This window comes from Phenylobacterium sp. (genome assembly GCF_965229015.1).
Taxonomy (GTDB): domain Bacteria; phylum Pseudomonadota; class Alphaproteobacteria; order Caulobacterales; family Caulobacteraceae; genus Phenylobacterium.
This window is the reverse complement of the sequence record NZ_CBDDIM010000001.1, coordinates 1,902,241-1,955,717: the sequence shown is the minus strand read 5'-3', so window position 1 is coordinate 1,955,717 and position 53,477 is coordinate 1,902,241. Positions and strand designations below refer to the sequence as shown.

Here is a 53,477-nt window from a genome sequence, read left to right as displayed (position 1 = left end):
TGCGCCATTCCAGTAGGCGCGCGTAGCTGGGTGCAAGGCGCTCAGCCACAAGCGGGTCAAGGTGCGGCGGGGCTCTCTGATTCCAATAGGGCGAGGTGATAGCGGATGAGGGCGTCGGCCAGGGCCGGTAGTTTCCCGAGTTCAGCGCCTTTGTCCTGATCGAACGACTGCGACAACCGAAGTCGGAGCCGTTCGGCACGATCTCGTTCAAGCGGCGGCAAGAGGGCGAGCATTTCCCGGACCATCTCGAACTCTAGGTCGGCGAAGCGTGGGTCGGCCTTTTGGTCGAGTAGTCCTGCACTTGCGCACAGCCCGCCCAGAATGGCCTCCAGCCGAATTGTTGCGATGCCGAACATCGCCAACTTGAGGCTTCCGTCCTGGCGCTGCAATTCGGCGAGGCTTGGAAGCCCCTCGAAGGGCGGCTCGTCCGGTGGACAATCGGGGAACAGCGCAGACAAGCTTTCGGCAATGTCACCATTGATAGAGCCGGGCAACATGTCGATGGTGTCGTAGTACTCCGGCAGTTGGCTAAGGTATGCTGAAATCAGCTCCGGCCTCCGCTCGAGCAAGACTCGCGGGTTCTTCGCCTGAGATAGAGCTTCCTGCAGGTCTAACTGGGTCGCTTTTAGGAGGGTTGAGAGCCCCTGGGCGATCACCTCAATCGCACCAAACTTAGCATTCGAGCCCATCGCGAGAATTGCATGGGCGTCGCTGAAGTCGATCTCCAAGCTCCGCACAAAGCTCGCTACCTCGTCCGCGCGCGAAAGGCCGGAGCGCTCGACAAGCGCGAGGATGTCGGTCGCTGTGTCGTGATGGTATAGCGACGTCACGTCGGACCAGCCCGGACCACGGCAGACGCGGTCGAGGTCTGCAGGGTACGCCCGATCGGGGCTTAGGCCGAAACGGACGCCGGCTGCGCGGTATGCGTACGTGATTAGCTCCGAGCAGAAGGGTCTCGTCTGCCGGCCGAGACCCTGCGAAACGAGGCGGATTGCCCGGCCCAGCCAGCTAGAATAGCGCCCGGGTACGAAGCTATACGGCTGGCCAAGGTAGCGTTCCGCCTCCAGCCGCATTGCGCTCTTTTGAGAGGCGGACAACGGCGGCTCCGTGCGTCGCGCGACGCGGAAGTTGGCGCCGGGTTCGCCGGCGCCAACGGCCTTTTCGAGTGCTTCGAAGCAGATCGATTTCCCGTCCGCGTGCAAAACGAGGCCGGGCGATATTCCCATCGCAACATGCGCGTAGTGGAATCGGACCGGGCGCTCGTGGCGACCGAGGACCAGGAACCACTGACCCATCCGGCTGAGCCAGGAGCCCTTTGACTTGCGGCTCACAAAGATGACGTCGCCCAACTCGATGGCATCGGCGTGGAGAGTCGCGGCTGAGGCGACTGAACCCGCAGGCATGGTCGTCTCCTGAGGCATCGACATTTGCTTCACTAGGGCGGGGCCAACTGCAGCCCCATCGCTAATTGCGGCCGGCTCCCGCGATCGCCGATAGACCAATTTCGCTCATCGTGCCTCTCAGAACTTCGGCTGCGTGGGCGCGGCCGGCGCGAGCGTGCAGGCGCCGCTGAGCGCGACGTCCCCGCCGCTCTTGACCTGGATGTCACCGGTCATGCGGTTGATCTCCATCCGCCAGGTGATGAACCCAAGGCGCTTGTAGGAGCCGGTGATGCGCGCGTCGTCGCCAACGACGTCCTTCATCGTGCGGACCCGCCCATCGGGATAGATGATCTGCGCATTCGGCGCATGCACGCTTACCTTCGCGACTCCCGGCTTCATGACCGACCTGTTGAGAGTAACGGTGCCGCCGGTCCAGTTGCCCTGGGAGTCGTAGGTGTTGGCCTGTCCTCTCGACGTCTCGATGTCCTGATACTCGCCGTTGCAGACGAGCTCGAGATCGAGCGCCGCCGCCATGGGGGCGGCTGCGGCCAAGATTGCGAAGATCATGTGCGCCAGTCCCCCCAAATCCCCAGCTGCGCCGGCTCGCTCACATCTGCACGTCCATCACGACTTCGGTGGCAAGTCGCTCGCTTCCGTCCCTGTAGGAAACCTCGAAGCGATTGATGCCGCGAACGAAGTGCTTTGCGAGCACCTTGGCGCTGACCTCCGCAACGCCGGTTGCTTCGCCGTCCTTGGAGGTCACGTCCTTCACCGCCAGCGAAATCAGCTCGATCGGCTTGCCGTTCACGTTGTCGATGACCAGCGGCGCGGGGAGTTGGCCGTCCTTGGACACCTTGATGCGGAAGGTGTCGTGCTTGGGCTGCTGAATGAAGTCGTCCATCATGAACTCGGCCGAGAGGCCGTTCGCCATCCCTCGAAGGTCCACCTTCATCGGCGCTGACACGTTGGAGGCGCCCGCGAGCCTGAGGTCGTTCACAGTGGAGACGTCGAATACCGTCCCAGGCGGGAGCTCGGCGTTGCCGCCTGGAACAAAGAGCGCAGGCCAGAAGAGGAGCAGACCGACAGTCCAGACCACGGCCTTGCGGCCGGAGCCTTCCTTATTGTAGCCGCCCGACAGCATTAGCGATTGGCCGTCGACCGACCGGGTTTCGACGCCTCCGACCGACACCTTTCCTTCGGTGCCGCCCATGTTTCGGCGCGAGACCTTGTCGATGCGGCATGTGGCGGGCGTCCCGCCCTTCACAAACACCACACCGCCACTCTCGACGTCCCGCCACACCCGACAACGAACGATCGAGCCGACGTCGCTGCCGCCGCGCGCGCTGGACACGTTCTCGTCGAGCGCCAGGTACATCCGAGTGCCGGCTTCCAACGTTGGCGCCTCGGCGGCCGCTGCTGGAAGGCCAAGTTGAACCGCGAACAGCAGCGAAAGTGCCGTCGAACCGAAACGCTTCATGACTCCCCCCGGCGACGCCGAATCCACGTTTCAGGACCTGAGATGGTGGCGTCCAATGTGGGAAAAGTGCGCTGACGCTGGCGGCGAGTCCAGCCGGATTGAGCCCTAGGATTGCATCTGTCCTGCGGTCGAGCGCTCTGATTGTGGATCTTCGACCTGCCGCAAGACCGCCAAGTCATCCAGACCGATCCACGGTTGGGCTCGACCTCGAACCACGCCTCCTCACCCTCGAACTCGGGCGCATGGTCGGGGTCGAAGACCTGGGTCGGGTTCCGCTTACTGCCGTTGACGGTCATGAAACAGAGCGTCGGCCCGCCTTCATGGACGTGGGTTCTGACCCGGCGGATCTTCCGGATCACCGTCCGGCCGGCGGGGGACGGAGACCTCGCTCTGGAGGCTCAAGCCCGTCAGCGGTTCCTGCAGTGGCCAGCGCGGGTCCAAGGCGATTCTATTCCAGGGGTGCTGGCCGGCGCTTCTTGCCCTCCGAACCAGGCGGATTGTCCGGCCCGATCGAAAGATCGCCGCGCCCGAAGGCGATAAAGCTGGTCGTTTCCTGCCAGCGGCGACAACATCGGGCGTCGATCTGGACCGTTCGGGAATGGGGACGACGTCTAGCGGATCCTAGGGGGCTGCGCGGTTGAGCGCACGGGCGACGGTTCGGGTCCTGGCCGGCATCTGCGTGGCCCTGGCCTTGATGTGTCTGGGGCTGGCGGCGGCTTATGTCCGTAAGGCCGAGCAGCTGCGGTGCTATGCCGATGCGGTCGAACTCGGTCTCAGCCCGCCACGAAATTGCGAGCCTGCTCACTAGACGGCGTTTGGCGGCGCCGGGAGCGATCTGCGAGGTCTGGCCTGCTCGGTTTTCCCACCGCTGGAGGCGCTGATGGACGTGCTCAAAATCTCCGATCTGGGGGCGAACCTAGAGGCGGTGATGGATCGCGTGGTCGCCGACCACACGGCGGTCCTCATCACGCGTGGGCAGGGCGAGGCCGTCGTGATGCTGTCGCTCGCCGACTGGAACGCCCTCGAGTCGACCCGTCACCTCTTGGCGCACCCGACAAACGCGCGACGTCTCGCCGAAGCCCTCCGGCAGCTGGGGAAGGCGCGCGCGCCGTGAGATCCCGTGCAGGCTGACACCCTAGCGCCCGGTGATCAACGCCATGACCGCCGCGCCGATGAGCAGCAGAACGAGCACGATCGGAATGGAGATAACGCCTCGGCCCGTCGCGTGGGCCTCGAGCCAGCCGCCAACCTTCAGGGACACGGAGTCGGGCGCCGTCGGGCGCGGAAGCTGAGATTTGGACATAGCTCATCCTACCAGCAGGTCCGCAAATGCGCATTCAAAACTGTATATTTCATACAGGCCATGCGACCGCGTTTGACGTCGCCATTCGACCGGTCTCACTACCTGGATTTTCTAGGTAGGTTTGCGTGTCGCATCGGCTGGCCATAGGGGCTCAACTGGCCTTGAAGCCTTGATGCGCAATGTCTCATGCAAGCTCCTGCAGGTCGCAAATTTCGAGCTGCCGGCCCCTGGCTTGGCCGCGCGACTCCAGAACCCGTCTCGGCCCCCGGTGCGCTCGGCCTGCTGTCCCATGAGCGGGAGGGCTTGCTGTGAGCCGGCCTGGGTCGCAGGTCGGCGAGGGGCCTCGACGCTCCCCCAGCGCCCAACGCGGTCAGGCCTGGCCCGTGCGCGTCTCGGTGCAGATCGGCGATGAGCTTGCCCCGGCCCTTGAGGCCGAAGCCAAGGCGATGGACATGAAGCCCTCAAGATGGATCGAGGCGCTGCTTCGCCGCCGCGTGCTTGGCCGTCCAGTCCTGCGGCGGCAGGACGAACTGGCCTTTATCGAAGTCCAGGTCGAGCTGCGCGCGATCGGCGTGAGGGTCAGCCAGGTGTTGTGGGATCTTGAGCGGACGCCAGGGCCATCGGCGGAGCGACAGCTGGAGCAGCTCAGCGAGCTGCGCGCGGAGATCCGTCGTCACCTGGCAAGGTTGCGCGCGGCCTTCGAGGGCGACCTGGCCTATTGGGAAACCTAGTTCGTGAGCTCGTTCCAATCCCCATCGGGGTTCGAAGACCTCTGGCGGCCTCTCGACAAGCCCAACCGCAGAACCCCTGAGCCGATATTGTCGGGACCCGGCGGCGCAAACCTGTCGATGGCGCGATTGGCCCGCCTGGCCGCAGGCGCGCGGGAGGTGGTGGCGAGCATCACCGGGGCCGCCCACAACCGCCGCGCCCTGAAGGGTCAGCTGGACTACATAAGCCGCAGGGGCGAGTTGGCCATGGAAGACCAGGATGGCGCTCACCTGCGCGGGCGTGCGGCGATCAGCGACCTGCTCGACGACTGGTTGGCCATGGCGCGGGCTGACAGTCATCAGGCGGCGAATGCACCGCTCAGCCGAGCCCTTGTCTTCTCGATGCCGCCTGGCTCCGATCCGCAAGCCGTGGCCGCAGCCAGTCGAGACGCGGCGTACGAACGATTTGGCGGCCGGTTCGATTTCGTCTGGGTTCGGCACGACGACACCGCCCATCCGCACGTGCACATGATCGTGCGCGCCCAGGGGCGCCATTGCGTCAGATTCACACCCGACCGCACCGATCTGCGTGATCTGCGCGAAGCCTTCGCGGCGGCCCTGCGAGCGCGCGGAGTGCTCGCCGAGGCGACGCCCCGCTGGCTGCGCGGCGTCACCCGCAAGGCCGAAAGGCCGGCCCTACGGAAGATGCGCGAACAGTTCGAGCGCGGCGAGGGATCGGCGCCCCGAACCTTGCAGGCGGCCTATCTGGAGGCGGCCGAGGCGGCCTTCGGGGCGGGCGGGCCTCTGCGGCCTTGGGAGGTGCGGATCGCAGAGCGGCAAGGTCAGGTGCGCGCGTTCTATCGCCAGCAGGCCCAGTTGCTTGAGCGCGCAGCTGACCCGCAGGCGCGCCACCTTGCGGCGAGCCTGAAGGCCTTTATCCACGCCATGCCTGAGCCCGACACCCGCAGGCTGGCCCTGGCGCGCCACCAGCGCGGGCTGAATGAGGCGCTGCTCGACCGCGATGGGCCCGCGCGCGAGCGCAGCCGCTAGGTCTTGGACGAAGGTCCCCGATCAGCCTGATCTCGTTCGCTGCGCCCCTGGCGCATCACCGCCTCGGTCCATCGCCGCAGCGCCTCGGCGGTGACCTCGCCGGGGCGCAAGGGCTGAAGGTCGGTGTGCGCCAGGGGCGTGAGCCGAAGATCAGCATAGCGGTCAGGGGCGGACGGACCCGGCGGTGGCGCCGGTGGTGGGCCTGCGCCGCGGTTTGCGACGCCGGGGTGGATGGGCGGAACGGGCGCAGGCGTGATGCGCCGGCGGAACACCGGCTCGCGCCAATAGGTGATCTTGGTCCCACGCACGGGTGGCATGTTGGCCCGCAGGACGAGCAGCTGGTGCGGCGGCAACTGCATGAGTTCCTGCGGGAGCATCAGGGCGCGGCGCTGGTCGGATTCGGTCATGCTGCGATGTCCGCGCGCCAGGCCCGCGGGTCGGCTGCGAGAGCGGCCGGCATAGGTGTAGAAGCCCAGGCGCTCGGAGAGGTCCTGGGCGACGCGAAGCTCCTTGAACCCGAAGGCGATCTCCACGCCGCAGTTGCTGGTGATGTCCTGGGCCAGGTCTGGCCCATATTCTGCGCGAAGTTGGGCGGGGCTTTGCAGGACCGGCAGCAGCCGCAGGCCATAGCCCGCGACATAGGAAAACCCCCTGGCGATGACCTCGGCGTGACCGAGGCGGGCAAATTCGTCGAGCACCACCAAAACCTTGATCCTGTGGCGTTCCCCGCTGGGACGTTCGCGCGTGCTCAGGTCGATGAGCTGGTGGATGAAGGAGCCGATATTGCCGCCGACCGAGGAGGTCTGGGCGAGGGCCGGGCTTGCGAGGCCGGCGAGGCCCAGCCCCAGGATCAGCAAGGCCGCAGGCCGCGGTCGGGCGAAGCGTGATGTCATCGGGAGTCTCCCGCAGATTTGGAGCCAGGCCCGGCCAGGCGGATGAGCAAGCCGCCGGAAGCCGGCGCGCGGGCGAACACATCCCAGGCCGGGGCGGGGGCCTCAGGTTCAGGCGCGGACGCCAAGGTTTGAGGTGGCGTCAGAGGGGCGGGCGCCAGGGCCGGGACGGCGGCGGCGACCTTGGCGACATAGCCATTGCTAAGGCCCCGGGTGGGATGGCCGGTGTTGTACCGCGACAGGGCCGCGCGCAGAGCGGCCTGGCCGGCGGGTTGTTCGGCGAGCGCGGCGGCATAGTTGGCCTGGAGCAACCGGGCGGCGGCGGCCAGGTTGCGGCAGGGATCGAAGGCCTGATCGATGGTGACGCCGAGGGCGGCCAGGTTGCGGCTGTTAAGTTGGGCCAGACCCAGATCGATGCTACGCCCGACGCCGATCAGGGCGCGCGCCGTGGCGGCGGCTTCACCGGCCGTGCGTGGGCGAGGCGTGAGGTTGGGCGCGCCATTGACGCCGATGGCCAGCGGATCGAACCCGCTTTCCACCTGGACGATGGCCAGCAGGGTCTGGGGCGCCACCTGGGGCGCGCAGGCCGTGGCCAGGGCCAGGGAGATGGGCAGCGACAGGAGCATTTGGGCGACCCTCGCAGGCGCAGCCAAACGCTGCGCTGTCACGAGGGGCATGCTGCGCCCGCGGCCTGGGCCGCGACATACGCAAGCCTACGTGGTTCTGCCGCGTAAGCTTACGCGGTCCTGATGGTCGCGGCCTGAAGGCGGCGATGGTCCGCTGAATCAGAGCTTGGGCGCCCACTTGGCGATTTCGGCCAGGATGTCGTCGAAGGCGGGCTGACCGCGGAAATAGAGCGCGCTCGAGGCGGCATAGGCCTTCAGCAGCGAGGCCCGGGTCGCGGGGTCGCTGAGCACGAAGGCCTCGTTCTCGGCGATGACCGCATTGTCGGCTTTCGGAAACCGCTTGGCCTTGTGGTCGAGGTAACCCTTCGTGCCGACAAACGCCTGGACGGTCGGATCCTGAAGCAGGGAATAGACATCGTCGTAGTGGCGCATGAAGTTGGGCGGGAAGGCGCCGGTCTCCTGCTGCTGGCGGAACTTGGTGGAGATCGCCTGCAGCTTTTCGACCAGCGTATGGCCTGGGTGGTAGCAGGCGACGCCCAGGGCGCGGTTGTCGATGACCTCGAGCCGGCTGGCGGCGAAGTCATAGGCCCACGAGCCGATATCGCGGGCTTCGTTCGGCGCGACATCGTCGAAGCCGACTTCAAGCAGCACGCCGTCCTTCAGGCCTTCGACCGATCCATTGATGCTGGCGTAGGTCAGGCGGATGCCGGCGCTGCGATATTGGCGAGGGTCGTCGAAGGCCGTGTCGCGCTCGACTGAGGTGATGCCGTCGATGACGAGGGTCTGCGCCAGTCGATCGTAGAAATCCTTGCGGCCTTGGACGTGGGCCGGCTTGTCATGGTTGCGGCCGGTCATCACCGGCGGATCGGCCGGCGGCTCGATGCGGATGTCGATGTCTTCCGAGAATCGGCTGATCAGTCCGTAGCCCTTGGACAGAGATGTGCCACCCTTCAGCTCGAAGGTCAGGCCTAGGCGCTGCAGGCCGTAAAGGCTCTGCATGATCCAGTAGTCCTTCTCGACCAGGGCCGGCGTGACGCCCTGCTCCTCGGCGACGATCCGGATCAGATCGGCGAACTGACGATGGTTGTGGAGGAAGTCACGCGGCATCCTGGGTTCCGACCTCCGCCAGAGCGCGGGCGAAGAACTTCTTGGCCCGCTCGGAGCCGTAGGACAGCGCGGCCTTTTTCACGCGCGCCCGGTCACTGGCGGCCAGGCGCACCTTGACGCGCTCGAGCACGTCTTCGGCGCTCTCGCCCAGCTGATCGAGGTTGTTGACCAGGTCGACCATCAGAAACTCAGCCGTGAGCTTCTTCGGGAAGGCGGGCTTCATCCGAAAATCGTACGTGCGGCCGCCGAACGCGAATTTGCCGTGACGCTTGTGGTTATAGACCACGGTCTTGTTGTGCAGCTGGGTCGTGCCGACCCCAAGCGCATTGTAGGCGTTGGGCGAGGCCAGCAGGAACGGACCGCCGTTAAGGAAGGTCGACACCAGGATGTCGTCCTCTGGCGGCGCCTTCCCAAACACCGTCTGTTTGGGCGCGTAGTAGAGGCCGCCGGCCAGCTTGGTCAGCACGCCGGCCTGCACCGCCTCCTTGAGGTGACGATCGACGGCCGTCGACCATTGGGCCAGCTCCGCCCGGCGATAGGTCTGCCCGGGTCGAAGCTTGGCCTTGAATTGGTCGAACTTGCTCATGGCTCCAATCTAGGTCTCCGCAGTCGTTTTGCAAGGAATGTCATTAAAAATCCATGCAAATCTGGAAAGGTTTATGCGTCTAGGTGTTGGCGCTCGTTGTTGGAAAGGGAGGCGCCTGCGCCTGCAGCGCTAGCGTTGTGGCGCCAACAGGCCCAACTCCCGCGCGCGCAGGACAGCTTGGAAGCGGGTGCGGACGCCCAGGTGGAGGCAGGCCTGGCGCAGGTGGCCCTCGACAGTGCGGCCCGAGATTCCCAGGATCACCCCGATGTCGTTGGCGCTCTTGCCCTCCTGGACCCAGTAAAGGCAGAGAAGCTGGCGGCGGCTGACCCGTGGCCAGGTCTGCGGCGCAAAGCCCAGATATTCGGCGTGTTGGCTCATGGACGCCTCTCGTCGTCAGGCGGGGTTTGGTCGGGTGGGTGGGACGTCGGGCTCCGCCGACTCCTGGCGGAAAGTCTCGGCGGCGGCGCGGCGATTGCGGGCGGCGGCCGCCAAGCTCTCCATCGCCGCATCGAAGGCCCGGAAGCAGTCGCGCGCGGTGAGCAGCGCCAAGTCTTCGCCCAGCTCGGCGTTGAGTTTCACCAACGCGCTCTTGAACACATAGAACAGCTTGGAATCGGCGCACCGCACGGCGATTTCATCGGCGCTTGTGATCACCGAGGTGAGGATCGCCAGCGCGTCGCTGTCCGTCGCGTCAGCGAAGGCCAGGATGCGATCGAGCCGGATGCGGCCGGTTCCGGCGTCCAGGTACTCATAGGTGCGCTTGCACACGCCCATGCGCTTGGCGATCTCTGTGGGGGACAGGCCGCGCAATCCTCGAACGCCACGCAGCGCCCGTGACAGAACCGCCCCTGGTGAGCTGTCGATGTCAGGAGACTTCATACTTGAACTGAAACCCTTCGCTCAATCCTGAGATGTTTGGTCTTCAGGATATTACGTCAGGGTTGTTCAACTGTGCGTTGCCGCCACCGTTCCACCAATTTCAGTCGCAAGGTCGGGTGCTCCGCAAGTTCTTTGCGGAAGCGGTCGCACAGCCGTCGCGAAGACCTCGTGGGGGTGACGTTCTTCCCGCTCGGTAAGATTGGCTTGAAAGCGACGGGGGGATTCGTCCTTTCTTACCGCTCGGGAAGATTTCAGATGATCAGCACCTCTCAGGAATTCGGACTTCGCCTGACCCGTGCGCGTAGGGCGCTCGGGATCACGCAACGCGATCTTGCTCTGGCGATCGGCGTCGGCGAGCGGTTCATTGTCGATCTTGAGCGCGGCAAGCCGACGGCCCAGCTCGACAAGGCGCTCGCCGCGGCGAAGGCGGCGGGGATGCGTCTGGTGGATGCCGCAGATAGCGAAACCAACGGGCCGGCGTCGTGAGCCTGCCAGTCGTCCACGACGAGACCTTGGTCGCCACCATTGAGGCCGACAACGGCGCGCTCAGGCTCCGCTATGAGGAGGTTTGGCGGGCGGATCTTCAATGTGGCGGTCGGCGACGTTGATAGTCATGCCAAGAACTATTCCATCCTGCTGAGCCCTGGCCGGGCGGAGTTGGCCCTGCTCTACGATCTGATGTCCGGCCTCGATTGGCCCAACATCACGCCCAACCACGCCCAGGACATCGGCGGCCAGCAGCGGGGCAGCCATATCTATGGCCGCCACTGGCGTCGCATGGCCCAGGAGGCCGGCCTGGCTGGCCCGGCCACGGCGCGCCGCGTCGTCCGTGGGGCCGAGCGCGTGCTGACCGAGCTGCCTGGTGCGGTGGAGGAGGTGGCCGCCATGCCGGCGGGCGGAGCAGGTCTGGCTCGGTTCGCAGCCGCCATCGCCGAGCGCGCGGCCCTTGTCCGCGATCACGCCGCGATCGGCGGCCCGCCAGAGCCCGACGCCGAGCCGGTGGCCGTCTTCGCCGCCCATTACGACGGCGAGTAAGGGGGGGAGCCACAGCGCCGCTCACCGGAAGCCTGCGGTCCCCAGGCCAGAGCGCTGCGCCGCCATGACCCGTGGCGGCTTCGCCGCAGTAAGAATCCGCATCCCGGGCGAGCGGCGCCGGGACACCTAAGCGCAAACCCCAGCCAAGTGGGGCGCAGCCCAAACGCCTGCCGAGGGATCTGGGCGGCGCCTCGCCGTTCGCAACTCTCTTGCGGCTCAGGGTGCTATTTCCGAGATATATCCTGAACCGTCGATGCCGAACGGTTGGCGCCCGTCAGCGCTCCGACTAGTTCGGCCACGTCGCTATCTGTGTCCGCGGCGTGACAAACGGTTCGACCTTGAGTTTAAAGCCCGACCCCATTGGCCTGGCGCTTCGTCATCTTCGTGAGGGCCTGATCCAGGGCGCCTATGCGCCCGGCCAGGCCCTGCCGATTGGCGCCGTGGCCCAAGCTCTGGGGCTGAGCCCGACCCCGGTGCGCGAAGCCTTGGCGCGGCTGGCTGGCGAAGGGTTGGTCGCGCCGCGAGACGGCGGCGGTTATCGCGTCTGGCCACCCGATGCGGTGGAGCTGGCCGACCTCTATGAGGCTCACCTCAGCGCCATTCTCGCCAGCCTGCGGATCCAGTTAAAGGCCCCTGGTCGGGTCAGGGCTTGGCGCGGCGGCGAGGGGAGCCTCCCGCTTGGCGACGGTGTCGCCGATCAGGTTGAGGCGGTCTTCCGGCGGATGGTCGCCGCCTGTGGCAACCGACATATCGTGGCCTGGCAGCAGAACCTGGCCGACCGCCTGGCGCCGGCTCGCCGCGTGGAGCCGATGGTGTTTCCCGACGTCGATGATGAAGCGTCCCTTCTGCTCGAAGGCCTCCTCCACGCCCCAAGCCTCATGGTTTGCGGAGAGCTTGTCTCCGCCTTCCATGGTCGCCGGCGGGCCGCGGCCGAGGCCCTTGCGCGCGCCCAACGCGACCAGCATTCACTCGCAATATAGGTGCGATATAGATTGTGCACGGCCAGCGCGAGTTCTCAGATCGCCGTGTCGCCACTTGCGGCGACAGATGAGGAGCATCCCATGTCCATCTTCAAGCTCATCACCCTGGGCCGCGCCAAGGCGCTCACCCAAGGCGAGATCGAAGGCAACAAGGTCGAAGACGACGCCCTGCGTTACTTCGGCTGAACGCCCTGGCGCCGGCGAAAGCCGGCGCCAGCTTCGCCCTGTGTGGCTCCTGGAGACTTCCAATGATGACGCCGCTCGCGCCTTCGGCGCATGGCGCCGCCGTCGGCGCAGACCTGGTGTTCCTGGACGTCGCGCGCGACACCTATGCCTGCTTGGCCGGCGCGGCGGCTGCGGGCCGATTGAGTGAAGATCGGTCGCAGATCGATTTGACCGATCCTGGCCTGGCCCTGGTGCTGCAGGAGGCGGGTTTGACAGGCCAGGCGCCTGTCGCCCGCACCCTGTCGCCCCGGGCCACGCGGGCTTTGGGTCGCGCGGCAGGACCTGTCGCGGTCCTGGACATTCTGGGCGGCTTGACGCTCACCTGGGCTCGGGCCTCGTCGCGCCGCTATCGGCGGCCGTTCGCCGAACTCATCGGCTGGGCCCAGGCGCGTCCGGCCCCGCTTGATCCCGCCGCCGAGCCCAGCGAGACGGCGCTCGCCGTCATCGCGCGTTTTCAACGGCGCTGGCCCTGGGCGGTCGGGCGCGGGCAGTGTCTGCATCGCGCCTTCCTGCTCCTGACCCTGCTGCGCGCGGCCGGTTGTGATGCGGCCTGGGTGTTTGGTGTCCGCACCTATCCGTTCGAGGCTCATTGTTGGCTGCAGATCGGGGCGACGGTGCTCGACGACCCCCTAGCGCGACTGGCGGCCTACGAGCCGCTGATGACGGCGTGATCGTCCATGTCCGACTATCTGGTCATCTGGGGGGATCTGGGTCAGGCGCCGGCTCAAGCTGTGCTGGATCGTCTGGAGGCCGAGGTCGTGGGTCACGGGGGTTGGCGGTGGGCGATGCGCGCCCCCGATTTCGCCCTGCTGACGCCGATCGCGCGGCCACCAAGGCTACATCACCTGGCCGACAGTCGTGGCCTGATCATCGGTGACCTGTGGGCCACCGGCCGAGATGAGGCCCCCGACCTTGATGGTCTGCTGAGCCGGTCGGCCGGCGCTTCGACGGCCGCACGCGCGCTCTGCGCCGGCGCCTGGGGTCGATATGTCGCCATCCTCACCGACACCGAAGCCCCAGCGATCTTTCGCGATTCCTCGGGCGGCCTTGAAGCCCTGACCTGGCGCTGTGGCGCCCTGACGATGATCGCCTCCCGACTGACCCCAGAGATCCTCGATGCCGTGGGGCCACCCCTTGCGCTCGATTGGGGCAGGATCGCCGGGTATCTGGCCTCGCCGTCCAGCGTCAGCGGACCCTTGGCCTTGCGGGGCGTGAACGCCATCGAACCTGGGGAGCTTGTCGCTCTGGGCGGCCAGACGCGTACGCCGATCTGGGCCCCGGCCATGTTCGTCGGCGCTCCTGTGGAACCCGCGACCCTCGCCCAGAGTCGATTGGTTCGCCATGTCGACCGAGCGCTGAGGTGCATGACCCGGGACCGCGGCCCGGTCCTGGCCGAGGTGTCCGGGGGCCTGGACTCCGCCATCGTCGCCTCAGCCCTGGCCCGACTGGAAGAGGTCGAGGTCGTGCAGTGGCTGAACTACTACGGGGCTGGCGCCGAGAGTGACGAGCGCGTCTTCGCAAAGTCCATCGGTGATCTCTATGGCCTGGAGATCACCTGTGTCGCCAAACCCAGCCGGCCGATCGACCTCGAGGGACTGGCCGCCAACGCCGGTGGCGTGCGGCCCTCGTTGATGGGCCTGGACTATCTGCGCGACCAGGATGTGGCGCAGCGCTGCGTTCAGCTGGGCGCCAAGGCCATCGTCACCGGTCAGGGCGGCGATGCGGTCTTCCTGCAGCGGCTGACGCCGCTCGCCCTGGCCGACCAGATGCGACGCGAAGGTCGCCTTGCTCTGCGGGCAGGCGCGGTGAGAGCCTTGGCCGACTGGACGGGGAGCTCAGCCTGGTCGGTCCTGCGTCAGGCTCTTGGCGGAACCGCCAAGGCCCGCCCCGCGCGGGCGCCCTCCGGGCCCGCTTTCCTGACCCGGGAGGCTCGCGCGGTGGAGGTTCCGCCCCATCCGTGGCTGTGTGACCTGGACGGGGTGGCGCCCGGCAAACGCCAGCAGATCGAGCGGCTGGTTCAGTCGCAACTGGTGACCGGCGATTGTCAGCGGGCGCGCGACGCCGACCTGTTGCATCCTCTGCTCGCCCAGCCCCTGGTCGAGTATAGTCTGGGTCTTCCGACCGATGTCCTGACCCAGCTGCAACGCGATCGCGCCCTGGCGCGACAGGCCTTTTCCAGGCGCCTGCCAGACGCCGTGGTTCAGCGTCGTTCCAAGGGTGACATGACTGGCCACTATGGGCGCTGGGTCGCCGCCAGCCTTCCCTTCCTGCGGTCATTTCTGCTGGAGGGCCGGCTGGCGGCGCAGGGGATCATCGACCGAGAGAGGCTCGAGGCCTTGCTGACCGCTGAGCAGCTGGCCTGGGGCGCGGACTATGTCTCAATCCTGTTTGCCGCAGTGCTCGAGGCGTGGGCTCAGAGGTGGGAGGCGAGGATCCGGAGCCAAGTCGCGCCGCGCTAAGCTTGATTGTTCATGCAACGCCAATTGCGCCCAGCCGATGCTGCGGACCATCCGAAGGAATTTCGATCCATGCTCCGCGCACTCGCACTCGCCGTCATCATGTTCACACCGGCTGTTGCGCAGGCTGATCCCTGCCGCGCCCCGCTCCCCTCGCCAGGCGCGAACTTCTTCGGGCCGGTGCGATACGTCGGAGATGGAGACAGCCTCTGTCTCGGGCCGTCGGCCAATCCGGCGAGCTGGATCGAGGTGCGACTGGAGGACTTCTACGCGCCTGAGCTTCATGCGAACGGCGGCGCTGAGGCCAAGGCGACCCTGGAAAAGCTGACCCGGGGCCGCAGCCTGGCCTGCCGGGCGGGGCGGCGGTCCTACGACCGGGTGGTCGCTCGCTGCACCTTGGACGGGATTCCAGTCGGCGATCTCATGCGACGCCGGGGCGTCGCCGAGGGTGGCCGCGGTCGCTGAAGGTGTCGACGAAAGCCGGCGTTCGATTGGGTTTGCGGTCCGAGCGCTGGGCGTCGTTCAGCAGAGTGGCGAGCGCCGGGACGACTTGAGCCAGGACAGATGGCTTGGTGCGCTCGTCGGCACGTCCTTCGACGGCCACGGGTCAGCGCTGTCACCGCTTAGAGGTCGCCAACATCGCCGAGGTGGCAGCTCATCATGAGGCCCGCGGACGGGCTCCAGACCTGGCGAGCGGGCGGGTGGAAAAGGCATCAGCCCGCAGGGCCTGGCGGGGGCGGCGCTGAAGCGCGCAGAGCCCTGTCGCCGCACCGAGGCGCGCGGGGCGTGCACCCGCCCCCGAGCCACTGCTCAAACCAGTCCAGGCTGGCCTCCATCGCCGCCAATATGGTCCGCGGCCTATGCAGGATGTGGGTCTCGCCGGGATAGACAATGAGCTTGGTCGGAATCTTGGCCTCCCTCAGGGCCTGGTCAAGTTCGAGGGCCGTGGCCGCCGTGCGGCCGGTGAACATCTGCAGCAGGGGGCCGGAGAACTGGTCGGCGCGGGCCGAAGGGGAGAAGGCGCGATAGGCCGGGGCATATTTCGCATCGAACGGGGAGCCTCCGAACAGGCCCCGATAAAGTTCGCGCACCATGCCGCCGCGGAAGAAGCCGCCAGCACTGAAGAAGGCGGTGTCGGCATTGATGCCGGCGGCGAAGACCTTTGACTGGCTGAGCGCCAAAGTGGTGACAATGCCGCCGCGGCTGTAGCCGGCGATGCCCACGCGGGCGGGGTCCGCCAGACCGCGCGCCACCACGTCGGCGACGGCCGCCTCCAGGGTGGCCACGGCGTCCAGGCCCATGCCCGCTTGCATCCGGGCGGGATCGACATCGCTGCTGGCCGCGCCATAGGCGTCGGAGACGGTCAGGTCCTTGGTGGACTCATTGACCGACAGCACGACGTAGCCGCGTTCAGCCAGCACCTGCAGTGGAAAGGCCCACTGGAAGGTCTCGGCGGCGAACAGGTTCTTGGCGTCGCTGGCGTGGGTGATGACGACCGCGGGATAACGCCGGCCGGGTTGATAGTCGCGCGGATAGGTGACGTAGCCGGAATTGGTGGAGCCGAAACGATTGGTCCAGGTCGCCGGCTCGCTGCGCAAGGGCTTGATGGCGTCATAGCGAGCATTGGGGCGGACAAGGACGCTCACCGCGCCGGTGGTGGGCGAAACGCTCACCAACTCTGGCGCCTGGGTCAGGCTTTCACGGCTGCAGACCCCGATCCGCAGGTCGGCATCAAAGGCGCAGGGGTGAAGACTGTCAGGGATCGCTTGGAGGGGGGTGGGCGCCGGGTAGGACGCCAGGCCAAACCGATCGGGCAGGCGGATCCCGTAGAGGGTCTGGTTGGCCGTGCGCCAGGCCCCCAGAGCTCCACCCAGCGCGCTATAGGCCACGGGGCCGAGGTTGGATCTGCGGCCGGGTGTCACCTCCATGAGGTCGTGCCCGTCGCCGTCCGTTCGCGCCAGGCGCAGTTCGCCCTGCGCGGTGGGCGCGCTCGCCAGGGCGCCGATGGCGGCCTGGACGGGCAGGGCGTGGGCGCTGCGGCTTGCGGTGTCGTAGCGCCAGAGACCTTGGGTGGGCTTGCCCGACGGCGACAGCCCATCCAGGCGGTAGATCAGGTTGGCTCCGCGCCAGGAGACCTTTCCCCCCTGGAAGGCCGTCGAGGCGCTTGTGCGGTCGCCGAGGGCCTCGGCCACCAGGACGTCCTCGCGCGCCCCGACATTCCGGATCCTCAGCTCGACGGCTTCGGCGGGCGGTTCGGCATAGAAGTCGGTGGGGGTGGTCTGGCTGTCGACATAGGTCAGGCCCTGGCTGCGCCAGGCCTGCTGCGCCGCCGGTGAGCGCGGCCGCAAGCTGGCGTACCAGAGGGCGTCGCCTGTCTGGTTCCACCCGTAGGCCAGGACGCCGGTCAGCCGGGCCGGCTCGCTGGCGCTGGGCGCCAGGCTGTCGGCGCCGCCGGCGCGTAGCGGCCGGTGAATCACCCGCGCTCTGCGTCGGCCATGGTCATCGACGTCGTAGACCTGCACGCCTTGGCCAAAGTCGCCGCGGAGGCTCCAGACGGGGCGCCCCGGCCTGGCCTGCAGATCCGCCAGGAAGGCGCTCTCGGTCACTTTCCGCGCGCCGCCGGCGAAGCGTCCGACATAGAGACCGTAGCGGCTCGCGTCGGCGGCGACGGACGGTTGTTTCAGGATGAAGGCGTAGCGAGCGCCATCGGCGCTGATGGCGACGCTGGTGATGCGCGTCACCTCGATGATGTCGGCCATCGTCCAGGCGCGCTCGGCGGGTGGGCCCACCTGCGGCGCGCCGAGCTTGGCCGACAAGGCAGGCGCCGCGACTGCCCACGACGCCTTCAGCGTCAACAGGGCGCCAAGCCAGGCGGCCCCAATCCTAGACCTGCGATGGTGAGATGCCGACTGCACGTGAAGGTCCCCCGCCGTCAAGGGAGAAGCCCCTTGGCCTCGTCATGACGGCCGGAGGTAGAGACGTTTCAGGTCGCAGTTGACCCTGGCGGCGGGCTCTCGATGTCGCGGTGGAGCCGGGGGGGCGCCGAGGCGGTCCCACCAGTTCAAACCCACCCCCGGGGCGAACAACCTGACGGGGCTGCCCCCCCGAGCCTGATCGAGCGGGTGATGGGGACGTGGCGCCGCGTCTGATGTCAACTATCTAAGACATTTCGGGATGTATACGATCGTTGACATCGCGATTTGTCTACGATAGTAGACATCTTATCATGTAAACGATCGCGGACAATTGGCGATGCTGATCACCACACATCGTGACATCGGCGCGGCGATCCGAGAACGCCGCAAGCTGCTGGGTCTCGATCAAGCCGAACTCGCCAGCCGGGTTGGCGTCAGTCGTCAATGGTTGATCCAGGTTGAGAACGGAAAGGCCGGGGCGGGTATCGGTCTGCTGCTGCGGCTGCTGAACGCTCTTGATCTGAAATTCACCCTCGACACCGGCAAAGCCACGACCAGCGAGACTACGCTCAGTCAGCATGACCCGAGCGCGGTCCTGGATCGCGTGCGTAAGGGCGGCAAGCCGTCATGAGCCGCCTCGCTGTGCTGATGAACGGCGTGGAAGCTGGAAGGCTTGACCACGAGCGTGGACGGCTGACCCTGACCTATGCCGATGCGTGGCGAAGCCGGGACGACGCCGTGCCCGTGTCCCTGTCGATGCCGCTGGCGGCGGCGACCCATTCAGGCGCCGCCGTTGGCGCCTTCCTATGGGGTCTGTTGCCCGACAGCGAGCAGATCATCCAAGACTGGTCGAAGCGGTTTCAGGTCAGTGCGCGTCATCCCTTTGGCCTGATCGGCGCCGTTGGCGAGGACTGTGCCGGCGCGGTTCAGTTTGTCTTGCCAGACCGGTTGGACGCGGTAACGGGCGGCGAGCGGGACGGGGTGATATGGCTTAGCGATGCGGAGGTCGCCGAGCGGCTGGCTGGCCTGCGCACCAACAAGGGCGCGTGGCGCCGCCTCGGAGATCAAGGCCAGTTCAGCCTTGCAGGCGCCCAACCCAAGATCGCCCTTATCCGCCAAGATGGCCGTTGGGGCATTCCGTCCGGCCGCATCCCGACCACCCACATCTTGAAGCCGCCCTCGGCCGACGTCGAAGCGCAGGCCGAGAACGAGCACTTCTGCCTTTCGGTCCTGCGCCAGTTCGACCTTCCGGTCGCCGCATCGCGGGTTCAGGTGTTTGGGGACGAGGTGGCGATCGTCGTCGAACGCTACGACCGGTTCGAGGGGCCAACCGGCATTGGCCGTATCCACCAAGAGGACTTCTGTCAGGCCCTCGGGGTCATGCCAGACAACAAATATCAGAACCAAGGCGGGCCAAGTCTGAAGGATTTGATTGGCCTTGTTCGGGAGGTGTCCGTCAGCCCCCGAGAGGACATCAACACCCTCGTCGACGCCTCGATCTTCAACTGGATCATTGGCGGGTCGGACGCGCACGCCAAGAACTTTTCGCTGCTGCTGGGCGCCGCGGGCCGTCACCGTCTGGCGCCGATCTATGACGTGGCCAGCGTCTTGCCCTACGGTCCACAGATTCAGTTTGAGGACATCAAGCTGGCGATGAAGATCGGCGGCGAATATCGGCTGCGTGACATCGGCCTCAAACACTGGCGCCGCTTCGCCGCGGAAAGCCGCCTCGATTTTGAACCCGTAAGAAGCCGGATCAGCATGATGACCGCCATGCTGCCGGATCTGGCTGCGACCGTTCGCGATCAAATCGCCGGTGAGGGTGGCGCCCATCCGCTCAATGAAAAGCTGGCCAGCGTCTTCGCCGACCGGGCCAGATGGGTCGAAGGTGAACTCGACCGGGCGGAGGCATGATCGTCTGTTAGCTGTCTGCTGACCGACAATTCCGCCCTCCCGAACCGGAGCCGAGGTGGGGACCCAACCCTGGCTCGGGAGGCGCGGACGCCTACCAGCGCTTGGTAAGCTGCAGGGAGACGACCCGACCCATGGCGTCGGCGTTGGCCGCGTCATAGCCGATGCCCTGGGGAGCGTCGTAGAAAGGCGGGTCGGCGTCGAAGATGTTCTGGACGCTGGCGCTCAACATCAGACCCGCCAACGGCCCGCTGGGGGTCTGCGGGCTCCAGCGCAGCTGCAGATCGGCCGTCGTCCAGCTGTCGACGCCCACGCCATTGGGGGCCTCTTCATTGCTGAGGTAGTTCACCGCCAGGGTCGCGCCGAAGGCGCCGTGGCGCCAGCCGCCGCTGGCGCGGGCGCGCAGGCGGGCCGGATTGCCGGCGACGCCCTGCAGGTCCCGCGCCTGCGAGGTGGGCGTGATCTGGCGCGAATACGCGAAGAGGTAGGAGGCGTTGGCGGCCAGATCGAAGTGGTCGTCGTCGCGCTCGAAGGTCAGGCCGCCATTGAGGTCGAGGCCCCGCACGCGGACCTGGGCGGTGTTGACGAAGCGGGCGTCGAGCACCGCGCCAAAGGCTGAGGGCGGGAAGGAGCCGCCAGCCGTATAGCTGGGATCGCTGATCAGGGCGTTGATGCGGGCGAGATCTTCGGGCCGGCTGGGATCAAGCCGGGTGACGAAGGCGCTCAAGGTGGGATCGTTGAGCGCACCGGCCAGGTTTGCGAGCACGGGCTGGCCGATCCGGCCCTCGAACCGGGTTTCAAACAGCGTCGCCCCAAGGGTCAAGCCGGGGATCGAGGCTGGCGCGTAGTCGGCGCCGGCCGTCCAGGAGGTCGCCGTCTCGGGCTTGAGGTCCCTGTTGCCGCCCGTCTGTATCAGGGTGAGGATCCGGGCGGCGCCCTGGTTGAGGAAGGTCGGTCCCACCCCATAGGCCTCGTTGACCTCGGTGAGGGAGGGGGCGCGGAACGAGGTTCCGTAGGTGGCGCGTAGACGCAGGTCTGGGATTGGCCGCCAGATGACGCCCAGCTTGGGATTGGTGGTGTCGCCCACATCGTCATAGCGCTCGAGGCGGGCAGCCAGCGAAAGCTCCAGGCGCGGCGACCCGTCGGCCTCGGCCGGACCGATCAGCGGCGCGCGAAGCTCGGCGAACAGAGCGCTGACCGTGCGCTTGGCGTCCGGCGTCACCAGGGTGAGCGGCGTGGCGGTGGAGCGGAAGGTGACGATGTGCTGCTCGAAGCTCTCGCGCCGCGCATTTGCGCCCACGGCCAGCTTCACCTGACCGCCGGGCAGCGAGAAGAGATCGCCATCAGCCTGGGCGCTGAGCGTGGTCACGCGGTTGCGGAATTCCGGGGCGGTGAAGCCCGACCCCACGAAGTCCAGCAGGGCGCGGGAATTGGCGCCGCCGGCCCCGAAGGGGTTGAAGTAGCCGTCCTTGGCGGTCGAGAAGGCGGTGGCGGGATTGTCGGCGACGGCGCCGACCGCCTCGCGCAGCAGCAGGCTGTTGATCACATTGCGGGTGCGGGTCTGGCTGTGCTCCTGGGCCAGCGCCCCATAGACATCCGCCTGCCAGGAGCCAGCCAGGCCGATGTCCGCGCCGGCCGAGGCGCCGAAGCTCTCAGCCTTGCCGCCGCCGACGCTCGGGCCAAGCTCGTCGAAGAAGGAATAGCCGATGATGGTGCTCGCCGCGCCGGTCGGCGAGACGAAGTAGGGATTGGCGGGCGTGACGGTGATGTTGCTGGTGGACGGGGCGCCGTGGAACGAGAACTCACGGCGGCTGAAGCGGGCGTCGAAGGCGAGTTCGACCCGCTCCCCCAGGCTCTGGCTGAGGCTGGCGTAGAGGCCTTGGCGGGTCTGCTCAGGGGCCAGGTCCATGCCGGCGTTGGGGTTGGCCAGGTTGACCTGGCCGGCCAGGAAGCTGGAGGGCGTCAGGCCCACGCCGTTCTGGCCCGGCGGAATCGCAAAGCGAGGCTGGAAGGCGCCGTTGGTGAGCACCAGGACATTGCCCGGATGGGCCAGGAAGTTGCGGTGGTCGGTCCCCCCGAACCCGCGCAGATCGGCGGTGGCGGTATAGGGTCGCGCCGAATAGGGTAGGGCCTCGCGGTGCTCGTATTCGTAGGAGAGCAGGGCGCTGCCGCTGGACCAGACGGTCCCGAAGGTCTGGCCGAACTGGAACGCGCCCGCGCCGCCGTCGGCGCCGCCCACCCGAAGCCTGCTCTCGGCGCCGTCGAAGTCGCGCCGCAGGATGATGTTGACCACCCCGCCGACGGCGTCGGAGCCATAGAGGGCCGAGGCGCCGTCGAGCAGCACATCGACGCGGGCGATGGCGGCGGTTGGTACAGCCGAGACATCGGAGAAGTCGCCCCGCGAGCCGGTGCCGGCCATGCGGCGGCCATTGATCAGCACCAGGGTGGCGTCGCTGCCGAGGCCTCGCAAATTGACCCCCGTGGAGAGCGCGCCGTTGGTGCCCAGGCTGTCGGTGGCGGTGATGGTGCTGGTGGGGGTGCTGACCCCGCCAAAGGCCTGGGGCAGGGCGCCCAGGGCCTCGGCCACGGTGGCGTAGCCTGAGCGGTCGATCGCTTCGCGGCTGAGCTCCACGATCGGCGAGGCGCCCTGTCCAGTCCCGCGGATATGGCTGCCGGTGACCACCACCTCGTCGAGCAGGGCCGGCGCGGCCGGCGTCTCGACCGCGATCTGTGGGGCGGGCTCCAGGCTCGCAACCTGGCGGGGTCCGGCCCCCTCCGCCCGAGTGGTGGCGGCGCGTTCGGTGAGGACAAAGACGTTGGGGCGGCTGCGGCGAACGACGATGTCGCTGCCGGCGAGCAGGCGGGCGAGCGCCGCCTCGGCGGTGAAGGTCCCCTGTAGCGACGGCGCGGTGCGGCCGCGCACGAGCTTAGAGTCATAGAGCAGCTGCAGCCGCGACTGGGCGCCGAAGGCGATCAGGGCCTGGTCGAGGCCGCCGCCTGGAATGTCGAAGGCGATCTGGGGCGCCTGAGCCAGGGCGGCAACCGGGGTGGCGGTGAGCGCCAGCAGCAGGCTGGAGGTGACAAAGGACGGGCGACGACGACGCATGGACGACACGATGGGTTCCCCTCTAGTCCGCCGCTGTCGCCTTGCGTGGCGACTGTTCGGTCGGATCAGGGGAAAAGACGCGCCAGGCGCGAAACCTCCCTGGCGCGGATTGCAGAATTCTCTCCTAGCCTGGCTTGGGGCTCTGCAGGCGCAAGGTTCCGTTCCACTGACGTTGCGGTGTCAGGCCATGCAGGTCCTTCACCGCGGCGAGGAAGGCATCTGTATCGCCGGCGTCGAAGACGCCGCTGACCTGCGCGGCCGCGATCGGCCCGGGCTCGAGTTCCAGCTTGCGGTCGCTATAACGATTGATCTCGGCGACGGCCTGGCTCAGCGGCACGCTCCGGAACACGATACGTCCTTGGGTCCAGCTGGTGGCGGCCTCGACATCTGCTGAGCGCTTGACTGGGCCTTTGGACCCTGAGGTCAGCTCTTCACCGGCCTGCAAACGCACGGGCGACGCTGGCGACACGCCCTCCTTGCGCACCTCCACCACGCCTTGCACGAGGACCACCCGCACCTGATCGCGATCGCGGCGCACATCGAAGCGGGTGCCGATGGCGCGCACCTCCGTGTCGCCGGCCTCCACCAGGAAGGGGCGGGTGGTGTCATGGGCGACGCTGAAGAAGGCCTGGCCGCGTTCGAGCTCAATGCGCCGCGCCTGGCCGCTGAACCGGACCCGGAGCTGCGTCTGGGTGTCGAGCCGCACCTGGCTTCCGTCCGCCAGCTGCACGACACGCTGTTCGCCAGTGCCGGTCGCGTAGGCCGGGCCCCGCCAGAGCGGCTGGCTGCCCAGAGCCACGGCGATAAGCGCAAGGCCGCCAAGTCCCGTCCAGATGACCCGCGCCGGCGGCAGGCGCAGGGCCGAGACGGGTTTGGCAGGCGGAGGCTCGCGGCGTTGGCTCGCGGCCTCGGCCGCGGCCTCGATCTCCGGATCCCCGCCTAGGCGTTCGGCCGTGTGCCAGACCTTCTCCACCTTGTCGTAGGCGGCGCGGTTGATCGGATCCTGTCGCCAGGCGTCGAAATCTGTGAGGTCTCGGTTGGTGACCGATTGCGCGCCAAGGCGCGCAAACCAGTCAGCCGCTTGGCTCGCCGCGCGGGCGTGGTCGTCGGTCGTTGACTCGTCCATGGCGTGTACTTTCGCCTTAGTCGGAGTCCCGCAACAGCTTGGCGCAATGGGCCAGCGCCCGGGACATCCGCCACTCTACGGTTTTGATAGACAATCCAGAGTGGAGCGAAATCTCGTCGTAAGTCAAACCTCGGAAGCGGCTGAGGATGAAGATTTCCCGATCGGCGGCGGGCAGGGAGAGCACGATCTGCTTCAACAGCAGAGCCTCGGCTTGGTCGGCGGGAGACAGGTGCAGGTAGGCTGCGCGGGAGGCCTGGGAGGCGTGGCGATCTCGCACGATGGTCCGCCGAAGCTGGTCGCGGGCAATGTTTATAGCGACCCGCAGCAGCAGAGCCCGTGGGCTGCGGACCTCGGTTTGGCCTGCGACCCGCAGGTAGGTCTCCTGCACGATGTCCTCGGCGCCCTGCATCTTGAAGCGGTCGCGCAGGGTCCGCGAAAGCCACTCGGCCTCCCGCAAGAAACTTGCGGTGAAGGGGGCTTCGCCACCCGCTGGGACGGATGGGTTGGTCGTTGAAATCGATCGAGCTGAAGGTTTCATGGCGTGTTTCGCCTCTCGCACTCTGAAAAGCGCCGACGTCGAACCCACATCGAGGCGCCAACTTTACTCATAGTCTATTCCGTGGCCAAGTCGTCATCGCCGAAGTCGCAGGATGGATCTGCGGGCGGTGGTCGGCCGAAATGTGAAGCGCCTGCGTGAAGCGCAGGGCTTGCCGCAGGACGAGCTCGCTCATCGCGCCGGGATCCACGTGACCTACCTGTCCGGCGTAGAGAACGGTCATCGCAACATCACCCTTAATGTCCTGGAGCGGATTGCTGGCGCGCTGGGGGTGACCGAGGCGGAGCTCGTTCGGCGCTGATCGCGTGCTGCTGGCGTCTAATTCTCATTCTCGCACACATTGGGATCCTTCAGACGCATCGGCTTGATCGACCAACCGACCGAAAACCCAATATGGGATATCCGAATTCGGGTTTTAAGGGAAGAGCCGAAACGCAGTTTTCCGGCTTGCCAATGTCTCGATCGGTCTTCACCGACGCCTACGCAGTGCTTACCGACGCTCTAGTAGAGGCGCGCGGCACAGCGGGACTGACGCAATTGGAGCTTGCAGGAAAGATCGGCAGACCTCAGTCGTTCGTCTCGAAGTTCGAACGAGGAGAACGTCGTATAGATCTGATTGAATTCTGCGCTATTGCGCGGGCATTGTCTCAAGATCCCGTAGCGTTATTCAGCCGCATAGTTAGAAAAATTCCCGATATCCGCGAGGTATGACCGCAGTACTTGGGCGGGATTTGGGTAGCACTTAGTCCGAGCTGCCTACGCCAGCGGCAAGGCGGCTCTATACCTCCCATCGCGGGTAAGAGAGGCGGGAACCACTTCTTGTGCTGGGTGTTCCCGCCATGGCGAGTGCGCCATGGAGCTCGAAATGATCAAGTTCGTTCTGACTGCCGCAGCCGCAGCCCTTATCGCGATGCCTGCCTCTGCGCAGATCACGGTGTCGCCGGGAACCGGCGCTGCTTCCACCACCGGGGCAGGATCATCGCCAGGCGGCGTCGCCGCGCCCTCGGCGCCAGTAAGCTCGTCCGTGTCGGGCGTTGGGGCGACCAGCCCGCTCACCGAAATGTCGGCGTCGGGAACACAGGCGGCCGGCGACAATGCGGCGGTCGTGCGAATCCCCGTGTTGAAGGTCGGACAGGTCGTGAATGATCGCGACGGCGTTTCGCTTGGTACGATCGAGCGAATCTATACGGTCCGGGGCAAGAAGCGACTCGCCCTGCGCTCCGAAAATCGCACCGCGTGGATTCTCGGTTCGACGGTGTTGTCCACATCGACCGCCGGACTCGTCACCACCAAGAGCCGAGCTGAAGTTTACGGTCGCGGTCACTGATCCGAGCGGAGCTGGGGCTTGCCGCGCCCCGGCGCGGCGCCCGCCCTGTTAGTTGCCTCAGCTTCTACAGGTCCGGTGTCGGCTTCAGTGACGGCGCCGGTCAGGCGGGTCAGCGCGGACTGGGGCCGTGGTTCAGGTGAGGCGCAGCCTCGGGCCTCGCATAACCGATATCTTAGCCTATCGCGGCGTCATAGGCGGACGTCCTCAGCGGGTCGTGTTACATCCCGCGGGCATTGATCGAGCAATCAAGTTGCTAGGCATCGCCTGAAGTCGCGTCGGGGTTCCATCCCGGTTCCCCTACCACGCCTGAGGAGGCCTGCCAGACGCCCGCGACATGCGCGTTGGCAACCGTTGTTACTCATGTTGTGGAGTCGGGGTGGCGCAACTCCTTAAGCCATGATTAAAGAAGTGATCGTCCGCGGCCTGAGGCTTGCAGACGGAATGGCTTGGGGGAGCTGTTCGTTTCGTGATGAGACCACTTTTCTATCAGAATCCGGTCGCGCTTCACCCGGCCGCGCATGGCGCGGCGGGGCTGGTCGATGCGTTGGACTATGGCTTCGCCCGCAAGACCAACGCCATTCCCATCAGCCTGTCGGAGATCCCGCTGGCGGCTCTGTCCTATCCCATCGCCTTCACCACCGAGGGCGGGGCGCGGCCGGTGGCGGTGGTGGGGCTGCGTGACGACGAGAACCTGTTCGTCGGCGCCGACGGGGCCTGGCTGTCCGGCGCCTATGTGCCGGCCTATGTGCGGCGCTACCCCTTCATCCTGGCCGAGTACGGGGAGGGGGATGAGCTGGGGGTCCAGCTCTGCATCGAGAACGACCCGGAGATCCTGGTGCCGGGTGGCGGCCAGCCGCTGTTCGCCGACGGCGAGCCCTCGCGGCTGGTGAAATCGGCCTTCGACTTCTGCAAGTCCGTCCGCGCCGCAGACCTGGCCACCGCACCGTTCGTCGAGGCCCTGGTGGCCTGCGGCGTCTTGGAGTGTCGGGCGGCGACGATCCAGCTGCCCACCGGCGGCGACCTCAAGATGGCCGGCTTCGCCACCATCGACGAGGCCCGCCTGCGCGGCCTGCCCGACGAAGCCTTCCTGCTCCTGCGCCGCCAGGGGTGGATGAACGCCATCTACGCCCAGATGCACTCCACGCTAAACTGGGCCAAGCTTGGCGACATGCTGGTCAGCAACGACCGCTGAACTGCGCGAACGTAGTGCAGTCGATCTGCCCGGCTTGTGGAGCTCAAGCTCAGCCGGAAGGTCGCGTCCCAGAAACTCCCTAGCGTCCGGCATGAAGGGCCCCGCGACCGTTCGTCGCGTCGTCGTTCCCTAGGCGTTCTGGAATCTGCAAGCACGCCGATCGCGAAGATCGAGGCGGCGCTTGGCTTTGCGGGGTGACTCGACCGTTGCAGTGAGTGGATTCTGAAGCGTTGGCGCCCGCCTGCGCCTTACCGCTCAGTAACTACGCACAGAGAGGATTTGTTAGACTCAAAGTGGTCAAGGTTGAGTCGTTCGTGGAGAGACCCCAGCGATGGCCCGCCCCCAGAAACGCGCCGCCGAGCCCGCCCCCGAGGCGCTTGAGATTCCCGCGATCCCCGCCGAGGCCTGGGTCCTTGCCCCCTCGCCGGTGCGTCTAGCAGATGGCGCCTTCGACCCGGTCGACAGTCCGGCCCGCGCCCTGCAGGCCGATCTGGCCGCCAGCTTCGCCGAGCATCACGACGACGATCGGCGCTGGTCGGCCCGCCGCTCCCTGGCTGTCATCACCGCCGCCAGTCTTGTGGGCTGGGCGGTCCTGATCATCACCGCCCGGGCGCTGCTCTCCTAGGCGCCCGGCGCCTCAGTCGCCCTGCACCGGCGGCTTGAACAGGCCTTGAGGCGAGAGGGTGAAGACCTCGTAGCCGGTCTCGGTCACCCCCACCGAATGCTCGCACTGGGCTGACAGAGACTTGTCGCGGGTCACGGCGGTCCAGCCGTCGGCCAGGACCTTCACCGGGTGCTTGCCCAGGTTCACCATCGGCTCGATGGTGAAGAACATGCCGGGCCGCAGCAGTTCGCCCGTGCCCTTGTTTCCGAAGTGCAGGATGTTGGGGGCGTCGTGGAAGACGCGGCCCAGGCCGTGGCCGCAGAAGTCGCGCACCACCGAGCAGCGCTGGGCTTCGACGTACTGCTGGATGGCGTGGCCGATATCGCCGGTCCGGGCGCCGGGCTTCACCGCGTCCAGGCCCCGCTGCATGGCCTCATAGGTCACGTCGATCAGGCGCTTGGCGCGCGGGGCGACGGGCCCCACGCCGTACATGCGGCTGTGGTCGCCGTGCCAGCCGTCCAGGATGACGGTGACGTCGACATTGGCGATGTCGCCCTCGCGCAGGGCCCGCTCGCTGGGAATGCCGTGACAGACCACGTGATTGACCGAGATGCAGACGGTCTTGGTGTAGCCGCGATAGCCCAGGCAGGCGGGCAGGGCCCCGTGGTCCAGGATGAACTCCCGGGCCAGGCGGTCCAGTTCGTCGGTGACCACGCCGGGGACCACGTGGGGGGTCAGCATGTCCAGGCACTCGGCCGCCAGCTTGCCGGCGATCCGCATGCCCTCGAACCCTTCGGGGCCATGGACGCGGATCTCGCCGGTGCGGGTTTCGGCCTCGAGGACGTCGTTGAGGGTCATGTCAGGACTCCGCGACGAGGGCGTCGCGCCAGGGGATGCGGTGGGTGATGCGGATGGCGTCCGCACCGATATGGCAAGCATAGCACAAAACCTCAACGCCGGCCCGCGCCGCGTCAATCAGACCGGCGGCGTATTTGGGATCGAGCTCGGCGCAGGCGGCGAACTGGTCGCAGTCGGTGCGCTGGATGACGAACAGCATCACCGCCCGGTGGCCCTCCGCCACCATCGCCTTCAGCTCGGCCAGGTGCTTCAGCGAGCGGGCCGCGACACAGTCGGGGAATTCGGCGAGGGTCCCGCCGCGCTTGAGGTGGCTGTTCTTCACCTCCAGCCAGCAGGGCGGCCGCGCCGGCGCCTCCAGCAGGAAATCGATGCGGCTGGCGATCCCATAGTTCACCTCGCGGCGGATGGAGGCATAGCCCGCCAGCTCGGGAATGACGCCGGCCTCAAGCGCCTCGGCCACCAGGCGGTTGGGATGCATGGTGTTCAAGCCTACGGCGAGAAACTTTCCATCGTGGCTCGGCGCCTCCACCAACTCCCACGTGTAGGGCAGCTTGCGCTTTGGGTCAGGTGACTTGGACAACCAGCACGTCAAACCGGGCATGTTCAGCCCAATCATCGCGCCGGGATTTGGGCAGTGGGCCGTGATCTCCGTCCCGTTATCGAGCACGATGTCGGCGAGGAACCGCTTGTAGCGTTGGATGAGGCGACCGCGAACAAGTGGGGTCGGGAATTCCATTTCTGTCTTTCACTTCGCTCGTGCCTGTGAAGCTTCCTATAGCTAAGCTTTGGTTCATGCTCTCGCTGAACCCGCAGCCATGGACGATTAGACCCGCAAAGGCAGGGCAGGTCATTATGGCCTGCATCGGCACGCCGTTCATCGTGCTTAGCGTTGTCGGTGGCTGGGCACTCGCCAAAGATGGTGACATTCCCATGGCCCTCTTCGCGGGCGGCTTTCTGTTTCTCCTTGGCGGCTGGTGCGTGCTTGAGATCGCAACGGTGCGTCTGCATCTATCGGCGGATCGGCTCTGGCTAACCCGCTACTGGCACACCCGTTGGTCGATCCCTCGGGCGAGCGCGGAGCTTCAGGCCGGTGGGGTCGGCGACGTTCCCATCCTTCCCGGTATTCGCGTCTTTGACAGGAGAACGGGGAAGAAGGTGGGTGAGATAATCAGCGGTCAATTTCCCGCTGATGACTTGGCGCGCTTGCGAGCGGAACTCACCGAGCGGGCTTAGCCCGAAAGCCAGTTTCCCGCCTGCGAGTGCATCGTGTTGATCCCCACCAACCCGCCGTCCACCTCGACGATCTCCAGGGTGTGGGCGGGCTTGCGCTTGGGGTTATCGGACCGGGAGATCCACACCGGGAAGCCCGGGGTGTTCAGCCCCAGCATGGCGCCGGGATTGGGACAGTGGGTGGTGATCTCCGTCCCGTCCTCCAGCACCACATCGGCGAAGAAGCGTTTGTAGCGGCTCACCAGCCGGCCGCGCTGGAGGGGTTGGGGAAAGTCCATGGGCGGGGGGCGTCCGATCGGCTATGCGGATGCCTGATCTAGGTGAGGAGCGCAGCGATGGGTAGTCCGGCGGGCAAGGAAGGTCAGGCGGTCACCGCCGCGGTGCTGATCATCGGCGACGAGATCCTCTCGGGCCGCACCCAGGACACCAACCTGCGCGACATCGCCCTCTATCTCGGCGTCCACGGGGTGGACCTGATGGAGGCGCGCACCGTCTCCGATGTCCACGAGGACATCATCGCCGCCCTCGACGCGCTTCGCACCCGCTACGACTATGTCATCACCACCGGCGGCATCGGCCCCACCCACGACGACATCACCGCCGACGCCGTGGCCGCGGCCTTCGGGGTCGAGCTCTACGAGCACCCCGACATCATCGCCATGATGACCGCCCGCTGGGGCGCCGAGCCCAACGCCGCGCGCCGCCGCATGGCCCGGGTCCCGGTCGGCGGCGACCTGGTGAAGAACCCCGTCCAGGGCCCGCCAGGCTTCACCATCGGCAATGTCTTCGTCCTGGCCGGGGTACCGCAGATCATGCGCGGCATGCTGGAGGACGTGGGTCACCGCCTGAAGGGCGGGGCCGTCGTGCTGAGCCGCACGGTGCGGGTCGAGGGCTCCGGCGAGGGCGTGATCGCCGCCCCGCTGGAGACGGTGGCCAAGGCCCACCCGACGATGAGCCTGGGCAGCTACCCGTTCTATGGCGACGGCGGCTATGGCTCCAACCTGGTGCTGCGCGGGCGGGACGCGGCGGAGCTGGAGGCGACGGTGGCCGAGCTGATCGCGGCGCTGGAGGCGGCGGGGGTGGCAATGGTGACCGAGCTAACGGTCTGAGGTCGGAGCTTCAGCGCTATCGGACATCGGTTTCGATCGGTTTGGGTGCTGTAGGGGTCCTAATGCAAATTCTACTTCCGGGATGATGCGGGACGAGGCGGGACTTCGCGGGACCCGGTTTGGGCTCCCTGCCGGCCACCGAACCTAGGCTCCGCCTGGAAAGCAGGACTGTCACCACCTGTCTTGTCAGGCGTGGGGGCAATGTCAGTGCAATGTCAGTCTCGGGCGTGCTGGGCTCTGGGGCCGTTTTCGCCAAAACTGACCCCGCAGGCGCCGGTGATAGGTTAGATTGTGCAGGCCAATTCATGAGCGAGCCCTGAATCTGGCGCCCGGCCAGGCTCATCGTCAGGCGCTGGCCGTGGGCGCCAACGCAGTTCGCGCGGCGACGTCTCAGCCGCCTGGGTGATTAAGCGGCGGGATCTGAGCGGCTCGTCTGGCCGGCCCACCGTGCGCGCGTCACGACGTGCAAGACGCAAGCGCCCGTGTTCCAGAGCGCTACTGGCGTTGGCATTCCCGGCTGGGGCTCAGGCCGGCGGGCGTCCCTGGGGGGTGCGCAGGCGTATGCCCGGGCCGTCCTCCGGCGTGCCGACGAACTCGATGCCCGCGGCCTCAAGGGCGGCGCGGATGTCCATCAGGGTGCTGGAACGGCTGGGAGGGACGCCGTCGTGTTGCTCCAAGCGCTTGATTGTGCGGGATGCGACGCCGCACCGGGCCGACAGGTCCTCAGATGACCAGCGAAGAGCGCCTCGAGCGCTGCGAATTTGAACGCCGGTCAGCATGTATGGACTAGATCAACGTCACTATTAGTGCCAAAACGATCCCCTTAGGGGAACGCAATTGCCATTACAGTCCCATCCACTCGCGCGCATGTCGATCCTTGATTGGCAGGCCGCGATCGAGCATCTCGACGGGGCCTATTCCGAGCACACCCTGCGCAGCTACCGCTCCGACTTCACGATCTTCGAGAGGTGGTGTCTGGACAACGCCCGCGCGCCGCTGCCGGCCACCCCGCTGGTGGTCGCCGACTTCATCGCCGCCGACGCCGTCACGTCGGCGTCCTCCACCCTGAAACGCCGCCTGTCCGCCATCCGCAAGGTCCACCGCCTGCCCCGACACCCTGATCGGCCGGCGCGACCGCGCCATGATCGCTATCGGCTACGACACCCTGTGCCGCCGCTCCGAACTCGTCTGCCTGCGGCTGGAGGACCTCACCCGCCTGTCCGACGGCGGCGCCAAGATCCTGGTGCGCCGCGCCAAGAACGACCAGTTCGGCGACGGCCGCTGGGGCTACCTCTCCGCCGTCGCCCTGGCGCGCCTGGATGAATGGGTGGCGGCGGCGGCCATCCACGAGGGCCCGATCCTCCGCGCCGTCATCGGAGGCCACCTCCAGGCCAAGGGCCTGCTCTCCGTCGCCATCAGCCGCCGCCTCAAGGCCGCCGCTCAGCGCGCCGGCGTCCCCGCCCCAACCACAGCCGCCCTCTCCAGCCACTCCATGCGCGTCGGCGCCGCCCAGGACCTGATGACCGCCGGCAAGAGCCTGCTGCAGATCATGAGCGCCGGGGGCTGGACGTCTGTGAATGTGGTGGGGCGGTATGTGGGGGAGGCGGATTGGAATGTTTGGGTTTAGGAGACCGTTGAGGGTTGGATGCCGAACCCCGGAGCCTCCTATTTTGCCCAATTATTGTAATAGGAAATCCATGGATTCAGGGATCCCAAAGTGGGTGGAACTGAGTGGTGGCGCGCGGCGGAGCAAATGCGCAGTTTGCGTGAACAGAACCGGTGAAGCCTTTACGCAAGCCATGGGCGTGTTTACGGTCACTCAGCAGGGGAAAGCATGACCTATCTTCCAGAGACGCCGCGCGAGACTGTGGTTGGTGTAGCGCGTTATGTGGCTTTGCGAATGAGGAGCCCAAAGCGAATCCAATACCACGGGGTCACAATTCCAGTAGGGGCGGATGGACCGCTTCACGCCCTCCGGCGGAAGCTCTATCGGGGCCTGCACGAGCGATGCGAAATCGCCGCCGTAGAGGCGTTGCTTCGGGCAGAGGATGTGGTGCTAGAAATCGGTGCGGGCAGCGGAGTGCTCAGTACCGTAATAGCGAAACGACTAGCGCGCGCCACGTTACATACTTTTGAGGCAAATCCGTCCTTAATCCCGTCCATCCACAGGCTTCTAGCGCAGAATGGGCTCACAGCGGATGTGAGGCAAGCCGCCGTTGGGGCCGAGGACGGGACAGCAACCTTTTTCGTGCGGGAGGCTTTCGGGTCATCATCGCTGGTGGATCGTGGCGGAGCGAAAGAAATCACCGTGGAAATGGTGGCTTTTGGTCGAATTCTGGCAGATCTTCAGCCGACATTCGTAATGATGGATGTGGAAGGAGCGGAGCGGGAAATTCTTGCAAAACCGCTTCCGGCGCATGTGCGAGTACTGTGCGCTGAAATTCATCCCCACGTTATCGGTGATGAAGCCGCATCCGAGATTGTGAGATCTCTCCTTGCTCAAGGGTTCATCCTGAAGATCGACGCGTCTGGAGAGCGGGTGTTGGCCTTTGAAAGGAGCTAGCATGGTGATGAAGGTGTCCGCATCTGCTGCGGGCTTCTTCATCACCATGCTAGAATTCTCGTTGTGTCGGCATGCTAGACCGGATTCACGTCGGGGGCAGGCCACTCATAGTGCCCCCTTCCTCCGTAGCAGTTCCACGTAGAGCCGCTCCAATTCGGAGACCATATGGGCGCTGCTCCATTGGGACAGGTCAAGCTGGCCAGCCGCCCTTGCCATATCGAGCCGCAGATCGTCATCTGCCAATAGCCGCATCAGCGGTTCGGCCATCAAATCGAGGCGATCCGACGGAACAAGGTAACCTGACCTTCCGTCTCTCAGCACGGCTTCAATCCCCGGAAGATCGGTGACTACCATTGGTCTGGCGCAGAGGGCGTATTGCACGGCCGCTCGCGGAAGTCCTTCGCGTTCGGATCCGATCACGCACACCTCTGCGGTCGCAATCCACCGTTCCACGTCCTCTCTGAAGCCTAGCAGTCTCACATTATCGGTGAGTCTGAGTTCAGCGCTCCGACCCTCTATGCGTGCGCGATCGTGGCCTTCACCAAGGACAGCGAGGACAGCGGTCGGCTCTGCGCGCAACACTTCGGAGAAGACGTCAAGGTCTGTGTTTTGGTTCGTCCGCCCCTGGGTCGTGGCGGCCTTGGCCATGTTCGCCTTTTCGACCCTTGTTCCCGCGGCGCAGGCCGCCGAGCCCGCGGCGCCGGTCGTTCGCGAGGTGCCGGAATATCGGCTGGGCTCCGGCGACAAGGTGCGGGTGATCACCTTTGGTGAGGAGTCGCTGAGCGGCGAGTTCTTCGTCGGCGGCTCGGGAAAGGTCTCGATCCCGCTGGTGGGCGAATTGCCTGCGCTGGGTCTCACCGCCCGGGAATTCCAGGCCTCCGTCGAGACGGCGCTTAAGGAGGGCTATCTCAAGGAGCCCCGCGTCAGCGTGGAGATCCTCAACTACCGTCCCTTCTACATCCTGGGCGAAGTCGAGAAGCCGGGCACCTATCCCTACACGACCGGGCTGAGCGTGGTGAACGCCGTGGCGACCGCTGGCGGATACACCTACCGCGCCAACACCAAGCGCGTATTCATCAAGCGCCAGGACAGCGACAAGGAAGAAGAGTACCCGCTGGACGCCAATACGCCGGTCGCCCCCGGCGACACGATCCGGATCGCCGAGCGGTTCTTCTAGGCGGGCCCCGGGCGCGCATGCAGACAATCCTGGTCAGCGGCGGCGCCGGCTACATCGGCTCGCACACCTGCCTGCGCCTGTCCGAGGCCGGCTTCCGGCCCGTGGTGTTTGACAATCTGTCGAACGGCCACGCCGAGTTCGCCCAGTGGGGGCCGCTGGAGGTGGGGGACATCCGGGACGCCGCGCGCCTCGACGAGGTGTTCGCCGCCTACAAGCCTGCCGCGGTCATCCATTTCGCCGCCCTCATCGAGGTCGGGGAGTCGGTGCTGCATCCCGGCCGCTTCTATGAGAACAATGTCGCCGGCGCCCTGAACCTCATCGAGGCCGCCCGGCGGGCCGGCGTCGACGCCCTGGTCTTCTCGTCGACCTGCGCCACCTATGGCGACCCGCAACAGGTGCCGATGGACGAGACCCATCCCCAGGCGCCGCTCAACCCCTATGGCCATTCCAAGCTGATGGTGGAGCAGATCCTGCGCGACCTGGATCGCTATTCCGGCTTCCGCTCGGTGATCCTGCGCTACTTCAACGCGGCGGGTTGCGATCCGCAGGGCCGCATCGGCGAGCGGCACGAGCCCGAGACCCACGCCATTCCCCTCGCCATCCGCGCGGCCATGGGGTCGAACCACGGCTTCAAGATCTTCGGCGACGACTATCCCACCGCCGACGGCACCGCCGTGCGCGACTACATCCACGTGCTGGATCTGGCCGACGCCCACGTCCTGGCCCTGCGCCATCTGCTGTCGGGCGGGGCGAGCGAGGTCTTCAACCTCGGGACGGGCACAGGCACCAGTGTCCGGGAGCTGGTGGCATCCATCAAGCAGGCCTCGGGCGGCGCCTTCGACGCCCAGCCCGCCCCGCGGCGTCCCGGCGACGCTCCGGCCCTGGTAGCCGACAATCGCAAGGCCCGCGAGGTCCTGGGCTGGACCCCGCGGTACGGCCTGAGCGAGATCATTGAAACGGCCTGGCGCTGGCATCAGGCGGAAGCGGCGAGGGCGAACCCTTAGCCTCCGCCAAACGACTTCGCGCACGCGGCAATTGCGTAGCCTCACCCAATTGAGGCAGACAGTGCCGCGCCACCTCGGGTGGCGCGACGCCGCGAGATTTCGCGACGAGCCTCCATCCAAGGGACTGATGCGCTTCATGGCGCCTGCAAACGATTTCAGGTCTCTGCGCGAGGCGGCCGACTGGTACGATAACTGGTTGCGCATGCACGCTCTTCCCCTCTGGTGGAAGGTCGGGGCCGACCATGTTGGCGGCGGCTTTCTCGAGGCCCTGAGCCTGGAGGGCGAGCCGCGGCCGGCTCCGCGCCGTGCGCGGGTCCAGGGGCGTCAGATCTTCGCCTACGCGCTGGCAGGCATGATGGGCTGGGACGGGCCATGGCGGGAGGCGGCCTGGCACGGGCTCGACTACATGCTGGCGCACTTCCAACGCGAAGACGGCCTCATCCGGACCCTGGTCGGGCTTGATGGCGAGCCGATCGACGAGACCGCCATGCTCTATGATCAGGCCTTCGCCATCCTGGGCCTGGCGACCCTGCACCGGGTCGACCCCGGCCGCATCGATCTGGTCGCCGAGGGCGACAAGATCCGGCAGGGCCTGCAGTCCATGCGGCATGTTCATGGCGGCTTCCGGGAAAACATCGCCCAGCCCTTCCAGGCCAACGCCCACATGCACCTGCTCGAGGCGGCGATGGCGTGGGGGGAGGCGGGGGAGGCCTCTTGGGACGCCATGGCTGACGAGATCGTAAAGGCGGCGCTGACCACCTTCATCGATCCAGCAGGCGGCTTCTTGCGGGAATTCTTCGACGAAGAGTGGCGGCCGGCCGCGGGAGACGAGGGGCGACTGGTGGAACCGGGCCATCAGTTTGAGTGGGCCTGGCTGTTGGAGCGCTGGGGCCGCCAGCGGGGTCGCGGCGACGCGCGAGCGGTCGCCCGACGCCTTTTCGCTATCGGGCGCAAAGGCGTGGACCCGGTCCGTAGGGTCGCGGTCAACGAGCTCTGGGACGACCTCACCCTGCGCGACGGTACGGCGCGGCTATGGCCGCAAACCGAACATCTGAAGGCCGCCCTGATCCTGGACGATCTCGACGCCGCGCTCGAGGCGGCCAATGGATTGAGACGATATCTTGAGACGCCGTGCCTCGGGGTATGGCGTGACAAGATGAATGCGGATGCAAGCTTCCAGGAGGGGCTCGCGCCGGCAACGTCACTCTATCATCTGATCACAGCCTGTAAGAGCTTGGCCGATAGCCAAGCCTGACCCTCGACCGCCAGCCCCTGGAACGATCTTCTACCCCGCGCTCTGGCTGAGATGACGGTCCAAAGCCGGTCGAGGGCCCACTCTGCGAGACTTTAGCGGCGTTTCGCAGGTCGTTGGCGATGTCGGCTATCGGGTGCTGGCCGAGCGGAGTGGGGGCGTCGAGTCTTCTTCCCGGCCCAAATCCCGGCGGTTGACCACCTATCGGGTGGGCTTGTCCAAATTCCTTCCAACAACTCAGTTCGGAGCTCCCTCGATGGCCGACACTGACCCGCCAGACGCACAGGGAGATCCCAGGATTGTGCGGCCGCCGTCGAGAGAGAAGCCTCCAGCAAGGCCGCTTAACGTGCGCCGTGTCTACGACTTTGGCCTTACCCAGGAGGAGGTTTCTCTGCGCAATGCGCGCAAACCGCTTACCGAAGCTGACTTCGCAGCAATGATTGTCGATGAAGACGAGCTGCAGGCACTTGGCCGCTGGGGCGGATCAGCAGCACCGCGAAGACGGCGGCCCGGCCGCTAGGGTCTGGCGGAGCGCTAATGACCTGACGCAATCTGGGACCTTAAGCCCTAATGGCGTCGCCGATGTTCATGGGCGCAAGGACAGCAATATCTAACTCGCGGCCCAGGTCTACCTGACTGACCTGTCACACGGCTCCGAGTGTCCGATAGCCCCTGACCTTGCGGCCGGGGGGAACGTTGGCCCGACAGCCTTTCCGCGCCTCAACCCCGCGCCCGCGCCAGGCGAAGAGATACAATCCTCAGGGGTGGAAACCTCAGGCGCCCTTGGGCTTGTAGTAGTCGAGATACCAGTCGACGAACCGTCCGATGCCGGTCTCGATGGGGGTCGCAGGCGCGTAGTCGAGGGCCGCCTGGGTCTCGGCGGTGTCTGCCTCGGTGCGGCTGACGTCGCCGGGCTGCATAGGCATCAGGTTGAGCTGCGCCTTGCGGCCGAGCTTCTCCTCGAGCACCTGGATATAGCGCATCAGCTCCACCCTCTGGCTGTTGCCGAGGTTGAGGATGCGCCAGGGTGCGACGCCGCTGGCGGCGGGATTGGGCGCCTGGGGGTCCCAGGCCGCGTCGATCCCCGGCGGCCGGTCAAGGCCGGCGATCACCCCTGAGACGATGTCGTCCACATAGGTGAAGTCCCGCTGCATCTTGCCCTGGCCATAGACGTCGATGGGCTCGCCCTTGAGGATCGCGTCGGTGAACTTGAACAGCGCCATGTCCGGCCGGCCCCATGGGCCATAGACGGTGAAGAACCGGAAGCCGGTCGAAGGGATGCCGAACAGGTGGGCGTAGGAGTGGGCCATGGACTCGTTGGCGAGCTTGGTGGCCGCATAGAGGGTGATGGGGTGGTGCACGGGATCGCGCACCGAGAAGGGCAGCTTGCCGTTGGCGCCGTAGACCGAGCTGGTGGAGGCGAAGACCAAGTGCTTGGGCTGGGTGGCGCGGCAGCCCTCGAGGATGTTGAGGAAGCCCACGACGTTTGAGTCCACGTAGGCTTCTGGGTTTTCCAGGCTGTAGCGGACGCCAGCCTGGGCGGCCAGATTGATCACCCCGTCGGGCTTCACCTCTTGGAACAGCTTGGCGACGGCCTCGCGGTCGGCCAGGTCGATCTTGGCGTGGCGGTAGCCCTCGCGCGCCTCCAGACGGGCCAGGCGCGCCTGCTTCAGCGTCGGGTCATAATAGGCGTTGAGGTCGTCGAGACCGACCACCTCGTCCCCCCGGTCGAGCAAACGATGGGCCGTATGTGAGCCGATGAAGCCCGCCGATCCGGTGACAAGTACGATCGCCATTTAAATTCGTGATCCGCGTCAGTGACAGAAATTAGGAGACTTTTTTAAGTCATGGGGCGGCGGAGCCGCTCAACTGCGACCGCCTTACCAAGGCTGTCACGCTCGCCCGATGCTGGCGTACTTGAAGCCGCGCGAGCGCAGGTCCTCGGGCTTGTAGACATTGCGCAGGTCGACCATGACCGGGGCCTTCATCAGGTCCTTGATGCGGTCGAGGTCCAGCGCCCGGAACTGGTCCCATTCGGTGATCAGCACCAGGACGTCGGCGCCGGTGGCCGCGGCGTAGGCGTCGTCCTTGAAGTCGACATCCTTGAGCATGTGCTTGGCCTCCTCCCCCTCGGGGTCGTAGGCCTGGACCTTGGCGCCCAGCTTCTGCAGGGCCGGGATGATGTCGAGCGCCGGGGCGTCGCGCATGTCGTCGGTGTTGGGCTTGAAGGTCAGGCCCAGGACCCCGATGGTCTTGCCGGCCAGGTCGCCCTCCAGCGCCGCGGCCACCTTGGTGGCCATGGCCTTCTTGCGGGCGTCGTTGATCTCCACCGTGGTCTCGATCAGCCGCACCGGGCTGCCGGCGTCGGTGGCGGTGCGCACCAGGGCCAGGGTGTCCTTCGGGAAGCAGGAGCCGCCGTAGCCGGGGCCGGCGTTGAGGAACTTGCCGCCGATCCGCTTGTCCAGGCCGATGCCCTTGGCCACGTGCTGGACGTCGGCGCCCAGGGCCTCGCAGAGGTCAGCGATCTCGTTGATGTAGGTGATCTTCAGCGCCAGGAAGGCGTTGGCGGCGTACTTGATCAGCTCGCTGGTGCGGCGGCTGGTGAAGACGATGGGGGTCTCGTTCAGATAGAGCGGCCGGTAGAGCTCGGTCATCACCGGCCGGGCGCGTTCGTCCTCCAGGCCCACCACCACGCGGTCGGGGCGCTTGAAATCCTCGATGGCCGCGCCCTCGCGCAGGAAATCGGGGTTCGACACCACCGCGAACTGGGCGTCGGGGCGCTTGGCCTTGATGATCCGCTCGATCTCGTCGCCGGTGCCCACCGGCACGGTGGACTTGGTGACGATGACGGTGAAGCCATCCAAGAGGCCGGCGATCTCCTCGGCGGCGGCGTAGACATAGGAGAGGTCGGCGTGGCCGTCGCCGCGGCGCGAGGGGGTGCCCACGGCGATGAACACCGCGTCGGCCTTCTTCACCGCCGCGGCGGCCTCGGTGTCGAAGGACAGGCGACCGGCCTTGACGTTCTGGGACACCAGCACGTCCAGACCCGGCTCGAAGATCGGAATCCCGCCGGCCCGCAGGCGCTCGATCTTGCCCGCGTCCTTGTCGATGCAGATCACGTCATGGCCGAAATCGGCGAAGCAGGCCCCGCTCACCAGGCCCACATAGCCGGTGCCGATCATCGTGACGTGCATCTTCTATCCCCAAGCTCAGGCTGGCCCTGCGTCAGGCCGGTACATGTTTTCGCGGCGCAGCAAAAGTGGCGCCGGGCGGATCGGTCCGCCAAACATGGGTAGGGACAGGACCCTGACGGAAATTGCGTGAAGCGACGGCGATCAGTCGGACTATTGCCTCCGCCATGCCGCACTAAAAGTGGATGAAACGGCATCCGAGCTCGATGGATTACTTGCCTTATCCCACACATAGCTCGTCAACTAATGCATCCGGATTGCATGGACGATCCCACATCATCTGCGCCATCGCTGAGCTGGGCCGGTTCCAGGCGGAGCGTCGCTGAGCTGGGTCGATGAGTTGGCCGAATGCGTCAGCCCATCTACCGTCTACTGGCGAAACCCCTGGGCGTCGCAGGTCGACGCTAGCTCTGGCCTTCGCGCGCCCCTCCAGCGAACCAGTCGAAGGGGCGCCCAGGAACTGATTGGCGCAGACCCGGCTCGGTGCAATCGCGGCAAAGCGCTCGGTATCCTTCGGAATGCGGCAAGCTTGGCGAGCATGCTGGCTTCCACCTCGTCGCGCGCCACCGTGGCGCAGTGTTCAACCTGCCCGAACGTTCGACTGCCAGCCGGCTGGGCCCGGCCGCGCTTCTTTAAACAACCAGATTGGGAGTCTCCTCAATGACTGACAGTGATCCCCCAGGGGCACAGGCCGGATCAATCGTCAGCATCGTCGGTTTGCAGGCAGGAGAGACCTCTCGACCTGAGACGCCGCGTTTGCGGCGAGTCTAAGATTTGGGCTGTCGGGCGAGGAGCTTGCCCTGCGCAAGGCGCGCAAGCCGCTGACCGGAGCAGAGATCGCAGCCATGATCGTGGACGAAAGCGAGCTGAAGACACTTGGTCGTTGGGCTGGATAAGCAGCTCGAAGGTCAGTCCAATAGGAAGCCGAGGATGGTTGACCCAGGCCCGTACATGGGAGAAGCAGCGGGCTGGCCCCGACTCAGGGCGAGGTAAGAGAGGCCTCGTTGTCGACGTCGAATGGTTTGATGCTGCCCGTTATCGGACAGGCGCGTCAGCTTCCGGGGGCCAGCTGGTCTCGGTAAAGCAGGCCTTCCGCAGTCGGCTCAACACCGGGTGTCAGGACGGCCGGCTTTACGTCGTGCAGACCCAGGATGTGAAAAACCGCCTTGCCGTCCTTGAGCAGGTAGTCGGCGATGATCCGACGGTGGCATCGCCACCAGAGAACCTCCGCGCACATGATCGCACAGGTGCGCTCGCGGCCCGTGGCGGTGAGTTCGGCGAGCCCCTCTCTGAACTGCGGCGTCAGCGCATAGTCGGCATAGTTCCGGAAGCTCTTATTCCGCCAGAGCGTATTGGGCGAAGTCCCAAGCCGGGGCGCTCGCCCGCGTAATCCACCCAAGGACGCAATGTGGCGATAGCCGATCTGCCGCTCGGCGAGTGCGGCAGGAAGGGCGTCGCTGTTGAATTGAGGATTGGCGCGAGACCGCGGCATCTTGCGGACATCGATGATTGTCTCGGCTCCGGCCACCCGAAGGAGGTCAACCATCTCTTCGACGGACCGGGTCGAATGGCCAATTGTGAAGAACGGCCGCCCAATATCAGGAATCGCGCCCATCTTTATGGGTCTCCCTGGTATCTTCTCGGTCATCGTTCAGGGCTCGACAATGGCGGGGTTGGTCGCGCGTAGGACGCGCGACGGCGCGCAACCCCCTGATGGGCAAGCCTAGGTTCTTGCTCGGCATGATTCAGGCTGACGCGATTGCCGGTGACGCAGGGTAGAGCGCATCATCCCCTCCAACGTCTACCGACGAAATCCCTGCCCGTCGCAGGCCCGCGCAGACTTGAGACCGGGGGTCTTCAGCCACGCAATCGCGGCCAGCAGGTAGCTCCGATCCCGGCCGAGCGGGGAGACGTGGGTGGCGCCATCGGCGTCGAGGACCCAGCCCTGACACGCCCGCCGGGCCGGCGCCGCCTGGGCCTGCCGCCATGCCCTGTCGGTTGGGTCGGTTGGCGCGAGACTGGCCACGATCACCGCCGTGGGTGTTGTCGGGCCGACCCCGCCGATTTCTCTTACCCGTCGTAGGCCAGGCAGGACTTGCAGGACCTCATCGCGGGCATTCTGCAGATGCCGGGGGGAGGTGAGGGCGGCCCACTTGTGATGCGCCGCCGAATCTTGGAGCCCGATGGCGTCGATCGTCGGTTGGACCACCAGCGGCGCCAGGCCCATGCGCCCGCCGATCGCCGCCAGGCGGGCTAGGGTTTCCTCATCCTGCAGGTCCGACATCACCAGGGGTTCGTCGAGGTCGTCGCTGCCGACGCCATCGACATAGAGCACGCCCGCCACGCGCGCGGGAAACAGGGTGGCGAAGGTTTCGACATATAAGGCGCCGTTGGAGTGGCCCACGAGGATGACGGGCTGGGTCTCCCCCAGGTTATCGAGGGCGCTGCTAAGGTCGCGCGCGATGTTTTCCGGAGTCGGCGCCGTGATCCGGTCCGGCGACCGGCCGAGGCCCAGGCGGTCGTAGGCGCAGACGCGCCCCGTCTTGACGAGATCCCGCATCGCGAGACCCCAGTCGGCGGAGGTGCCGAAGGCGCCGGCTTCAAGGACGACCGTCGGCGCCGCGGTGGTTGGGCCACGACATTCGAAGAACGGCTCGCCGCTTCCCAAACGCGGAGGGCCGCCAACCGGCCCGTTCGCTGTCGCGCATCCGCCCAGTCCAAGGCCGATCCAGGCCAGGACCATGCCCAGCGCAAGTCCCAGCCGGGCGCGATCGCCGACCCAGAGCGAGGCGGGATCTTTCGCGGGCGAGCGGGCGAATATCATGTCGCGATATTGGGGGACGGGCGGCGCGATACCAAGCACCGGCGAGCCGAAGATGTTCCCAACCCTTGGTGGCCAGCCCCGCCACGTCGCCACCGATGTCCGAAGACGCCTGAAGTGGTTGTGGATCGTGCCGTGGCCAACGGCTCCTAGCTTGAGGAAAAGCCCTGGCGCACTCCAAGGCGGTGTATGCCGTATGCGATCTCGCCATCCTGGTTAGGTTCAAGGTCGAATCCGGGCTAGACGAACTCGTTAGCCTCGTGAGTGACGACCCAAGATCGCGCATCGTTCAAACCCAGATGATGCTCCGCCCTAAGCGGAATATCTAAGGCCTGTTCGTCGGCGGTTGGTGCGGAGTGAGTGATCGGCGAGACCATGACAATCGTCAGCCGGACGCCAGCGCGCCGACGCGACAGGATAATCGCGCAGGGGCGCGGGTAGAGGGCGTTGTCACGGCCCTGGTCGTGTTCACGTCGCGAGAGATAGTTGAAACCGATGATGAGGCCGACTTCCGGCTTCGGAAGGGTCACTGGGCCTATTCGTCCAGCAGAGCGTCAAGGTGGTCATGCGCGGGATCGACGGACGCTTCTGCGAGCGCCGCCAGGGACTCCGCCGATAGCTCATGGGCCCATTGCGCGCGGGTGGCCAGGCTCTTCAGCCGCAGGAATTCGTCATAGTCATGCTTCGATATCAAGACCTCGGTGACGCGGTTATGGTGTGTCACCGCAACGGGCTCCCGTTGGGCCGCTTGGCGGTATCGTGAAAAGCGTTTGGCAATTTCTGTTGCTCTGACTTGGAGCATGGGGATCTCCGCGACCCGTGAGATTCGGACTTTCCGCGCTGGCGTCAAGGCGTCGATGTGAGAGCGCGATGGAAGTCGTTTCCTTGGTCTAACCAAGCAGATCATGGGCATTGCGACCGGAAAGGTCATGTTGATCTGGCGTCAGCGGGATGCAACAAACTCTGCTGTGCTCGTACGCCTCGAGGGAGCTTCGTGATGCGTTCGCTTTGTCTTGGGGCCGCGCTGGCCTGTTCGCTTGCCCTGCCTGCCGCGGCGCAACGGGACGGTCTCGCCCCGGTCGGCGGAGGGGTCGCGACCTCAAAAGACCCTGACCTGGTGATCACCAGCACCTGGCTCGCCACCGCGGCCAACACCAACCCGATGGGATCGGTGCTGACCAACCAGCCGTTCCAGGCCTGTTTCACGGTCAAGAACCAGACGGGCGGAGCGAGCCCAGGTTTCCGGGTGGCCGCCACACCTGCGGTGGCGGGTGCGACCTCGTTTCGCGACCTCGGGCCCCTGGCGGCCGGCACCTCGAAGACGGGCTGCCTGGGCTACGCCACCAGTGGGACCAATGCGGTGCTGCTGAAGCTGACCGCCGACAGCCTCGGCCAGGTGCCCGAGCAGAACGAGACCAACAACACCAAGTTCCTGACGCTTGGCCTGTCGACGCCGCCGGACCTGATCATCACCTCGGCCTGGTTCCAATCGATGCAAAGCTCGGCGCACATCAGCGTGGTGGCGCCCGGCCAGGCCTTCACTTTCTGCTTCCAGGTCAAGAACATGGGGCAGGTTGGGGTAGGCGGCTTCCAGGTGCAGGGCACGGCCTTGGCCGGAGCAGCGGCACCGACCACCACCATCACCACCCTCGCAGGCGGGGCGTTGAAGGTTGGCTGCCTCTACTACGGGGCCGGGGCAGGGCCGGTTGGGACGCGCAGCCTGAGCATCAGCGTGGATAGCGCTCAGGCGGTGGCCGAGGCCGACGAGGTCAACAACACCCTGTCAGGCTTCACCCTGACGGTTCAAAACTAGAGCGCAGAGGGCAGTGCTACGCCCGGGTTGCGCCGGGTCATTGTCTGTCGCCGAGCTAACTACCACCCAGAATCGGCAATGCGGCCGCTGCTAGTGAGCGCCGGTTAGGGCCCTGTGAGGTTTGGGCTGACGAGAGGCCCCGCAGCCCCTGACTAGGGGCCGCGGACGGCCTTACACCTCAGGTCGTTGATCACCATCAGCGCGCCTCCGCCGCGTAAGCGGGTTCCGTTCGGATAGGTGGTGATCCAGTCGCAGCCGACCGGCGCGCGCGACGGAAGCTCGGCGATCTCGCACTGGCTATCGGCGGGCACGGGGAGGAACCGTTGGGGATCGCCCGGCGGGCTAAGCGTGATGGTCGTGTGCGGCCCAATCGGGGCGCAATCGACCCGCACTTGGAAGTCGAGGCCCGTGAGCGGCGCGCCACTGGCGTTGATCACGCGTTTCATGATCCTCAATAGGTCCGGCTCGCCGCGGTCCAGTCCGCCGTCGCACTTCAACTCGTTGACCACCGTCAGCGCCCCTCCGGGACGGCTGTGGCGGCCGAGCGGATAGGTGACTAGCCAAGCGCACGGCGGCCGGGGCACCGGCGGGGTGAGCTCGGTAAGCGAGCAGGCGCTGCCAAACGGCACGGGGATGACCTTCTGCAGATGGCTTGGCGCCGATAGCTGGACATTGGTCCTCACGCCTGAAGGGCTGCATACCACCATGACATCGAAGGTCACCGCCGGCGTCGGGAAGGTGGTGTTGTTGACGATCCGGTTGATCACGGTGATCTGGTCGGGCCGGGGTCCGGGATCGCAGGTCAGGCGGAAGGGGACGCTCTCGCCCTGATCGAGCCAGGAGATTGGGGTCCCTGTCGTCGCCCGCCGCACCACCCGGAGCCGGTAGCTATGAGCCGGGTCGCAGCTCGCATCCTCAGGAAAGCGCACCACGGCCTGGCCAGTGTTGGGAATACCCATCGCCAGGTCGGCGAAGGTGTAGCCGGTCGGCGTCAGCCGGATAAGGCGGATGTCGATGACGCCTGGGCCTGGCGAGCTCCACTGGACTGTAAGCGGATTGGCCTTGGGCAGGGTCGCTGACCTAGGGGCGGTCACGCTCAGGGCGAACGCAGGCCCGGCCAGCAGCGCCAGGACGAGCGCCACGGCGATCGTCAATGCAGGGGCGAGGCGCGCGCGCGGCATGGGTCTCTCCAGCATCCGTACCGTAAGGTCGTGGGGGCTCGCCGCCAGGTTCAACTTTGGCGCGGATTTCACCCTGGGTCAGCGCGGCAGGCGGAACAGCCCCGCGCCGAAGACATCATCCCGCCCGGGCGCGCCAAGGTCCCCCGCCGCGGCGGCCACCGCGGCCTCAAGGGCGACAGGATTTCGCGAGCGACCACAGGCCGTGGTGCGCAGGATTGCGCCCGAGACCGTGGCCGCGGCGAAAGACGAGCCGCTCATCCGCCGGTAGCCGCCCGGCGCGGCAGCGGTCAGGTCGACGCCGATGGCCGCGACATCGACCTGGGGCCCCGGCGTGGCGTGGCTGTAGACCCTCATCCGCTCGTCGACCGCCGTGACGCCCAGGACCGCCGGATGCGTCGCCGGGAACGGCGGTCGGCCGGACTTCCCACCATTTCCGGCCGCGGCCACCATGCAGACGCCCTTGGCGGCGATGGCGTCGACCATAGCTTCCAGCAGCCGGTCGCCAGGCCCACCAAACGATAGGTTGAGGACGTTGGGCCTGAGCCGCGCGGCCCCGTCCAGCGCCTTGGCTATGTACCGGGTCTGGGAAAGCGCCGGTGCGTCCGGACCTGACTGCTGGAAGGCCGCCAAGCTTACCAACCGCGCGCCCTGTCCGGACCCCGGGATCTGCCCGCGCCCGACGATCAGGTCGGCCACCGCCGTGCCATGGACGCCAGGCGTCATGGGGGCCGCGAACAATCGCTCTTGGATCGCGGCGCCCGCCAGGGCTTCGTGGCCGAGGTCCACGGCGGTGTCGATCATGGCGATGATGCCCGTCGCCGGAGTGGCCATCACCTCGGCGGTCAGCCCCTGCAGCTCATAGCCCTTCGGCAGGGATTGGGCGCGGCCCAGCCCCTGATAGACGTGGTTGGCCTGGGCCCAGGCGACGCCGGGCAGCGCGCTCGATCGCGCGATGACCGCAGCGACGGTATCGCCCGGTCCAAGCTTGCCGACCACCATGGTCAATCCGACGCTTTCCAGCGGGACGGCCTCCAACAGGACCACGCCCGCCCGTCCAGCCAGCACCTTTGGGTCGTCAGACCCGGCTCGCAGCAGGAGGATCGCGGTATCGGGCGTCTGGTCCTCTCGGGGGCTCTCCCATGCCTCGGCGGGCTTCGGCTTCTCCTTCGGGGGCTTGATGGTGAAGCTCAGCGAAATACTGGGGATGAAAGGGGTCGAGCCGCCCGAGGGTCGTCCGGGTCCTGGCGGCGTGTCCGGCGAGGGCGGGCGATAAGGCCCCTGGCCATGCGCGGCGCTCGCCACCAGCGGCAGGAGCACTGCCAAGGCCATGGTCAAGACCCGCGACCGGGGGCGCCGGCTCAAGACTGCGGTCCGACGAACTCAACCAGCGGCGACGCCCGTAGCCTGCGCACCTCGTCCTCCGGCTTGACGCCGTCGCCCACCGCCAAGTCGATCACGTCGCCCCGCGGCCCGCCGACGATGGTCAAGTCCTCGCTCGCCAGCAGCGCCTTGATTTCCGCCCACCGGGCGCCAGGGGTAAGCCGCACGAGCAGCCGCTGCGGCTCAGCAGGCGCCACCGTCTCAGGCCCCGACAGCACACCGTAGTCCGTCTCCGGACGGGTGAGGGTGGCTAGGAGGCCCGCCTGGACAACCACCAGTACGGCGGCGGCCGCGAAGGCCGGCTTCCAAGCCGCCTGGGACGGGCGCGGCAGGAGACGGCCGAGCCCGGACCGGCGCGTCAGCGGCGCTCGTAGCCCGACCTGGGCGTCGGAGGCGCGCGGGACCTGTTCGCCCAGCCGCTCCGTCAAAGCCTCCAGGCGTTCCGGCGCCGCGCCCGCCTGTAGTGTGAGTTCCGCTCCACCCTCGCGCACGAGGGCGGCGATCTCGCGCACGACCTCAAGCTCCGCGCGCAGCTCCGGATCGACCGCCAGGGCGCTCTCGACCCGCGCGTGCTCCTCGGCGGAAAGCGTCCCGTTGACATAGAATGGCAGCAGGAGGGCCGGCGCCGATGGTTCGTTGTCGTCATCGTCCATGGTGCGCCTCAGGCTGTCTCGAACCTCTGCAGTTGGCTTCGAAGCTGTTTCCGCGCGTGGAAGAGCCGGGTTTTTACGGTGTTTTCAGGGCACCCTGTGATCAGGGCAATCTCAGAAAGCGACCTCTCCTCGAAGTAACAGAGCCAGACAACCTCTCTGTGATCAGGACTCAGTCGTTCGAGCGCCTTGCGAAGTTCACGCGCTGACGAGGATATTTCCGCCGCACGCTCCGGGGTGTGGGCGTCATCGGCTAGGCTGGTCGCCTGATCCTGATCATATGAGCTGGCGACCGGCCGCTCGCGGCGTGCGCGCAGCCAGTCGACGGCCTTGTTGCGGACGATGCGGCGGACCCAGCCATCGGCGTTGCCCACGCCAGCGTAGCGGCCCGCCTCCCGCCAGATACTCAGGAAGGCCTCGTCGACCACGTCGAGGGCAGCGTCGATGTCGCCTGCCAAGAGCGCGCCGGCATAGCGGACAAGGCGCGGCTGAGCGGTCGCGTACAGCGCACTGAAGGCCGCGCGGTCCCCCGCGGCGATCTTCTTGAGCGCCTCCGACGTCAGCATTGGCCGTCCCCCGAGGCCTGCAAGCGCGTCCAAGACGCGCATCCTAAGCGAATCCTCCACCCCAACCCGGGCGCCGCGGATCCGTGCAAGTGTTAACTTTCTACCCTGCCGACGAATTCGTCTAGCCGTCCAACATTAAGACGACCGGCGCGTTGAACCTTTAGCGTCCCCACAACGACCCTTGAGCGGCGGTAGTCGCCGCAAGGGGGCGTCCATGAACCATCGCAATCTGCTTGGCCTGATCTTGGCGGCCGGCCTTTCCGTCGCCGCACCTGTCCTGGCCCAGACGCCGGCGCCCTATGATGGCTTGAAGAAGACCATTTCGGTTGACCTGTTCCAGGCCACCGAGGCCGTCGGCGGCACCGTCACGGCCGAGGGCATGACCGCCATGCTCGTCGATGCCCTGGTCCGCGACGGCCGCTTCGTGGTGGTCGAGCGCCCCGCCCTGGCCGGCGTCCAGGCTGAGCAAGCCCTGTCTGCGGGCTCCGTCAATGCCGAGACCGCAGCCCCTCCCGGCGGCCTGATCGGCTCGAGCGCCATCATTCGCGGCGCCGTGACCAAGTACGACCCAGCCGCTGGCGGCTCGAGCCTCAACGTCGGCGGCCTACCTATGGGCTTGGGCCAGGCGTTCGCCGGCCGCGCCGGTGTGAAGACCCAGAAGGCGGTCATGACCATCGCGCTGCGGATGATCGACACCACTTCCGGCCAGGTGATCTCTACCTCCAAGGCGGAGGGCTCGGCGCGCTCATCTCAGGCCGAAGCGGGCTTGGTTGATACCCGCACCGGCGCCACCGCTGGCGCCAATTCTTTCCGCAATACCCCGATCGGTAAGGCCGGCGAGGACGCCATCGCTAAGGCAGTCGAGCAGATCGCCGCCGGTATGCGAAACGTGCCCTGGTCGGCCCTGGTGGTCGACGCAAGCAGTAGCAAGATCTACGTGAACGCAGGCGCCGATCGCAACGTCCAGCCTGGCATCGAGCTGCACGTCTACCGCAAGGGCCGGACGCTCACCGACCCCTCCACCGGCGTCGTACTCGACGTTGAGATGGAGAATGTGGGCGTGGTGCGCATCGACGCCGTGCGCGACCGGCTCTCTACCGCCTCCGTGGTGTCGGGTGGACCGCCTGCCCGCGGCGATATCCTTAAACTCGACTGACCCCGGCCCCCGGAGAAACCCTATGACGTTCAGGACAATTGTCGCCGCTGGCGTGGCCGTGGCGAGCATGGCCCTCTCGGGCGCCGCCGAGGCGCAGGTTGTCCTTAGTGCGGCTCAAATTTGCGAGCGCGACCCGGCCACCGGCGCGTGGAATACCGTCAAGCTTCGCCTCTTTTCCTTCAGTGATGTCTATTTGAACTTCGCCTTTACACGCCAGCCCAGCGGCCCGGTCACCCCATTTGGGACCATTAGCCCCACCAACACTGCGGCCGAGCGCAAGTTCGCTCTGCCTGCTGGAACCTACAAACTGAAATACAAGACGCCGAGCAGCACGACGTACGTAGCGTATCCCGGGCCCGACATCGTGGTGAGGCCCTTCGTAATTACGGGCCAGACCTGCGCCATGAACCCGTTGGACAAGATCGAAAAGGTCGGCCCGAAGTACAACTGACGAAATCTGTTTGAACCTTATCTCGGCCCCCAACGACCACCTTACAGTTCAAGCTTCGGGAGGAAGGATCACCTCGGTCCTCGCCGCCGATGGAAACGACGCCGCGTTTTCACCGCCCTTCTTCGCTCGGCGCTCTCTAATCATTGGGGACTATTCATGAAACGCGCAGTTATTCTGGCCGCCTTGATGGGTTGCCTGCTCTCCGTCGGATCGGCCACCGCCCAGGACGCCGGCCGTCCGATGCTCTGCCCGAACCCGACCTATGAAACCATCAACATGACCACGCCGACGCCGGTCACCTCCGACTTCCGGGCCGACATGCTCGCCATCGTGCGGGCCGGCGTGAACGACTCGGCGCCGAACAAGTTCTTCCTGCACACCTTCCAGTGGAAGCCGCCGATGTGCTGCAAGATCATGTCGGCGACCATGACCATAGTTCTGAAGGCCAACCAGCCCAGCACCGCGGCCACCTCGTCGGACTCCGGCAACGACTCGATGGGCGTAATGGCCAGCGGCGTTGCGTTCCCTGGCCTTAACGGCCCGGTCTACACCGCCTTTCCGGTCGCGATGGATCAGTCCACGACGCGGGTCTACAACATGACCCCCGCGGCCATCGCTGCGATGAACGCCAACAACCAGCTGAGCTTCTATGTGCAGGACGACACGCGTGTCGTGTCGGCGCAGCTGAAAATAAGCCGCTGCTGCGTGAAGTAGCGCTCGCGCTGGGGACTTGAGCCGCCTTCGGTGGCTTGGGTCCCCCTCGTCGGAGCTCGCGCCAGCCGCGCGCGCCCGACCGGGCCGCGATCATGCGACACCACCCTCAGCCTTCCCAGGAGACTCTCGTTGAAAAGATCAGCTCTCATACTGGCCGGAGCCCTGGCCTTTGACCTCGGCGTCATGGTGGTCGCCAGCCGGGCCATGGAAGCGCCCAAGCAAACAGGAGACGCCAACTCGCTGACGGTTCGCAAGGCCGGCGAAAAGCCTGTGGAGTACCTGAAGATCAAGCTGACGGACGTGCTGGTCACTGGATACGCCATCGACCGGACGGTCGGCGCCAAGACAGGCTGCGAATTGAAACATGGTAAGGTGATCGACGTCGCGGGCACGCCGTTGTGCCAACTCTCGTCCACACCGCTCCCCAAATGACCGGGCCCTCGACGACCCTGCGGCTGGGCCAAATCGTCCTGGGCTGCCTTACCTTGACGGGTCTGGGCGCCCCGACAATGGCCGCGCCCGCCCCACAGGCGGTCCACGTCGCCACCAACAGCTGCACTCTTATAGAGCTGCTGGTGGTTATCGCCGTGTATGACAGTTCCGGTCGTCTGGTTCAGACGGTGACGACCGATCGCAGCGGCCGGTTCACCCTGAAGAATCTGACGCCGGGTCCCTACAGGTTGACGATATCGGGGGAAAGCCTGACTGGCGCAGTCGGCGCCAGCGGCCTGGGCGACCAGCCTGGCGTCATCGCCGTCCTGATCGGCTTGTTGCTGCCCGCGGGAAGGGTCGAGCCGATGTCATCCGACCAGTTACCGCTCACTGCCCGCCGCTCGGGCGGGGGCGGCGGGGCCGGCAAGGTCTCGTTCCAGGACATTAGCTTCACCAAGGTCTTCACCGGCCCGGCCGGCTTCAGCCAGAGTCCTGTCAACGGTTTGGGCGGCCAGGGTGGCGGCCGGTACACCTTCAACTACCAGGGCTCCGTAAGCCTACAAACCCGATGAAACTGCGCCTCGTCACACTTGGAACCTCGCTATGCGAAGAACAGCCATAATCCTAGCGGGCGCCCTGGCTTTCGACCTCGGTGTCGTGGTCGTCGCGGCCCGGGCGGCGGAAAATGCCAACCTCTCCAGCTGCGAGGCCAGCGCCGGGAGAAGCAGCGGCGGAGCCTGCAAGGGAAAGCATTTCCCTGACGAACTGCTTCTCAAGATCGACCGGGTCAACACCGCCGACGCCTGCAAACAAAAGGGCGGCACGGTCCTTACGGTCTCCAACCTGCCGATGTGCCGCCTGCCCGCGCCGGCCGCGGCGCCCGATCGCTGGACACCCCTCGTGCCTCGTCCGCAGGAGACGAAATGAGTCCTGTGGAGACTCTTCCCACGATGGTGCGCCTCTCGGCCGGAGATCCTGTTCGCGATGACCTTGTCACCGGCAAGGCCGTTCTGGTCATCGGCGGCGAGCCTGTGGACTTTGAACTGACCGTCCCGTCGGGGCCTGTCGCGGTCGAGGATGTCCTGCCGGTTATCCACGGTCTCAGCAGCCTGTTCGCCGGGCGGGCGGCGGCGTTGGCGGAGGCGCAAGGCAAGACCATCTCCTGCCGCGCCGGCTGCGGGGCCTGCTGTCGTCAGCTGGTGCCGGTGGCTGCCGCCGAGGCCCGCGCGATCGCCAATCTGGTCAAGGCCATGCCCGAACCGCGTCAGTCCCACGTGCGCAAGCGGTTCGACGACGCCATCGAGGCGCTGTCGGAGTCAGATGTGCTCGACCGCATGTCCGACCCCACCGAACGCCGGCTCGACCTGGGGGTGGATTATTTCCGCCAGGGCGTGGCCTGCCCCTTCCTTGAGGACGAGGCCTGTTCGATCCATCACGACCGGCCGCTGTCATGCCGGGAGTATCTGGTCACCTCAGCGCCCGAGCATTGCGGCACGCTGGAGTCGGGCGCCATTGAAAAGGCGCCTCTCGAAGGGGACCCCTCGCTGGCCCTGCTGCACGCCGACCTGCGCGGCGGCTGGATGCCGCTGGTCCTGTCCCTGCTGTTCGACGGCCAGGCTCCGCCCTCGGCCCGCGACCGGACGGCGCCGGCTATTCTTGCCGACGTGTTCGGACGCCTCTGAGATACATGGCGATGGGGAGGGGCGGGCGACCATGTTCGCGGCCCACCAGTTTTGCCCAGATGGGCGGCTTGACGCCGGTAAGTGTACGGATTGGTTCGGCAGGCCAATCAGTCTCGTGCGTGCACGACCTCGAGGTTGGGCATTCCCCAACACTGATAGCCCATATCTATCGCCATGATCCCGAGGCCCTCAGTCTCGATTTCGCCGCGGACGCCGGGCCCAAGCGGGTGTGGCGAGCGGATGGCGGGGTTGCCGCCTCCGTAGGGAAAGGGCGGAAAGATCAATCCGTCGCGATGGACATCTGCGCGCACCAGCAAAGCAGTTCCGCCGACAGCGTCTAGCCGCACAAGGTCCGGCCCGCCGCGAAGATCGCCCATTGCCTGAGCGCCGTGTGCCCGCCAGGCATTGAGGTCGTAGGTGTCGCCCCCGGCCTCGCGCACGCAGTGGGGATGGACGATGTCGCGTTCCGCGCCGAGCAAGAGCTGAATCAGGTCGGTCGGAAAGTCGATGACGTCGACATCGAGCCAAAGCACCCATTCCTGGTCCTGGAGAGCATGGAACAGGAGGTGGTTACGCGCGCGTGCCAGGGTCTTTCGTCGGGGCAGCTGGTAGGCGAATTCCCAGCGTGGCGTTCCCTGCGGCATCTGCACGCCGAAATGCTTGCGCCACAGGGCCGCCCCCGCAAACGTCCGACGCAGATCTCCAAGTTTCAGCTCAACCTGTTCTGCCGTGTCGTCGGCGCTGTCGCCTTCAAGGAAACCCAATGAAATGAGGCTCTTCGGGTAGTCCAGGCGCGCCAGGCCGGCG

The 53,477-nt window shown here is 66.4% G+C and carries 61 protein-coding genes and 2 pseudogenes (2 of these 63 only partly in view); 33 read left to right on the top strand and 30 right to left on the bottom strand.

The features are described from left to right. Positions 1-16, top strand: partial view of a S1/P1 nuclease gene (locus ACO06I_RS09810; protein ID WP_421932391.1) — the 3' end only. Its footprint begins 923 nt before the window's first position; the window shows 16 of its 939 coding nt (coding positions 924-939); its start codon lies off the left edge, out of view; its stop codon occupies positions 14-16. Positions 17-56: 40 nt separating this feature from the next. On the opposite strand, the gene ACO06I_RS09805 is transcribed toward ACO06I_RS09810, so the two are convergent. The 3 genes from ACO06I_RS09805 to ACO06I_RS09795 form a co-directional block, all read right to left on the bottom strand. Beyond that, positions 57-1,403 (bottom strand): hypothetical protein, encoded by a 1,347-nt coding sequence (locus ACO06I_RS09805; protein WP_421932390.1) that lies wholly within the window; start codon positions 1,401-1,403, stop codon positions 57-59. 117 nt (positions 1,404-1,520) lie between these two features. Then, on the bottom strand, positions 1,521-1,949 hold the full coding sequence (locus tag ACO06I_RS09800) for a hypothetical protein (RefSeq protein WP_421932389.1): 429 nt from the start codon (positions 1,947-1,949) through the stop codon (positions 1,521-1,523). Between the two features lie 40 nt (positions 1,950-1,989). Next, a complete protein-coding gene (locus ACO06I_RS09795) occupies positions 1,990-2,859 on the bottom strand; it encodes a hypothetical protein (RefSeq protein ID WP_421932388.1) in 870 nt (289 codons plus the stop codon). A gap of 880 nt (positions 2,860-3,739) precedes the next feature. Between ACO06I_RS09795 and ACO06I_RS09790 the strand changes: the two genes are divergently transcribed. After that, positions 3,740-3,973 (top strand): type II toxin-antitoxin system Phd/YefM family antitoxin, encoded by a 234-nt coding sequence (locus ACO06I_RS09790; RefSeq protein ID WP_421932387.1) that lies wholly within the window; start codon positions 3,740-3,742, stop codon positions 3,971-3,973. A gap of 21 nt (positions 3,974-3,994) precedes the next feature. On the opposite strand, the gene ACO06I_RS09785 is transcribed toward ACO06I_RS09790, so the two are convergent. Continuing rightward, on the bottom strand, positions 3,995-4,120 hold the full coding sequence (locus tag ACO06I_RS09785; RefSeq protein ID WP_421932386.1) for a hypothetical protein: 126 nt from the start codon (positions 4,118-4,120) through the stop codon (positions 3,995-3,997). A gap of 425 nt (positions 4,121-4,545) precedes the next feature. Between ACO06I_RS09785 and ACO06I_RS09780 the strand changes: the two genes are divergently transcribed. Together ACO06I_RS09780 and ACO06I_RS09775 are read left to right on the top strand one after the other, a co-directional pair. After that, entirely contained in the window at positions 4,546-4,893 is a 348-nt protein-coding gene (locus ACO06I_RS09780; protein WP_421932385.1) for a hypothetical protein, read from the top strand. 3 nt (positions 4,894-4,896) lie between these two features. After that, positions 4,897-5,919, top strand: a complete 1,023-nt coding sequence (locus ACO06I_RS09775) for a relaxase/mobilization nuclease domain-containing protein (protein ID WP_421932384.1) — start codon at positions 4,897-4,899, stop codon at positions 5,917-5,919. On the opposite strand, the gene ACO06I_RS09770 is transcribed toward ACO06I_RS09775, so the two are convergent. The 6 genes from ACO06I_RS09770 to ACO06I_RS09745 all read right to left on the bottom strand — a co-directional run bounded on the left by ACO06I_RS09770 (position 5,916) and on the right by ACO06I_RS09745 (position 10,007). Beyond that, entirely contained in the window at positions 5,916-6,812 is an 897-nt protein-coding gene (locus tag ACO06I_RS09770; RefSeq protein ID WP_421932383.1) for a type IV secretory system conjugative DNA transfer family protein, read from the bottom strand. The two genes, ACO06I_RS09775 and ACO06I_RS09770, sit on opposite strands and share 4 nt — an antisense overlap. Further along, positions 6,809-7,435 (bottom strand): lytic transglycosylase domain-containing protein, encoded by a 627-nt coding sequence (locus ACO06I_RS09765; RefSeq protein ID WP_421932382.1) that lies wholly within the window; start codon positions 7,433-7,435, stop codon positions 6,809-6,811. The genes ACO06I_RS09770 and ACO06I_RS09765 overlap by 4 nt, the downstream gene beginning before the upstream one ends. Before the next feature lie 159 nt (positions 7,436-7,594). Then, entirely contained in the window at positions 7,595-8,542 is a 948-nt protein-coding gene (locus ACO06I_RS09760) for a nucleotidyl transferase AbiEii/AbiGii toxin family protein (RefSeq protein WP_421932381.1), read from the bottom strand. Further along, on the bottom strand, positions 8,532-9,128 hold the full coding sequence (locus tag ACO06I_RS09755) for a hypothetical protein (protein WP_421932380.1): 597 nt from the start codon (positions 9,126-9,128) through the stop codon (positions 8,532-8,534). Before ACO06I_RS09755 ends, ACO06I_RS09760 begins: the two co-directional genes overlap by 11 nt. A 129-nt stretch (positions 9,129-9,257) precedes the next feature. After that, the gene (locus ACO06I_RS09750) at positions 9,258-9,506 is read right to left on the bottom strand and encodes a helix-turn-helix domain-containing protein (RefSeq protein ID WP_421932379.1); all 249 of its coding nucleotides are present in this window, start codon (positions 9,504-9,506) and stop codon (positions 9,258-9,260) included. A gap of 15 nt (positions 9,507-9,521) precedes the next feature. Next, positions 9,522-10,007 carry a helix-turn-helix domain-containing protein gene (locus ACO06I_RS09745; RefSeq protein ID WP_421932378.1) on the bottom strand — a complete coding sequence of 162 codons (486 nt, stop codon included), beginning with the start codon at positions 10,005-10,007 and terminating at the stop codon, positions 9,522-9,524. Between the two features lie 255 nt (positions 10,008-10,262). Between ACO06I_RS09745 and ACO06I_RS09740 the strand changes: the two genes are divergently transcribed. The 6 genes from ACO06I_RS09740 (at position 10,263) to ACO06I_RS09715 (ending at position 15,168) form a co-directional block, all read left to right on the top strand. Beyond that, positions 10,263-10,493, top strand: a complete 231-nt coding sequence (locus tag ACO06I_RS09740; protein ID WP_421932377.1) for a helix-turn-helix domain-containing protein — start codon at positions 10,263-10,265, stop codon at positions 10,491-10,493. 102 nt (positions 10,494-10,595) lie between these two features. Then, positions 10,596-11,042 carry a HipA domain-containing protein gene (locus ACO06I_RS09735; protein WP_421932376.1) on the top strand — a complete coding sequence of 149 codons (447 nt, stop codon included), beginning with the start codon at positions 10,596-10,598 and terminating at the stop codon, positions 11,040-11,042. Positions 11,043-11,380: 338 nt separating this feature from the next. Next, a complete protein-coding gene (locus ACO06I_RS09730) occupies positions 11,381-12,022 on the top strand; it encodes a GntR family transcriptional regulator (RefSeq protein WP_421932375.1) in 642 nt (213 codons plus the stop codon). A gap of 248 nt (positions 12,023-12,270) precedes the next feature. Further along, positions 12,271-12,918: a lasso peptide biosynthesis B2 protein gene (locus ACO06I_RS09725; protein WP_421932374.1), complete on the top strand. Its 648-nt coding sequence runs from the start codon at positions 12,271-12,273 to the stop codon at positions 12,916-12,918. Positions 12,919-12,924: 6 nt separating this feature from the next. Further along, positions 12,925-14,706, top strand: a complete 1,782-nt coding sequence (locus ACO06I_RS09720; RefSeq protein WP_421932373.1) for an asparagine synthase-related protein — start codon at positions 12,925-12,927, stop codon at positions 14,704-14,706. Between the two features lie 69 nt (positions 14,707-14,775). Next, positions 14,776-15,168 carry a thermonuclease family protein gene (locus ACO06I_RS09715; RefSeq protein ID WP_421932372.1) on the top strand — a complete coding sequence of 131 codons (393 nt, stop codon included), beginning with the start codon at positions 14,776-14,778 and terminating at the stop codon, positions 15,166-15,168. A 248-nt stretch (positions 15,169-15,416) separates the two neighbouring features. Here the strand turns inward: ACO06I_RS09715 and ACO06I_RS09710 are convergent, their stop codons facing one another. Continuing rightward, on the bottom strand, positions 15,417-17,519 hold the full coding sequence (locus ACO06I_RS09710; protein WP_421932371.1) for an alpha/beta hydrolase family protein: 2,103 nt from the start codon (positions 17,517-17,519) through the stop codon (positions 15,417-15,419). Positions 17,520-17,955: 436 nt separating this feature from the next. Between ACO06I_RS09710 and ACO06I_RS09705 the strand changes: the two genes are divergently transcribed. Further along, positions 17,956-18,249: a helix-turn-helix transcriptional regulator gene (locus ACO06I_RS09705; RefSeq protein ID WP_421932370.1), complete on the top strand. Its 294-nt coding sequence runs from the start codon at positions 17,956-17,958 to the stop codon at positions 18,247-18,249. After that, entirely contained in the window at positions 18,246-19,532 is a 1,287-nt protein-coding gene (locus tag ACO06I_RS09700) for a type II toxin-antitoxin system HipA family toxin (RefSeq protein WP_421932369.1), read from the top strand. Before ACO06I_RS09705 ends, ACO06I_RS09700 begins: the two co-directional genes overlap by 4 nt. A gap of 91 nt (positions 19,533-19,623) precedes the next feature. Here the strand turns inward: ACO06I_RS09700 and ACO06I_RS09695 are convergent, their stop codons facing one another. The 3 genes from ACO06I_RS09695 to ACO06I_RS09685 form a co-directional block, all read right to left on the bottom strand. Further along, positions 19,624-22,635 carry a TonB-dependent receptor plug domain-containing protein gene (locus ACO06I_RS09695; protein WP_421932368.1) on the bottom strand — a complete coding sequence of 1,004 codons (3,012 nt, stop codon included), beginning with the start codon at positions 22,633-22,635 and terminating at the stop codon, positions 19,624-19,626. Positions 22,636-22,759: 124 nt separating this feature from the next. Then, positions 22,760-23,761 carry a FecR family protein gene (locus ACO06I_RS09690; protein ID WP_421932367.1) on the bottom strand — a complete coding sequence of 334 codons (1,002 nt, stop codon included), beginning with the start codon at positions 23,759-23,761 and terminating at the stop codon, positions 22,760-22,762. A gap of 16 nt (positions 23,762-23,777) precedes the next feature. After that, entirely contained in the window at positions 23,778-24,299 is a 522-nt protein-coding gene (locus tag ACO06I_RS09685; protein WP_421932366.1) for an RNA polymerase sigma factor, read from the bottom strand. Positions 24,300-24,411: 112 nt separating this feature from the next. On the opposite strand from ACO06I_RS09685, the gene ACO06I_RS09680 reads away from it, so the two are divergent. The 5 genes from ACO06I_RS09680 to ACO06I_RS09660 all read left to right on the top strand — a co-directional run bounded on the left by ACO06I_RS09680 (position 24,412) and on the right by ACO06I_RS09660 (position 27,461). Beyond that, positions 24,412-24,618 (top strand): helix-turn-helix domain-containing protein, encoded by a 207-nt coding sequence (locus tag ACO06I_RS09680; RefSeq protein WP_421932365.1) that lies wholly within the window; start codon positions 24,412-24,414, stop codon positions 24,616-24,618. A gap of 92 nt (positions 24,619-24,710) precedes the next feature. Next, on the top strand, positions 24,711-25,028 hold the full coding sequence (locus tag ACO06I_RS09675; RefSeq protein ID WP_421932364.1) for a helix-turn-helix domain-containing protein: 318 nt from the start codon (positions 24,711-24,713) through the stop codon (positions 25,026-25,028). A gap of 154 nt (positions 25,029-25,182) precedes the next feature. After that, a complete protein-coding gene (locus ACO06I_RS09670) occupies positions 25,183-25,644 on the top strand; it encodes a hypothetical protein (protein WP_421932363.1) in 462 nt (153 codons plus the stop codon). Positions 25,645-26,113: 469 nt separating this feature from the next. Beyond that, positions 26,114-26,836, top strand: a complete 723-nt coding sequence (locus ACO06I_RS09665) for a SapC family protein (RefSeq protein ID WP_421933614.1) — start codon at positions 26,114-26,116, stop codon at positions 26,834-26,836. Positions 26,837-27,167: 331 nt separating this feature from the next. Then, positions 27,168-27,461, top strand: a complete 294-nt coding sequence (locus ACO06I_RS09660; RefSeq protein ID WP_421932362.1) for a hypothetical protein — start codon at positions 27,168-27,170, stop codon at positions 27,459-27,461. A gap of 12 nt (positions 27,462-27,473) precedes the next feature. Here the strand turns inward: ACO06I_RS09660 and map are convergent, their stop codons facing one another. After that, the gene (map, locus tag ACO06I_RS09655; RefSeq protein WP_421932361.1) at positions 27,474-28,298 is read right to left on the bottom strand and encodes a type I methionyl aminopeptidase; all 825 of its coding nucleotides are present in this window, start codon (positions 28,296-28,298) and stop codon (positions 27,474-27,476) included. Between the two features lies 1 nt (position 28,299). Beyond that, positions 28,300-29,034: a DNA/RNA nuclease SfsA gene (gene sfsA / locus ACO06I_RS09650; protein WP_421932360.1), complete on the bottom strand. Its 735-nt coding sequence runs from the start codon at positions 29,032-29,034 to the stop codon at positions 28,300-28,302. A gap of 56 nt (positions 29,035-29,090) precedes the next feature. On the opposite strand from sfsA, the gene ACO06I_RS09645 reads away from it, so the two are divergent. Continuing rightward, on the top strand, positions 29,091-29,531 hold the full coding sequence (locus tag ACO06I_RS09645; RefSeq protein ID WP_421932359.1) for a hypothetical protein: 441 nt from the start codon (positions 29,091-29,093) through the stop codon (positions 29,529-29,531). A 29-nt stretch (positions 29,532-29,560) separates the two neighbouring features. Here the strand turns inward: ACO06I_RS09645 and ACO06I_RS09640 are convergent. Then, positions 29,561-29,806, bottom strand: a pseudogene (locus ACO06I_RS09640) (DNA/RNA nuclease SfsA); the annotation flags it as partial. Positions 29,807-29,863: 57 nt separating this feature from the next. Here ACO06I_RS09640 and ACO06I_RS09635 point away from each other — a divergent pair. Continuing rightward, positions 29,864-30,637: a competence/damage-inducible protein A gene (locus ACO06I_RS09635; RefSeq protein ID WP_421932358.1), complete on the top strand. Its 774-nt coding sequence runs from the start codon at positions 29,864-29,866 to the stop codon at positions 30,635-30,637. 524 nt (positions 30,638-31,161) lie between these two features. Here the strand turns inward: ACO06I_RS09635 and ACO06I_RS09630 are convergent. Continuing rightward, positions 31,162-31,314, bottom strand: a complete 153-nt coding sequence (locus ACO06I_RS09630; protein ID WP_421932357.1) for a hypothetical protein — start codon at positions 31,312-31,314, stop codon at positions 31,162-31,164. 190 nt (positions 31,315-31,504) lie between these two features. Between ACO06I_RS09630 and ACO06I_RS09625 the strand changes: the two are divergent. The 3 genes and pseudogenes from ACO06I_RS09625 to ACO06I_RS09615 all read left to right on the top strand — a co-directional run. Continuing rightward, positions 31,505-31,729 (top strand): annotated as a pseudogene (locus ACO06I_RS09625) (site-specific integrase); the annotation flags it as partial. 25 nt (positions 31,730-31,754) lie between these two features. Beyond that, a complete protein-coding gene (locus ACO06I_RS09620; RefSeq protein WP_421933613.1) occupies positions 31,755-32,264 on the top strand; it encodes a tyrosine-type recombinase/integrase in 510 nt (169 codons plus the stop codon). Between the two features lie 207 nt (positions 32,265-32,471). Continuing rightward, complete coding sequence (locus ACO06I_RS09615) at positions 32,472-33,200, top strand: FkbM family methyltransferase (protein ID WP_421932356.1); 729 nt, start codon at positions 32,472-32,474, stop codon at positions 33,198-33,200. A 105-nt stretch (positions 33,201-33,305) separates the two neighbouring features. Here the strand turns inward: ACO06I_RS09615 and ACO06I_RS09610 are convergent, their stop codons facing one another. Continuing rightward, a complete protein-coding gene (locus ACO06I_RS09610; protein WP_421932355.1) occupies positions 33,306-33,848 on the bottom strand; it encodes a glycosyltransferase in 543 nt (180 codons plus the stop codon). Between ACO06I_RS09610 and ACO06I_RS09605 the strand changes: the two genes are divergently transcribed. The 3 genes from ACO06I_RS09605 (at position 33,847) to ACO06I_RS09595 (ending at position 36,636) form a co-directional block, all read left to right on the top strand. Then, the gene (locus ACO06I_RS09605; RefSeq protein ID WP_421932354.1) at positions 33,847-34,377 is read left to right on the top strand and encodes a polysaccharide biosynthesis/export family protein; all 531 of its coding nucleotides are present in this window, start codon (positions 33,847-33,849) and stop codon (positions 34,375-34,377) included. The genes ACO06I_RS09610 and ACO06I_RS09605 overlap by 2 nt on opposite strands. A 17-nt stretch (positions 34,378-34,394) precedes the next feature. Next, positions 34,395-35,381 carry a UDP-glucose 4-epimerase GalE gene (galE, locus tag ACO06I_RS09600; protein ID WP_421932353.1) on the top strand — a complete coding sequence of 329 codons (987 nt, stop codon included), beginning with the start codon at positions 34,395-34,397 and terminating at the stop codon, positions 35,379-35,381. A gap of 61 nt (positions 35,382-35,442) precedes the next feature. After that, positions 35,443-36,636 (top strand): AGE family epimerase/isomerase, encoded by a 1,194-nt coding sequence (locus ACO06I_RS09595; RefSeq protein ID WP_421932352.1) that lies wholly within the window; start codon positions 35,443-35,445, stop codon positions 36,634-36,636. Between the two features lie 770 nt (positions 36,637-37,406). Here the strand turns inward: ACO06I_RS09595 and ACO06I_RS09590 are convergent. The 6 genes from ACO06I_RS09590 to ACO06I_RS09565 form a co-directional block, all read right to left on the bottom strand. Then, the gene (locus tag ACO06I_RS09590) at positions 37,407-38,429 is read right to left on the bottom strand and encodes an NAD-dependent epimerase (RefSeq protein WP_421932351.1); all 1,023 of its coding nucleotides are present in this window, start codon (positions 38,427-38,429) and stop codon (positions 37,407-37,409) included. 96 nt (positions 38,430-38,525) lie between these two features. Then, positions 38,526-39,827: a UDP-glucose dehydrogenase family protein gene (locus tag ACO06I_RS09585; RefSeq protein WP_421932350.1), complete on the bottom strand. Its 1,302-nt coding sequence runs from the start codon at positions 39,825-39,827 to the stop codon at positions 38,526-38,528. 1,048 nt (positions 39,828-40,875) lie between these two features. Beyond that, positions 40,876-41,472 (bottom strand): DUF488 family protein, encoded by a 597-nt coding sequence (locus tag ACO06I_RS09580; protein WP_421932349.1) that lies wholly within the window; start codon positions 41,470-41,472, stop codon positions 40,876-40,878. A 153-nt stretch (positions 41,473-41,625) separates the two neighbouring features. Further along, complete coding sequence (locus tag ACO06I_RS09575) at positions 41,626-42,648, bottom strand: alpha/beta fold hydrolase (protein ID WP_421932348.1); 1,023 nt, start codon at positions 42,646-42,648, stop codon at positions 41,626-41,628. Between the two features lie 236 nt (positions 42,649-42,884). Then, positions 42,885-43,175 (bottom strand): hypothetical protein, encoded by a 291-nt coding sequence (locus ACO06I_RS09570; RefSeq protein ID WP_421932347.1) that lies wholly within the window; start codon positions 43,173-43,175, stop codon positions 42,885-42,887. A gap of 5 nt (positions 43,176-43,180) precedes the next feature. Further along, entirely contained in the window at positions 43,181-43,447 is a 267-nt protein-coding gene (locus ACO06I_RS09565) for a type II toxin-antitoxin system Phd/YefM family antitoxin (RefSeq protein WP_421932346.1), read from the bottom strand. A 195-nt stretch (positions 43,448-43,642) separates the two neighbouring features. On the opposite strand from ACO06I_RS09565, the gene ACO06I_RS09560 reads away from it, so the two are divergent. Next, complete coding sequence (locus ACO06I_RS09560) at positions 43,643-44,458, top strand: CARDB domain-containing protein (RefSeq protein WP_421932345.1); 816 nt, start codon at positions 43,643-43,645, stop codon at positions 44,456-44,458. A 152-nt stretch (positions 44,459-44,610) separates the two neighbouring features. On the opposite strand, the gene ACO06I_RS09555 is transcribed toward ACO06I_RS09560, so the two are convergent. From ACO06I_RS09555 to ACO06I_RS09540, 4 genes are all read right to left on the bottom strand, one after another. Further along, a complete protein-coding gene (locus ACO06I_RS09555; protein WP_421932344.1) occupies positions 44,611-45,639 on the bottom strand; it encodes a DUF5979 domain-containing protein in 1,029 nt (342 codons plus the stop codon). Positions 45,640-45,717: 78 nt separating this feature from the next. Then, on the bottom strand, positions 45,718-46,704 hold the full coding sequence (locus ACO06I_RS09550; protein WP_421932343.1) for a S8 family serine peptidase: 987 nt from the start codon (positions 46,702-46,704) through the stop codon (positions 45,718-45,720). A 293-nt stretch (positions 46,705-46,997) separates the two neighbouring features. Beyond that, positions 46,998-47,672 (bottom strand): anti-sigma factor family protein, encoded by a 675-nt coding sequence (locus tag ACO06I_RS09545; protein ID WP_421932342.1) that lies wholly within the window; start codon positions 47,670-47,672, stop codon positions 46,998-47,000. Between the two features lie 8 nt (positions 47,673-47,680). After that, positions 47,681-48,277, bottom strand: a complete 597-nt coding sequence (locus ACO06I_RS09540; protein WP_421932341.1) for an RNA polymerase sigma factor — start codon at positions 48,275-48,277, stop codon at positions 47,681-47,683. A 172-nt stretch (positions 48,278-48,449) separates the two neighbouring features. Between ACO06I_RS09540 and ACO06I_RS09535 the strand changes: the two genes are divergently transcribed. The 7 genes from ACO06I_RS09535 (at position 48,450) to ACO06I_RS09505 (ending at position 52,670) form a co-directional block, all read left to right on the top strand. Continuing rightward, positions 48,450-49,391 (top strand): CsgG/HfaB family protein, encoded by a 942-nt coding sequence (locus ACO06I_RS09535; RefSeq protein ID WP_421932340.1) that lies wholly within the window; start codon positions 48,450-48,452, stop codon positions 49,389-49,391. A gap of 22 nt (positions 49,392-49,413) precedes the next feature. Then, entirely contained in the window at positions 49,414-49,842 is a 429-nt protein-coding gene (locus tag ACO06I_RS09530; RefSeq protein WP_421932339.1) for a hypothetical protein, read from the top strand. A gap of 156 nt (positions 49,843-49,998) precedes the next feature. Further along, a complete protein-coding gene (locus tag ACO06I_RS09525) occupies positions 49,999-50,556 on the top strand; it encodes a hypothetical protein (RefSeq protein WP_421932338.1) in 558 nt (185 codons plus the stop codon). A gap of 129 nt (positions 50,557-50,685) precedes the next feature. Next, complete coding sequence (locus ACO06I_RS09520) at positions 50,686-50,988, top strand: hypothetical protein (RefSeq protein WP_421932337.1); 303 nt, start codon at positions 50,686-50,688, stop codon at positions 50,986-50,988. 77 nt (positions 50,989-51,065) lie between these two features. Further along, complete coding sequence (locus ACO06I_RS09515; RefSeq protein ID WP_421932336.1) at positions 51,066-51,560, top strand: carboxypeptidase-like regulatory domain-containing protein; 495 nt, start codon at positions 51,066-51,068, stop codon at positions 51,558-51,560. Positions 51,561-51,591: 31 nt separating this feature from the next. Then, positions 51,592-51,915 carry a hypothetical protein gene (locus tag ACO06I_RS09510; protein ID WP_421932335.1) on the top strand — a complete coding sequence of 108 codons (324 nt, stop codon included), beginning with the start codon at positions 51,592-51,594 and terminating at the stop codon, positions 51,913-51,915. A 23-nt stretch (positions 51,916-51,938) separates the two neighbouring features. Continuing rightward, positions 51,939-52,670 carry a YkgJ family cysteine cluster protein gene (locus tag ACO06I_RS09505; RefSeq protein WP_421932334.1) on the top strand — a complete coding sequence of 244 codons (732 nt, stop codon included), beginning with the start codon at positions 51,939-51,941 and terminating at the stop codon, positions 52,668-52,670. 107 nt (positions 52,671-52,777) lie between these two features. Here the strand turns inward: ACO06I_RS09505 and ACO06I_RS09500 are convergent, their stop codons facing one another. Beyond that, on the bottom strand, positions 52,778-53,477 hold the 3' portion of the coding sequence (locus ACO06I_RS09500) for a hypothetical protein (protein WP_421932333.1). It continues 89 nt past the right edge of the window; 700 of the gene's 789 nt are visible here — the last part of the coding sequence; the start codon falls outside the window, past its right edge; its stop codon occupies positions 52,778-52,780.

Excerpts from the sequence above, each read along its gene's own strand:
- ACO06I_RS09805 (WP_421932390.1), bottom strand. The coding sequence starts at position 1,403 with ATGCCTGCGGGTTCAGTCGCCTCAGCCGCGACTCTCCACGCCGATGCC.
- ACO06I_RS09800 (WP_421932389.1), bottom strand. The coding sequence starts at position 1,949 with ATGATCTTCGCAATCTTGGCCGCAGCCGCCCCCATGGCGGCGGCGCTC.
- ACO06I_RS09795 (WP_421932388.1), bottom strand. The coding sequence starts at position 2,859 with ATGAAGCGTTTCGGTTCGACGGCACTTTCGCTGCTGTTCGCGGTTCAA.
- ACO06I_RS09790 (WP_421932387.1), top strand. The coding sequence starts at position 3,740 with ATGGACGTGCTCAAAATCTCCGATCTGGGGGCGAACCTAGAGGCGGTG.
- ACO06I_RS09770 (WP_421932383.1), bottom strand. The coding sequence starts at position 6,812 with ATGACATCACGCTTCGCCCGACCGCGGCCTGCGGCCTTGCTGATCCTG.
- ACO06I_RS09765 (WP_421932382.1), bottom strand. The coding sequence starts at position 7,435 with ATGCTCCTGTCGCTGCCCATCTCCCTGGCCCTGGCCACGGCCTGCGCG.
- ACO06I_RS09760 (WP_421932381.1), bottom strand. The coding sequence starts at position 8,542 with ATGCCGCGTGACTTCCTCCACAACCATCGTCAGTTCGCCGATCTGATC.
- ACO06I_RS09755 (WP_421932380.1), bottom strand. The coding sequence starts at position 9,128 with ATGAGCAAGTTCGACCAATTCAAGGCCAAGCTTCGACCCGGGCAGACC.
- ACO06I_RS09750 (WP_421932379.1), bottom strand. The coding sequence starts at position 9,506 with ATGAGCCAACACGCCGAATATCTGGGCTTTGCGCCGCAGACCTGGCCA.
- ACO06I_RS09745 (WP_421932378.1), bottom strand. The coding sequence starts at position 10,007 with ATGAAGTCTCCTGACATCGACAGCTCACCAGGGGCGGTTCTGTCACGG.
- ACO06I_RS09740 (WP_421932377.1), top strand. The coding sequence starts at position 10,263 with ATGATCAGCACCTCTCAGGAATTCGGACTTCGCCTGACCCGTGCGCGT.
- ACO06I_RS09725 (WP_421932374.1), top strand. The coding sequence starts at position 12,271 with ATGATGACGCCGCTCGCGCCTTCGGCGCATGGCGCCGCCGTCGGCGCA.
- ACO06I_RS09720 (WP_421932373.1), top strand. The coding sequence starts at position 12,925 with ATGTCCGACTATCTGGTCATCTGGGGGGATCTGGGTCAGGCGCCGGCT.
- ACO06I_RS09715 (WP_421932372.1), top strand. The coding sequence starts at position 14,776 with ATGCTCCGCGCACTCGCACTCGCCGTCATCATGTTCACACCGGCTGTT.
- ACO06I_RS09705 (WP_421932370.1), top strand. The coding sequence starts at position 17,956 with ATGCTGATCACCACACATCGTGACATCGGCGCGGCGATCCGAGAACGC.
- ACO06I_RS09700 (WP_421932369.1), top strand. The coding sequence starts at position 18,246 with ATGAGCCGCCTCGCTGTGCTGATGAACGGCGTGGAAGCTGGAAGGCTT.
- ACO06I_RS09695 (WP_421932368.1), bottom strand. The coding sequence starts at position 22,635 with ATGCGTCGTCGTCGCCCGTCCTTTGTCACCTCCAGCCTGCTGCTGGCG.
- ACO06I_RS09690 (WP_421932367.1), bottom strand. The coding sequence starts at position 23,761 with ATGGACGAGTCAACGACCGACGACCACGCCCGCGCGGCGAGCCAAGCG.
- ACO06I_RS09685 (WP_421932366.1), bottom strand. The coding sequence starts at position 24,299 with ATGAAACCTTCAGCTCGATCGATTTCAACGACCAACCCATCCGTCCCA.
- ACO06I_RS09680 (WP_421932365.1), top strand. The coding sequence starts at position 24,412 with ATGGATCTGCGGGCGGTGGTCGGCCGAAATGTGAAGCGCCTGCGTGAA.
- ACO06I_RS09675 (WP_421932364.1), top strand. The coding sequence starts at position 24,711 with ATGGGATATCCGAATTCGGGTTTTAAGGGAAGAGCCGAAACGCAGTTT.
- ACO06I_RS09670 (WP_421932363.1), top strand. The coding sequence starts at position 25,183 with ATGATCAAGTTCGTTCTGACTGCCGCAGCCGCAGCCCTTATCGCGATG.
- ACO06I_RS09665 (WP_421933614.1), top strand. The coding sequence starts at position 26,114 with ATGAGACCACTTTTCTATCAGAATCCGGTCGCGCTTCACCCGGCCGCG.
- ACO06I_RS09660 (WP_421932362.1), top strand. The coding sequence starts at position 27,168 with ATGGCCCGCCCCCAGAAACGCGCCGCCGAGCCCGCCCCCGAGGCGCTT.
- map (WP_421932361.1), bottom strand. The coding sequence starts at position 28,298 with ATGACCCTCAACGACGTCCTCGAGGCCGAAACCCGCACCGGCGAGATC.
- sfsA (WP_421932360.1), bottom strand. The coding sequence starts at position 29,034 with ATGGAATTCCCGACCCCACTTGTTCGCGGTCGCCTCATCCAACGCTAC.
- ACO06I_RS09645 (WP_421932359.1), top strand. The coding sequence starts at position 29,091 with ATGCTCTCGCTGAACCCGCAGCCATGGACGATTAGACCCGCAAAGGCA.
- ACO06I_RS09635 (WP_421932358.1), top strand. The coding sequence starts at position 29,864 with ATGGGTAGTCCGGCGGGCAAGGAAGGTCAGGCGGTCACCGCCGCGGTG.
- ACO06I_RS09615 (WP_421932356.1), top strand. The coding sequence starts at position 32,472 with ATGACCTATCTTCCAGAGACGCCGCGCGAGACTGTGGTTGGTGTAGCG.
- ACO06I_RS09605 (WP_421932354.1), top strand. The coding sequence starts at position 33,847 with ATGTTCGCCTTTTCGACCCTTGTTCCCGCGGCGCAGGCCGCCGAGCCC.
- ACO06I_RS09610 (WP_421932355.1), bottom strand. The coding sequence starts at position 33,848 with ATGGCCAAGGCCGCCACGACCCAGGGGCGGACGAACCAAAACACAGAC.
- galE (WP_421932353.1), top strand. The coding sequence starts at position 34,395 with ATGCAGACAATCCTGGTCAGCGGCGGCGCCGGCTACATCGGCTCGCAC.
- ACO06I_RS09590 (WP_421932351.1), bottom strand. The coding sequence starts at position 38,429 with ATGGCGATCGTACTTGTCACCGGATCGGCGGGCTTCATCGGCTCACAT.
- ACO06I_RS09585 (WP_421932350.1), bottom strand. The coding sequence starts at position 39,827 with ATGCACGTCACGATGATCGGCACCGGCTATGTGGGCCTGGTGAGCGGG.
- ACO06I_RS09580 (WP_421932349.1), bottom strand. The coding sequence starts at position 41,472 with ATGACCGAGAAGATACCAGGGAGACCCATAAAGATGGGCGCGATTCCT.
- ACO06I_RS09575 (WP_421932348.1), bottom strand. The coding sequence starts at position 42,648 with ATGATATTCGCCCGCTCGCCCGCGAAAGATCCCGCCTCGCTCTGGGTC.
- ACO06I_RS09565 (WP_421932346.1), bottom strand. The coding sequence starts at position 43,447 with ATGCTCCAAGTCAGAGCAACAGAAATTGCCAAACGCTTTTCACGATAC.
- ACO06I_RS09560 (WP_421932345.1), top strand. The coding sequence starts at position 43,643 with ATGCGTTCGCTTTGTCTTGGGGCCGCGCTGGCCTGTTCGCTTGCCCTG.
- ACO06I_RS09555 (WP_421932344.1), bottom strand. The coding sequence starts at position 45,639 with ATGCCGCGCGCGCGCCTCGCCCCTGCATTGACGATCGCCGTGGCGCTC.
- ACO06I_RS09545 (WP_421932342.1), bottom strand. The coding sequence starts at position 47,672 with ATGGACGATGACGACAACGAACCATCGGCGCCGGCCCTCCTGCTGCCA.
- ACO06I_RS09540 (WP_421932341.1), bottom strand. The coding sequence starts at position 48,277 with ATGCGCGTCTTGGACGCGCTTGCAGGCCTCGGGGGACGGCCAATGCTG.
- ACO06I_RS09535 (WP_421932340.1), top strand. The coding sequence starts at position 48,450 with ATGAACCATCGCAATCTGCTTGGCCTGATCTTGGCGGCCGGCCTTTCC.
- ACO06I_RS09530 (WP_421932339.1), top strand. The coding sequence starts at position 49,414 with ATGACGTTCAGGACAATTGTCGCCGCTGGCGTGGCCGTGGCGAGCATG.
- ACO06I_RS09525 (WP_421932338.1), top strand. The coding sequence starts at position 49,999 with ATGAAACGCGCAGTTATTCTGGCCGCCTTGATGGGTTGCCTGCTCTCC.
- ACO06I_RS09515 (WP_421932336.1), top strand. The coding sequence starts at position 51,066 with ATGGCCGCGCCCGCCCCACAGGCGGTCCACGTCGCCACCAACAGCTGC.
- ACO06I_RS09510 (WP_421932335.1), top strand. The coding sequence starts at position 51,592 with ATGCGAAGAACAGCCATAATCCTAGCGGGCGCCCTGGCTTTCGACCTC.
- ACO06I_RS09505 (WP_421932334.1), top strand. The coding sequence starts at position 51,939 with ATGGTGCGCCTCTCGGCCGGAGATCCTGTTCGCGATGACCTTGTCACC.